Source organism: Paracoccus beibuensis (assembly GCF_026162625.1).
Classification (GTDB): Bacteria; Pseudomonadota; Alphaproteobacteria; order Rhodobacterales; family Rhodobacteraceae; genus Paracoccus; species Paracoccus beibuensis.
The window spans coordinates 1-54,195 of record NZ_JAOTBD010000001.1 but is presented as its reverse complement, the minus strand read 5'-3'; the positions used below and the strand labels follow the sequence as shown (position 1 = coordinate 54,195).

59 protein-coding genes and 1 tRNA gene (1 of these 60 only partly in view) are annotated in these 54,195 nt (G+C 67.7%); 24 read left to right on the top strand and 36 right to left on the bottom strand.

What is annotated here, in order from left to right; translation table 11 throughout:
* The 3 genes in view from OC159_RS00300 to rsmA are tightly spaced (at most 43 nt apart) and all read left to right on the top strand, a layout consistent with a single transcriptional unit that may run on beyond the window.
* On the top strand, positions 1-1,229 hold the 3' portion of the coding sequence (locus OC159_RS00300) for a peptidylprolyl isomerase (protein WP_265499158.1). Its footprint begins 43 nt before the window's first position; the window shows 1,229 of its 1,272 coding nt (coding positions 44-1,272); the start codon falls outside the window, past its left edge; the stop codon is at positions 1,227-1,229.
* The gene (gene pdxA / locus OC159_RS00295; protein ID WP_265499414.1) at positions 1,226-2,191 is read left to right on the top strand and encodes a 4-hydroxythreonine-4-phosphate dehydrogenase PdxA; all 966 of its coding nucleotides are present in this window, start codon (positions 1,226-1,228) and stop codon (positions 2,189-2,191) included. The genes OC159_RS00300 and pdxA overlap by 4 nt, the downstream gene beginning before the upstream one ends.
* 43 nt (positions 2,192-2,234) lie before the next feature.
* Positions 2,235-3,083: a 16S rRNA (adenine(1518)-N(6)/adenine(1519)-N(6))-dimethyltransferase RsmA gene (gene rsmA / locus OC159_RS00290; RefSeq protein WP_265499157.1), complete on the top strand. Its 849-nt coding sequence runs from the start codon at positions 2,235-2,237 to the stop codon at positions 3,081-3,083.
* 87 nt (positions 3,084-3,170) lie between these two features.
* Here rsmA and OC159_RS00285 read toward each other — a convergent pair whose 3' ends face one another.
* From OC159_RS00285 to speB, 4 genes are all read right to left on the bottom strand, one after another.
* The gene (locus tag OC159_RS00285) at positions 3,171-4,010 is read right to left on the bottom strand and encodes a DUF4167 domain-containing protein (RefSeq protein WP_265499156.1); all 840 of its coding nucleotides are present in this window, start codon (positions 4,008-4,010) and stop codon (positions 3,171-3,173) included.
* A 268-nt stretch (positions 4,011-4,278) separates the two neighbouring features.
* The gene (gene prmC, locus OC159_RS00280) at positions 4,279-5,100 is read right to left on the bottom strand and encodes a peptide chain release factor N(5)-glutamine methyltransferase (RefSeq protein WP_265499155.1); all 822 of its coding nucleotides are present in this window, start codon (positions 5,098-5,100) and stop codon (positions 4,279-4,281) included.
* Positions 5,097-6,152 (bottom strand): peptide chain release factor 1, encoded by a 1,056-nt coding sequence (prfA, locus tag OC159_RS00275; RefSeq protein ID WP_265499154.1) that lies wholly within the window; start codon positions 6,150-6,152, stop codon positions 5,097-5,099. Before prfA ends, prmC begins: the two co-directional genes overlap by 4 nt.
* Before the next feature lie 96 nt (positions 6,153-6,248).
* Positions 6,249-7,211 (bottom strand): agmatinase, encoded by a 963-nt coding sequence (gene speB / locus OC159_RS00270; RefSeq protein ID WP_265499153.1) that lies wholly within the window; start codon positions 7,209-7,211, stop codon positions 6,249-6,251.
* A 218-nt stretch (positions 7,212-7,429) separates the two neighbouring features.
* Between speB and rpsF the strand changes: the two genes are divergently transcribed.
* The 4 genes from rpsF (at position 7,430) to bmt (ending at position 9,854) form a co-directional block, all read left to right on the top strand.
* Entirely contained in the window at positions 7,430-7,861 is a 432-nt protein-coding gene (gene rpsF, locus OC159_RS00265; protein ID WP_265499152.1) for a 30S ribosomal protein S6, read from the top strand.
* 13 nt (positions 7,862-7,874) lie between these two features.
* Complete coding sequence (gene rpsR / locus OC159_RS00260) at positions 7,875-8,102, top strand: 30S ribosomal protein S18 (RefSeq protein ID WP_103173059.1); 228 nt, start codon at positions 7,875-7,877, stop codon at positions 8,100-8,102.
* A 13-nt stretch (positions 8,103-8,115) separates the two neighbouring features.
* Positions 8,116-8,700 carry a 50S ribosomal protein L9 gene (rplI, locus tag OC159_RS00255; protein ID WP_265499151.1) on the top strand — a complete coding sequence of 195 codons (585 nt, stop codon included), beginning with the start codon at positions 8,116-8,118 and terminating at the stop codon, positions 8,698-8,700.
* 164 nt (positions 8,701-8,864) lie between these two features.
* Entirely contained in the window at positions 8,865-9,854 is a 990-nt protein-coding gene (gene bmt / locus OC159_RS00250; protein WP_265499413.1) for a betaine--homocysteine S-methyltransferase, read from the top strand.
* Here bmt and OC159_RS00245 read toward each other — a convergent pair.
* The gene (locus OC159_RS00245) at positions 9,851-10,930 is read right to left on the bottom strand and encodes a PA0069 family radical SAM protein (protein ID WP_265499150.1); all 1,080 of its coding nucleotides are present in this window, start codon (positions 10,928-10,930) and stop codon (positions 9,851-9,853) included. The two genes, bmt and OC159_RS00245, sit on opposite strands and share 4 nt — an antisense overlap.
* A gap of 107 nt (positions 10,931-11,037) precedes the next feature.
* Between OC159_RS00245 and yghU the strand changes: the two genes are divergently transcribed.
* Positions 11,038-11,892, top strand: a complete 855-nt coding sequence (gene yghU, locus OC159_RS00240; RefSeq protein WP_265499149.1) for a glutathione-dependent disulfide-bond oxidoreductase — start codon at positions 11,038-11,040, stop codon at positions 11,890-11,892.
* Positions 11,893-11,985: 93 nt separating this feature from the next.
* Here the strand turns inward: yghU and ilvC are convergent, their stop codons facing one another.
* Positions 11,986-13,008, bottom strand: coding sequence for a ketol-acid reductoisomerase (gene ilvC / locus OC159_RS00235; RefSeq protein WP_265499148.1), 1,023 nt, complete (start codon positions 13,006-13,008; stop codon positions 11,986-11,988).
* A 127-nt stretch (positions 13,009-13,135) separates the two neighbouring features.
* Here ilvC and OC159_RS00230 point away from each other — a divergent pair, with 127 nt between their 5' ends.
* Positions 13,136-13,591, top strand: coding sequence for an Lrp/AsnC family transcriptional regulator (locus OC159_RS00230; protein WP_265499412.1), 456 nt, complete (start codon positions 13,136-13,138; stop codon positions 13,589-13,591).
* Positions 13,588-14,046 carry an Lrp/AsnC family transcriptional regulator gene (locus OC159_RS00225; protein ID WP_265499147.1) on the top strand — a complete coding sequence of 153 codons (459 nt, stop codon included), beginning with the start codon at positions 13,588-13,590 and terminating at the stop codon, positions 14,044-14,046. Before OC159_RS00230 ends, OC159_RS00225 begins: the two co-directional genes overlap by 4 nt.
* On the opposite strand, the gene OC159_RS00220 is transcribed toward OC159_RS00225, so the two are convergent.
* The 3 genes from OC159_RS00220 to OC159_RS00210 all read right to left on the bottom strand — a co-directional run bounded on the left by OC159_RS00220 (position 14,043) and on the right by OC159_RS00210 (position 17,258).
* Positions 14,043-14,927, bottom strand: a complete 885-nt coding sequence (locus OC159_RS00220; RefSeq protein ID WP_265499146.1) for a DMT family transporter — start codon at positions 14,925-14,927, stop codon at positions 14,043-14,045. The genes OC159_RS00225 and OC159_RS00220 overlap by 4 nt on opposite strands.
* 6 nt (positions 14,928-14,933) lie before the next feature.
* Positions 14,934-16,772 carry a dihydroxy-acid dehydratase gene (gene ilvD, locus OC159_RS00215; RefSeq protein WP_265499145.1) on the bottom strand — a complete coding sequence of 613 codons (1,839 nt, stop codon included), beginning with the start codon at positions 16,770-16,772 and terminating at the stop codon, positions 14,934-14,936.
* A gap of 171 nt (positions 16,773-16,943) precedes the next feature.
* Complete coding sequence (locus tag OC159_RS00210) at positions 16,944-17,258, bottom strand: DMT family transporter (protein ID WP_265499144.1); 315 nt, start codon at positions 17,256-17,258, stop codon at positions 16,944-16,946.
* Between the two features lie 243 nt (positions 17,259-17,501).
* Here OC159_RS00210 and OC159_RS00205 point away from each other — a divergent pair, with 243 nt between their 5' ends.
* On the top strand, positions 17,502-17,669 hold the full coding sequence (locus tag OC159_RS00205) for a hypothetical protein (protein ID WP_265499143.1): 168 nt from the start codon (positions 17,502-17,504) through the stop codon (positions 17,667-17,669).
* Positions 17,670-17,681: 12 nt separating this feature from the next.
* Here OC159_RS00205 and OC159_RS00200 read toward each other — a convergent pair whose 3' ends face one another.
* From OC159_RS00200 to OC159_RS00185, 4 genes are all read right to left on the bottom strand, one after another.
* Positions 17,682-18,281 carry an HNH endonuclease gene (locus OC159_RS00200; RefSeq protein WP_265499142.1) on the bottom strand — a complete coding sequence of 200 codons (600 nt, stop codon included), beginning with the start codon at positions 18,279-18,281 and terminating at the stop codon, positions 17,682-17,684.
* 250 nt (positions 18,282-18,531) lie between these two features.
* On the bottom strand, positions 18,532-19,188 hold the full coding sequence (locus tag OC159_RS00195) for an alpha/beta hydrolase (protein WP_265499141.1): 657 nt from the start codon (positions 19,186-19,188) through the stop codon (positions 18,532-18,534).
* Positions 19,185-19,817: a DNA-3-methyladenine glycosylase family protein gene (locus OC159_RS00190; protein WP_265499140.1), complete on the bottom strand. Its 633-nt coding sequence runs from the start codon at positions 19,815-19,817 to the stop codon at positions 19,185-19,187. Before OC159_RS00190 ends, OC159_RS00195 begins: the two co-directional genes overlap by 4 nt.
* Complete coding sequence (locus OC159_RS00185) at positions 19,810-20,433, bottom strand: GntR family transcriptional regulator (protein ID WP_265499139.1); 624 nt, start codon at positions 20,431-20,433, stop codon at positions 19,810-19,812. Before OC159_RS00185 ends, OC159_RS00190 begins: the two co-directional genes overlap by 8 nt.
* A 65-nt stretch (positions 20,434-20,498) precedes the next feature.
* On the opposite strand from OC159_RS00185, the gene OC159_RS00180 reads away from it, so the two are divergent.
* The 3 genes from OC159_RS00180 to OC159_RS00170 are packed head-to-tail and all read left to right on the top strand — an operon-like array spanning position 20,499 to position 22,648.
* The gene (locus OC159_RS00180) at positions 20,499-21,176 is read left to right on the top strand and encodes a pyrimidine 5'-nucleotidase (protein ID WP_265499138.1); all 678 of its coding nucleotides are present in this window, start codon (positions 20,499-20,501) and stop codon (positions 21,174-21,176) included.
* A 40-nt stretch (positions 21,177-21,216) separates the two neighbouring features.
* Complete coding sequence (locus OC159_RS00175) at positions 21,217-21,396, top strand: hypothetical protein (RefSeq protein WP_265499137.1); 180 nt, start codon at positions 21,217-21,219, stop codon at positions 21,394-21,396.
* A gap of 58 nt (positions 21,397-21,454) precedes the next feature.
* Complete coding sequence (locus OC159_RS00170) at positions 21,455-22,648, top strand: UbiH/UbiF family hydroxylase (protein ID WP_265499136.1); 1,194 nt, start codon at positions 21,455-21,457, stop codon at positions 22,646-22,648.
* A gap of 58 nt (positions 22,649-22,706) precedes the next feature.
* Here the strand turns inward: OC159_RS00170 and dapA are convergent, their stop codons facing one another.
* Positions 22,707-23,582 (bottom strand): 4-hydroxy-tetrahydrodipicolinate synthase, encoded by an 876-nt coding sequence (dapA, locus tag OC159_RS00165; protein ID WP_265499135.1) that lies wholly within the window; start codon positions 23,580-23,582, stop codon positions 22,707-22,709.
* Between the two features lie 125 nt (positions 23,583-23,707).
* Here dapA and OC159_RS00160 point away from each other — a divergent pair, with 125 nt between their 5' ends.
* Positions 23,708-25,774, top strand: a complete 2,067-nt coding sequence (locus tag OC159_RS00160) for a lytic transglycosylase domain-containing protein (protein WP_265499134.1) — start codon at positions 23,708-23,710, stop codon at positions 25,772-25,774.
* Here the strand turns inward: OC159_RS00160 and OC159_RS00155 are convergent.
* The 3 genes from OC159_RS00155 to OC159_RS00145 all read right to left on the bottom strand — a co-directional run bounded on the left by OC159_RS00155 (position 25,740) and on the right by OC159_RS00145 (position 28,549).
* A complete protein-coding gene (locus tag OC159_RS00155) occupies positions 25,740-26,690 on the bottom strand; it encodes a DMT family transporter (protein ID WP_407674030.1) in 951 nt (316 codons plus the stop codon). The two genes, OC159_RS00160 and OC159_RS00155, sit on opposite strands and share 35 nt — an antisense overlap.
* 94 nt (positions 26,691-26,784) lie before the next feature.
* Entirely contained in the window at positions 26,785-27,573 is a 789-nt protein-coding gene (locus OC159_RS00150; RefSeq protein WP_265499133.1) for an inositol monophosphatase family protein, read from the bottom strand.
* A 61-nt stretch (positions 27,574-27,634) separates the two neighbouring features.
* A complete protein-coding gene (locus OC159_RS00145; RefSeq protein ID WP_265499132.1) occupies positions 27,635-28,549 on the bottom strand; it encodes a LysR family transcriptional regulator in 915 nt (304 codons plus the stop codon).
* A gap of 90 nt (positions 28,550-28,639) precedes the next feature.
* Here OC159_RS00145 and metF point away from each other — a divergent pair, with 90 nt between their 5' ends.
* Entirely contained in the window at positions 28,640-29,503 is an 864-nt protein-coding gene (gene metF / locus OC159_RS00140; protein ID WP_265499131.1) for a methylenetetrahydrofolate reductase [NAD(P)H], read from the top strand.
* Here the strand turns inward: metF and OC159_RS00135 are convergent.
* The 4 genes from OC159_RS00135 to OC159_RS00120 form a co-directional block, all read right to left on the bottom strand.
* On the bottom strand, positions 29,500-29,778 hold the full coding sequence (locus OC159_RS00135) for a hypothetical protein (protein WP_265499130.1): 279 nt from the start codon (positions 29,776-29,778) through the stop codon (positions 29,500-29,502). The genes metF and OC159_RS00135 overlap by 4 nt on opposite strands.
* Before the next feature lie 42 nt (positions 29,779-29,820).
* On the bottom strand, positions 29,821-30,192 hold the full coding sequence (locus OC159_RS00130; RefSeq protein WP_265499129.1) for a glycosyltransferase: 372 nt from the start codon (positions 30,190-30,192) through the stop codon (positions 29,821-29,823).
* Positions 30,192-30,479, bottom strand: coding sequence for a hypothetical protein (locus OC159_RS00125; RefSeq protein WP_265499128.1), 288 nt, complete (start codon positions 30,477-30,479; stop codon positions 30,192-30,194). The genes OC159_RS00130 and OC159_RS00125 overlap by 1 nt, the downstream gene beginning before the upstream one ends.
* Positions 30,480-30,660: 181 nt before the next feature.
* Positions 30,661-31,815: a type III PLP-dependent enzyme gene (locus OC159_RS00120; protein WP_265499127.1), complete on the bottom strand. Its 1,155-nt coding sequence runs from the start codon at positions 31,813-31,815 to the stop codon at positions 30,661-30,663.
* A gap of 155 nt (positions 31,816-31,970) precedes the next feature.
* Here OC159_RS00120 and OC159_RS00115 point away from each other — a divergent pair, with 155 nt between their 5' ends.
* The 3 genes from OC159_RS00115 to OC159_RS00105 all read left to right on the top strand — a co-directional run bounded on the left by OC159_RS00115 (position 31,971) and on the right by OC159_RS00105 (position 35,948).
* Entirely contained in the window at positions 31,971-32,402 is a 432-nt protein-coding gene (locus OC159_RS00115; RefSeq protein WP_265499126.1) for an Lrp/AsnC family transcriptional regulator, read from the top strand.
* 64 nt (positions 32,403-32,466) lie between these two features.
* A complete protein-coding gene (locus tag OC159_RS00110; protein ID WP_265499125.1) occupies positions 32,467-35,556 on the top strand; it encodes a valine--tRNA ligase in 3,090 nt (1,029 codons plus the stop codon).
* A 173-nt stretch (positions 35,557-35,729) separates the two neighbouring features.
* Positions 35,730-35,948, top strand: coding sequence for a DnaJ family domain-containing protein (locus OC159_RS00105; RefSeq protein WP_265499124.1), 219 nt, complete (start codon positions 35,730-35,732; stop codon positions 35,946-35,948).
* Here the strand turns inward: OC159_RS00105 and OC159_RS00100 are convergent.
* From OC159_RS00100 to OC159_RS00090, 3 genes are read right to left on the bottom strand one after another with little or no spacing between them, the layout of a single operon-like run.
* Positions 35,935-37,038: a pyridoxal phosphate-dependent aminotransferase gene (locus OC159_RS00100; protein WP_265499123.1), complete on the bottom strand. Its 1,104-nt coding sequence runs from the start codon at positions 37,036-37,038 to the stop codon at positions 35,935-35,937. The genes OC159_RS00105 and OC159_RS00100 overlap by 14 nt on opposite strands.
* 42 nt (positions 37,039-37,080) lie before the next feature.
* Positions 37,081-37,317, bottom strand: coding sequence for an Lrp/AsnC ligand binding domain-containing protein (locus OC159_RS00095; RefSeq protein WP_103171752.1), 237 nt, complete (start codon positions 37,315-37,317; stop codon positions 37,081-37,083).
* Between the two features lie 23 nt (positions 37,318-37,340).
* Positions 37,341-38,714, bottom strand: coding sequence for an MATE family efflux transporter (locus OC159_RS00090; protein WP_265499122.1), 1,374 nt, complete (start codon positions 38,712-38,714; stop codon positions 37,341-37,343).
* A 146-nt stretch (positions 38,715-38,860) separates the two neighbouring features.
* Between OC159_RS00090 and OC159_RS00085 the strand changes: the two genes are divergently transcribed.
* The 3 genes from OC159_RS00085 to plsY are packed head-to-tail and all read left to right on the top strand — an operon-like array spanning position 38,861 to position 41,681.
* A complete protein-coding gene (locus tag OC159_RS00085; protein ID WP_265499121.1) occupies positions 38,861-39,820 on the top strand; it encodes an aspartate carbamoyltransferase catalytic subunit in 960 nt (319 codons plus the stop codon).
* 2 nt (positions 39,821-39,822) lie between these two features.
* Complete coding sequence (gene pyrC, locus OC159_RS00080) at positions 39,823-41,103, top strand: dihydroorotase (RefSeq protein WP_265499120.1); 1,281 nt, start codon at positions 39,823-39,825, stop codon at positions 41,101-41,103.
* A complete protein-coding gene (plsY, locus tag OC159_RS00075; RefSeq protein WP_265499119.1) occupies positions 41,100-41,681 on the top strand; it encodes a glycerol-3-phosphate 1-O-acyltransferase PlsY in 582 nt (193 codons plus the stop codon). The genes pyrC and plsY overlap by 4 nt, the downstream gene beginning before the upstream one ends.
* A 3-nt stretch (positions 41,682-41,684) precedes the next feature.
* Here plsY and OC159_RS00070 read toward each other — a convergent pair whose 3' ends face one another.
* The 11 genes from OC159_RS00070 to OC159_RS00020 all read right to left on the bottom strand — a co-directional run bounded on the left by OC159_RS00070 (position 41,685) and on the right by OC159_RS00020 (position 51,097).
* A complete protein-coding gene (locus OC159_RS00070) occupies positions 41,685-42,047 on the bottom strand; it encodes a hypothetical protein (RefSeq protein WP_265499118.1) in 363 nt (120 codons plus the stop codon).
* Positions 42,048-42,174: 127 nt separating this feature from the next.
* Positions 42,175-43,545 (bottom strand): glutamate--cysteine ligase, encoded by a 1,371-nt coding sequence (locus OC159_RS00065; RefSeq protein WP_265499116.1) that lies wholly within the window; start codon positions 43,543-43,545, stop codon positions 42,175-42,177.
* Positions 43,546-43,614: 69 nt separating this feature from the next.
* Positions 43,615-44,121: a hypothetical protein gene (locus OC159_RS00060; protein ID WP_265499115.1), complete on the bottom strand. Its 507-nt coding sequence runs from the start codon at positions 44,119-44,121 to the stop codon at positions 43,615-43,617.
* 40 nt (positions 44,122-44,161) lie between these two features.
* A complete protein-coding gene (locus OC159_RS00055) occupies positions 44,162-44,596 on the bottom strand; it encodes a molybdenum cofactor biosynthesis protein MoaE (protein WP_265499114.1) in 435 nt (144 codons plus the stop codon).
* A 3-nt stretch (positions 44,597-44,599) separates the two neighbouring features.
* Positions 44,600-44,851 (bottom strand): molybdopterin converting factor subunit 1, encoded by a 252-nt coding sequence (moaD, locus tag OC159_RS00050; RefSeq protein ID WP_265499113.1) that lies wholly within the window; start codon positions 44,849-44,851, stop codon positions 44,600-44,602.
* Positions 44,841-45,473: a CDP-diacylglycerol--glycerol-3-phosphate 3-phosphatidyltransferase gene (gene pgsA, locus OC159_RS00045; RefSeq protein WP_265499112.1), complete on the bottom strand. Its 633-nt coding sequence runs from the start codon at positions 45,471-45,473 to the stop codon at positions 44,841-44,843. Before pgsA ends, moaD begins: the two co-directional genes overlap by 11 nt.
* An 82-nt stretch (positions 45,474-45,555) precedes the next feature.
* The gene (locus OC159_RS00040; RefSeq protein WP_265499111.1) at positions 45,556-45,924 is read right to left on the bottom strand and encodes a hypothetical protein; all 369 of its coding nucleotides are present in this window, start codon (positions 45,922-45,924) and stop codon (positions 45,556-45,558) included.
* A gap of 84 nt (positions 45,925-46,008) precedes the next feature.
* Positions 46,009-47,859 carry an excinuclease ABC subunit UvrC gene (gene uvrC / locus OC159_RS00035; protein WP_265499110.1) on the bottom strand — a complete coding sequence of 617 codons (1,851 nt, stop codon included), beginning with the start codon at positions 47,857-47,859 and terminating at the stop codon, positions 46,009-46,011.
* 343 nt (positions 47,860-48,202) lie between these two features.
* Positions 48,203-49,126 carry a calcium/sodium antiporter gene (locus OC159_RS00030; protein WP_265499109.1) on the bottom strand — a complete coding sequence of 308 codons (924 nt, stop codon included), beginning with the start codon at positions 49,124-49,126 and terminating at the stop codon, positions 48,203-48,205.
* Between the two features lie 102 nt (positions 49,127-49,228).
* Positions 49,229-50,035 (bottom strand): S49 family peptidase, encoded by an 807-nt coding sequence (locus OC159_RS00025; RefSeq protein WP_265499108.1) that lies wholly within the window; start codon positions 50,033-50,035, stop codon positions 49,229-49,231.
* Positions 50,036-50,065: 30 nt separating this feature from the next.
* Positions 50,066-51,097, bottom strand: coding sequence for a LacI family DNA-binding transcriptional regulator (locus OC159_RS00020; protein WP_265499107.1), 1,032 nt, complete (start codon positions 51,095-51,097; stop codon positions 50,066-50,068).
* Between the two features lie 114 nt (positions 51,098-51,211).
* Between OC159_RS00020 and OC159_RS00015 the strand changes: the two genes are divergently transcribed.
* Positions 51,212-51,288 (top strand) — tRNA-Arg (locus OC159_RS00015).
* Between the two features lie 118 nt (positions 51,289-51,406).
* Here the strand turns inward: OC159_RS00015 and OC159_RS00010 are convergent.
* Complete coding sequence (locus OC159_RS00010; protein WP_265499106.1) at positions 51,407-52,894, bottom strand: hypothetical protein; 1,488 nt, start codon at positions 52,892-52,894, stop codon at positions 51,407-51,409.
* Positions 52,895-53,498: 604 nt separating this feature from the next.
* Here OC159_RS00010 and OC159_RS00005 point away from each other — a divergent pair.
* Complete coding sequence (locus tag OC159_RS00005) at positions 53,499-53,975, top strand: hypothetical protein (RefSeq protein ID WP_265499105.1); 477 nt, start codon at positions 53,499-53,501, stop codon at positions 53,973-53,975.
* The last annotated feature ends 220 nt before the right edge of the window (positions 53,976-54,195 follow it).

The following is a 54,195-nucleotide window of genomic DNA, read 5'->3' as shown; positions in this document are numbered from 1 at the left end:
CCACGGGCGCCATCGCCCCCGCATCAGCGCAGAACCTGTTCACGCCGGTCGTCTATGTGAACAACAGCGCCGTCACCCGATTCGAGGTCGACCAGCGCGTCCGCTTCATGCAGGTGATCGGCGCCCCCGACGCCACGCCGCAGGCCGCCGAACAGGCGCTGGTGGACGACCGCCTGCGCCTGCAGGCGGCACGCGACATCGGCGTCGAGATCACGCCCGAGCAGCTTCAGCAGGGACTGGAGGAATTCGCAGGTCGGGCCGGCCTGGACGCCGCCAGCTTCATCGCCCAACTGGAAGGGGGCGGGGTCGAGGCGGGCGTCTTCCGCGACTTCGTCGAGGCCGGCACCGCGTGGCGCCAGGTCGTCCGCGCCCGCCTTCTGCCGCAGATCGAAATTTCGGATGCCGAGGTCGACCAGGAACTGCAGCGCGCCATCGAAACGCCCGTCATCGACCGGGTCCTGCTGTCGGAACTGATCATTCCCGCCCCTCCGGGTCAGGAGGGCCAGGCCCTTGCGCTGGCCGAACGCATCGCCGCGTCGCGCCCGACCGAGGCGCAGTTCGCCGAAGCCGCGCGCCAGTATTCGGCCGTGCCCTCGGCCGAGGCCGGTGGCCGGCTGGAAATGCTGTCGCTGGACAACCTGCCGCCCTCGCTGCGCCCCATCGTGACGGCTCTCCAGCCGGGCCAGGTGACGCGTCCGCTGCCCGTCGAAGGCGCGGTGGTCCTGTTCTTCCTGCGCGACGCGCAGGGCACGCTGCGCCCCGGCGCCCGCGAACAGGTGCTGGAATACCTGACCCTGCGCATGGCCTCGGTTGCCGAGGCCGCGGCACTGGCGGCCCGCACACGCAGCTGCGACGACCTTTACGTGCAGGCGGGCCCCGAGGCATCCGCCCAGGTGCAGCGCCAGACCGTGTCGCAGGCGCAGATCCCGACGCTGGTGGCGACGCGCCTCGCCTCGCTCGACGCCGGAGAGGCGGGCGTGGTCCCCGTCGGCACGGCAGCCGAGTTGGTCGTCCTCTGCTCGCGCCAGCCAGCCTTGGCCGCCGAGGCCGATGTCGCGACCACCGCCTTGCCCGCCGACGGCGTCGAAGCCGCGGTGCCCCAGCCGGATACCCCTGGCATCCCGACCCGAGAGGCCGTGCGCGACCAGCTCTTCAACGCCAAGATCAACGCGGCGGCCGACGGGCTTCTGGCCGACCTGCGCGCCGATGCCGTGATCCGGCGCCCCTGATGGCGCGCGTGCTGCTGACCTGCGGCGAACCCGCGGGCATCGGGCCGGAACTGGCGCCGCTGGCGCTGGCCTCGGGCGTGGACACCGTCTGGATGGGCGATCCGCGCCACCTTCCGCAAGGCACCGCCTGGACCGAGGTGCAGTCGCCGTCGGACCCGGTGGCGCCCGGACATCTGCCGGTGCTGCGCCACGGCTTCGCAGGCCCCGCCACGCCCGGCACCCCGGATCCGGCCCATGCGGCCGACGTGATCGGCGTCATCGCCCGCGCCGTCGACCTGGCCATGTCAGGCGAGGTCAGCGCCATCACCACGGCCCCGATCAGCAAGCAGGCGCTGAAGGAAGGCGCAGGCTTCGCCTTTCCTGGCCATACCGAATACCTCGCGCACCTGGCGGGCGATGTGCCAGTGGCCATGATGCTCGCCTCGACCACGGTGACGCCGCCCTGCCGGGTGGTGCCGGCCACGATCCACATCCCGCTGCAGGATGTCCCCGCCGCCCTGACCGCCGACGCGCTGGAAGAGGCCATCCGCCTGACCCATGCCGGCCTTCGGCGCGATTTCGGCCTGACCTCGCCGCGCATCGCCGTCGCGGGCTTGAATCCCCATGCCGGGGAGGGCGGCACGATGGGCCGGCAGGACGGCGACATGATCGCCCCTCTGGTCGCCCGCCTGCGCACAGAAGGCCTGAACGTAATCGGCCCCCTGCCCGCCGACACGATGTTCCACCCCCCCGCCCGCGCAACCTATGACGCCGCCGTCTGCGCCTATCACGACCAGGCGCTGATCCCGATCAAGACGCTGGACTTCGCCGGCGGCGTGAACGTGACACTGGGCCTGCCCTTCATCCGCACCTCGCCCGATCACGGCACCGCATTCGACATCGCGGGACGCGGGCTGGCCGATCCATCCTCGACTATCGCGGCGCTTCGGCTGGCGCAGGACATGGCGAAGGCCCGCGGATGACGCCGAGCCTCGAAAGCCTGACCCTTCTGCGACAGGCGCTGACATGATCGACAACCTCCCCCCGCTGCGCGAGGTCATCGCGACCCATGACCTGCGCGCAAAGAAGCAGCTGGGCCAGAACTTCCTTCTGGACCTGAACCTCACCTCCAAGATCGCCCGGCAGGCGGGCGACCTGACGGGTTGCGACGTGCTGGAGATCGGCCCCGGCCCCGGCGGCCTGACCCGGGGTCTTCTGGCCGAAGGCGCCCGCCACGTCCTGGCCATCGAGAAGGACCCGCGTGCCCTGCCCGCGCTGAAGGAGATCGCCGCCGCCTATCCCGGCCGGCTGACGGTCATCAACGGCGACGCGTTGCAGATCGACCCGCTGGCGCATCTGACGCCGCCGATCCGAATCGCCGCGAACCTGCCATACAACGTGGGAACCGAACTGCTGATCCGCTGGCTGACGCCGCGCGACTGGCCGCCCTTCTGGCAGTCGCTGACGCTGATGTTCCAGAAAGAGGTGGCCGAGCGGATCGTCGCCACTCCGGGCTCGAAGGCTTACGGCCGACTGGCGCTTCTGGCGCAGTGGCGCGCCGACGCCCGCATCGTCATGTCCCTGCCGCCCGAGGCATTCGTGCCCGCGCCCAAGGTCCATTCCGCCGTAGTCCACCTGACCGCGCTGGCCCAGCCGCGGTATCCGGCCGATCCGGCGGTGCTGTCGCAGGTCACGGCGGCCGCCTTCAACCAGCGGCGCAAGATGCTGCGCGCCAGCCTCAAGGGGCTGCACCCGCAGATCGAGCAGCTTCTTCTGTCGGTCGCCATCCCCCCCACCGCCCGCGCCGAGGAGATCGACCTCGGGCGCTTCTGCGCACTGGCTCGCGCCCTTTCCGCCGCCCGCTCGGCGGTTTGAAGCCGCCGACAGCAAAAGGGGCCGCCAGCGTTGCTGCGGCCCCTTCCGTTTCTCGAAAAGTCCTCAGGCCAAGACGCCCTCGTGGGATCAGTCCTGGTCGCCACCGGTCGGCGCAGGTCTCTCCACCGGCGGACGATCGACGCCTTCGGCGTCCCCGTTCGAGGGTGCGGCGTCCGCGGCAGGCTTGCGGCGGCTGCGGGGCTTGCGCTCAATCGCCTCGGCTGCCGGTTTCTCGGCCGCGGGGGCACGGGGCGTCCGCGGCCGTGACGTACGGCTGCGCGCAGGCTTCGCTTCGGCCTCGGGGGTGCTGACCTGTTCGGCAGCGTTCTCGTCGTGGGACTGCACGACCTCGGGCAGGCTCGGCGCCTCGACCGGAGGCAGCGCTTCGGTCGGCTCGGGACGGGCCTCGGCGCGCGGCCGCTGATCACGCTGCTGCTGATCCCGGGGTTGCTGCTCGCGCTGCGGGTCGCGCTGCGGGTCGCGGGATTGCTGATCGCGCTGCTGATCGCGCCCCCCGTCGCGGCGCGCGTTCTGGCCGCCGTGGCTGTCACCCTGCGCATTGCCGCCGTGATAGCCGTGGCTGCCGCCGCCGTTCCCATAGCCGTGGTTCGAATAGCCGTGGTCGTCGTCGGACTGCCGGCCCTGCGAATGGCCTTGGCCCTGCGCCTGGCGCTCGGCCATCTCGCGCTGCGCCTCGCCCAGCATCCGCGTGTAATGCTCGGCATGCTGCAGGAAGCTCTGCTCGGCCACCCGGTCTCCCGAAAGCTGCGCGTCGCGCGCCAGGGTCAGGTATTTCTCGATGATCTGCTGGGGGGTGCCGCGCACCTTCCCCTCTGGCCCCGAGCTGTCAAAGACGCGGTTGACGATGTTCCCCAGCGTGCGCTGGCGGTTTGATTTGCTACGCGAGCGGGATTTTGATGATCTCATCCGTCTGTCTGTAATGTTACTGATCGTCAGGGTGCCAGAATGAACTGGACGGCGGTGTCGAACGGCTACGGGGGCGGGTGACCTCTCCGTTCAGCCCTGCCTCGCCGAGGATCGGACGCAGCGTGCGCCCCTTCGGAATCGGCAGTGTCAGGCTGACCCATGCGACGGCGGTTGGCCTGTCGCACATGGCTGACTAATCATGCCGCGCAAGCCAAGACAAGGGAAAACTGCTGAAAATGCCCCGAATCCGGCATCAATTCGCCGCGGATCATGCGAAATCCGCCGTCACCACGCGGTCCCGGCCGTCCAGGTCGGGCAGCACGCGCGTCCGGGCGCCCGAGGCGCGGAAGATGGCGGCGACATCGTCGGCCTGTGTCGAACCGATCTCGACCAGGACGGCACCGCCAGGCGACAGCACGCCCCGCGCGCCCGCCGCGATGGCACGATAGGCGCTGAGCCCGTCGCCGCCGTCTGTCAGCGCTCCCCTCGGTTCCCAGTCGCGGACATCCGAGGCCAGCCCCGCCATCTCGGACGCCGCGATATATGGCGGGTTCGACACGATCAGGTCGAAGGAACCGCTGATGCCTTGATACCAGTCAGCCTGCCGAAACCGGGCGTTCACGCCGATCCGGCGGGCGTTGAAGCGCGCCACCTGCAGCGCAGCCTCGGACAGGTCGGTGCCGGTTCCCGTGGTCCCGGCGCGCGCCGCCAGCAGAGAGATCAGGATCGCGCCCGACCCGGTACCCAGGTCCAGCACGGTCTGCCAGGGACGCGCCAGCGCCGCCTCGACCAGGGATTCGGTTTCAGGCCGGGGGTCCAGCGTGTCGCACGTGACCTTGAAGCGATGCGCCCAGAAATCGCGGAAGCCGACGATCTGCGCCACAGGCTGGCGCAGCGCCCGTGCGGCGATGCCTCGGTGGAACCGCGCCGCCTCGTCCGATGTCAGGGCGCGGTCGTCGGTGATCCGCAGCTGCCCCGGCTCAATCTCCAGCACCGCCGCCAGGATCCGGTCGGCGTCGCGCGATGCGGCCTCGATGCCGGCGGCCTTCAGCAGCGCCGCACCCTCGGCCTGCGCCTGCAGCAGGTTCATTGCGCCACCGCCAGCCGGGCCGCCTGGTCATGGGCGGTCAGCGCGTCGATGATCTCGGTCAGGTCGCCCGCCATGATCCGGTCCAGGGCATAGAGCGTCAGGTTGATTCGATGATCCGTCATGCGGCCCTGCGGGAAGTTGTAGGTGCGGATACGCTCGCTCCGATCGCCGCTGCCGACCTGGGACTTGCGGTCGGCCGCCCGTTCGGCATCGGCCGCCGCCCGCTGCATGTCGTAAAGCCGCGCCCGAAGGACGGCCATCGCATTCGCGCGGTTCTGGTGCTGCGACTTCTCGCTGCTGGTGACCACGATCCCGGTCGGCAGGTGCGTGATCCGGACCGCCGAGTCGGTCGTGTTCACGTGCTGGCCGCCGGCCCCGCTGGCCCGCATCGTGTCGATGCGGATGTCGCCGGCCGGGATGTCGACCTCGGCATCCTCGGCCGCCTCGGGCAGAACCGCCACGGTGGCGGCGCTGGTGTGGATGCGTCCGCCCGACTCGGTTTCGGGAACGCGCTGGACGCGGTGAACGCCGGATTCGTATTTCAGCCGCGCAAAGACGCCCTCGCCCTCGATCCGGGCAATGGCCTCCTTGACGCCGCCCAGCTCGGTCTGCGTCAGTTCCAGCAGCTGGAAGCTCCAGCCCTGCGCCTCGGCGTGGCGCCGATACATCGACAGCAGGTCGCCTGCGAACAGCGCGGCCTCATCGCCGCCAGTGCCGGGACGGATCTCGAGGATCGCGGGCCGGGCATCGGCGGCGTCCCGGGGCAGCATGGCGATGCGCAGCGCCTGTTCCAGCGCCGGCATCTCCTCCTCCAGCCGCCGCAGTTCGTCGGCGGCCAGGTCGCGCATCTCGGGGTCTTCCAGCATCGCGCGCGCTTCCGACAGGCCCTCGCGCGCGGCGCGCCAGCGGCCCACCTGGTCGACCACCGGCTTCAGCTCGGCATATTCGCGGCTGATCTTCGCGATCTGGTCGGGCGCCGCGCCGGCATTCAGCTGCGCCTCGAGAAACTCGAACCGCTGGACGATCTGGATCAGGCGATCTTCGGGCAACATGATCGCGCCATACCCCCGACCCCGCGGCAGGACAAGCCGCCCGCCACGTTCTTCCGTCCGAAAACACCAACCCCGCGCGATATACCCCCGCGCAATTCAGCCACGGCGGTTCCAGCCCAGCAACGCGATCAGCTCGACCGCCACATGCGCCCCGGCGATGGCCGTGGCGCCCGTCGTGTCATAGGGCGGAGAGACCTCGACCACGTCGCCGCCGATCAAATCCACCCCGGCCAGCCCGCGCAGCAGGGCCGCGGCCTGCCAGCTGGCCAGCCCGCCCCAGACCGGCGTGCCCGTTCCCGGCGCAAAGGCTGGGTCCAGGGCGTCGATGTCGAAGGTGACATAGACCGGGCGGTCGCCCACGACCTTGCGCACCCGCGCCAGCGTCGCATCCACCCCGTCCCGGTGGACCGAGGCCGCGTCGAGGATCATCACCCCCAGGGTGTCGGGATTGTCCGTCCTGATCCCTACCGACACGCTGGCGGCAGGATCGACGAGCCCCTGCCGGATCGCCTTGTAAAGAAACGTTCCGTGGTCGATCCGGTCGGGATCGTCGTCCGCCCAGGTGTCGGAATGAGCGTCGAACTGGATCAGCGCCACCGGCCCCCGCCGCGCCGCCACGGCCCGCAGGATCGGCAGCGTGATCGAGTGATCGCCCCCCAGCGTGACCGGCGCCGCCCCGGCATCGAGGATCGCCCCAAGATGCGCCTCGATCCGGCCCGGCACCCCGCGCGTGTCGGCATAGTCGAAGGCCATATCACCGCAGTCGACCACGTCCAGAACCGAGAGCGGGTCATAGCCCCAGCCATAGGGCGCGTCGAACGCCTGCAGGGCCGACGCCTCGCGGATGGCGCGCGGCCCGAACCTTGTGCCGGGGCGGTGCGTCACCGCCTGGTCGAACGGGATGCCCGTCACCGCCACGTCGACGCCCGCGAGGTCCTTGGTATAGCGACGGCGCAGAAAGCTGGTGGCGCCGCCGAAGGCGTTCTCGAAGGACAGGCCCCGCAGCTCTTGCCGCGTGAACGCCTGATCCACCTGGGTCTTCGCGTCTTCCAGCGCCATGCCGTTCCCTCCCTGTCGCCGCCGCAGACTGCCCGCAGCCCCGATCCGCCGCAAGTGCCGACGGGTGCCGCCCGCCGCGAATCACCTTGCATCCGCAGGATTTGCTGCTATGGAACCCTATCCTTCCGCCTGCTTCTTGTGTAACGGCGCAGCCTCTCGTGACGGGTGCGGAAGGGACGGCCCGTCGATGAAATGCGCAGAAAACCGAAAGGATCGCCATGTCTCTGTACGAGCATGTGCTGATCGCCCGCCAGGACCTGTCGAACACGCAGGCCGAAGGGCTGATCGAACACTTCTCGACCATTCTCGCCGATAATGGCGGCAAGGTCGTGGACCACGAATACTGGGGCGTGCGCACCCTGGCCTACAAGATCAACAAGAACCGCAAGGGCCACTACGCCTTCCTGCGTTCAGATGCGCCCTCGGCCGCCGTGCAGGAGATGGAGCGTCTGGCCCGCCTGCATGACGACGTCATGCGCGTGATGACCATCCGCGTCGACGAACACCAGGACGGCCCCTCGGTCCAGATGCAGAAGCGCGAAGAGCGTGGCGACCGCGGCGACCGTCCGCGTGGCGACCGTGATCGTGGCGACCGCGGCGATCGTGGTGACCGGGGCGGCGACCGCGGCGAACGCCGCGAGCGGAACTGAGAGGATCTGAACCATGGCGAACAAACCGTTCTTCCGCCGCCGCAAGGTCTGCCCGTTCTCGGGTGAGAATGCCCCGGCGATCGACTACAAGGACACGCGCCTGCTGCAGCGTTACATTTCCGAACGCGGCAAGATCGTGCCCTCGCGCATCACCGCCGTTTCGGCCAAGAAGCAGCGCGAGCTGGCCCGTGCGATCAAGCGCGCCCGCTTCCTCGCCCTGCTGCCCTATGTCGTGAAGTAAGGAGACCTGAAAGATGCAAGTCATCCTGCTGGAACGCGTGGCCAAGCTTGGCCAGATGGGCGACGTCGTGAACGTCAAGCAAGGCTATGCCCGCAACTTCCTGCTGCCGCAGGGCAAGGCGCTGCGCGCCTCGGACGCGAACATCAAATCGTTCGAGAACCGCAAGGTCCAACTGGAAACCCAGAACGCCGAATCGAAGGGCGAGGCCCAGAAGATCGCCGAAAAGCTGGACGGCCAGACCTTCGTGGTCATCCGCTCGGCATCCGATTCGGGCGCGCTCTACGGTTCCGTCACCACGCGTGACGCCGCCGACGCCGCGACCGATGCCGGCTTCACCGTCGACCGCAAGCAGGTCGTCCTGCGCGCGCCGATCAAGGATCTGGGCCTGCATGACGTCACCGTCGTGCTGCACCCGGAAGTCGAGGCGACGATCACCATGAACGTCGCGCGCTCTGCCGAAGAGGCCGAGCTGCAGGCGCAGGGCAAGTCCATCCAGGATCTGGCCGCCGAAGCCGATGCCGAAGCCGAGTTCGAGATCGCCGAGCTGTTCGACGACATCGGCGGCGCCGATGACGGCGAAGGCGACGACCGCAACTGATCCTGACCTTCAGGACCGGATAAAATTCGCCGCGCCGGGAAACCGGCGCGGTTTTCCGTTCGTTCATCTGCAAACCGAGATCCCGGGACAGCGAAGACGACATGGACCTGATGATTGGAACCGCCGATGCCGGGTCTATCCGCCCGGCTGAAAGGGACGTGAACATGACGGACGCGCTAAGCCGGATGCTGTCCACGCGCGACGTCGTCCTGGCGGACGGGGCCACCGGAACCGCGCTGTTCAACATGGGCCTTGATGGACGCACGCCACCGGAACTCTGGAACGCCAGCCACCCCGACCGCATCGCCGTGCTCTATCGCAGCGCGATCGAGGCCGGGTCCGACCTGTTCCTGACCAACAGCTTCAGCGCAAACGCCAGCCGCCTGCGCCTGCACGACGCCAGCCACCGCGTGGCCGAACTGAACCGTCTGGCCGCAGAAATCGGCCGCGACGAGGCCGACCGTTCCGGCCGGTCGGTCGTCGTTGCCGGCAGCATCGGCCCGATCGGAGAGATCATGGCCCCCGTCGGCGGCCTGACCCATGCCCGCGCGGTCGAGATGTTCCACGAACAGGCCGAGGGGCTGCGCGATGGCGGCGCGGACATCCTGTGGGTCGAGACGCTGTCCTCAGTCGAGGAACTGCGCGCCGCAGCCGAAGCCGCGCGCCTGACCGGCATGGCCTGGTGCGGCAGTCTCAGCTTCGACACCGCCGGCCGCACCATCATGGGCGCGACGCCGCCGCAGCTTTCGGCCGCGGTCGAGCGTCTTCCAAACCCGCCGGTCGCCTATGGCGCCAATTGCGGCGTGGGCGTGTCGGACCTTTTACGCACCATCGCGGGTTTCGTGGCCTCGGGCAACGAACGGCCGATCATCGCCAAGGGCAATGCCGGCGTTCCGCACCTGCAGGACGGCCACATCCACTATGACGGCACACCTGACCTGATGGCCGACTATGCGTGTCTGGCCCGTGACATGGGCGTGCGGGTGATCGGCGGCTGCTGCGGGACGATGCCCGAACATCTGCGCGCCATGCGCGAGGCGCTGGAGACGCGGCCCAAGGGTCCGCGCCCGTCACTGGACCAGATCACCGCCCGGCTTGGCGCCTTCAGCAGCGCCGGCGGCGGCGACGGGCTGACCATCGGCCTTCGCCACTAGAACAGCGACAGCTGGTCGCCGGCGCGCGGCGGCGGCCCGAAGCGAGAGCAGTCCAGCGCCGGGCTGCCCTCGCGGTAGCCAAGCCGCTTGCGCGCCAGACGGAACCGCTGCAGCGCCAGTTGCGCCTCGATCCCCTCGCCCTTGAAGCGGTGGCCGAAGCGCGGGTCGTTGTCGCGACCGCCGCGCATCGCCTGCACCCGGTTCATGACATGCGCGGCCATCCCCGGACGGTGCCGCTCCAGCCAGTCGCGGAAAAGGGGCGCGACCTCGTAGGGCAACCGCAGCGGGATCATGCTGGCGGTGGTGGCGCCAGCCTCGGCCGCGGCGGACAGGATGCGCTCGATCTCGGGCTCGGTCAGGACGGGGATCACCGGGGCGACCATGACGCGGACGGGAACGCCCGCACGTGCCAGATCGCGGATCATCCGCAGCCGGGTGGACGGTGCGGGCGCCCTCGGCTCCAGCTGGCGGGCAAGGTCGGCGTCCAGCGTCGTCACGCTGACCCCGACCGCCGCCTGGTCCCGGGCCGCCATCTCGGCCCAAAGGTCCAGGTCCCGCAATACGGTCGAGCCTCGGGTGACCAGCGTCACCGGATGGTTCCAGTCCCGCAGCACCCGCAGGATGCCGGGCATGATCGCCAGCTTCGCCTCGACCGGCTGATAGGGGTCGGTGTTGGTCCCAAGTGCGATGGGGGCCGGACGATAGGACGGGCGCGCCAGTTCCCGTGCCAGCAATTCCGGCGCGTCGGGCTTGGCGGTGATCTTCGTTTCGAAATCCAGGCCGGGAGAGAGGCCCAGGTAGGCGTGGCTGGGCCGGGCATAGCAATAGATGCACCCGTGTTCGCAGCCGCGATAGGGGTTGATCGACCGGTCGAAGCCGATATCGGGCGAGGTGTTGCGGGTGATGATGCTGCGAGGCCGCTCGGCCGTCACCACGGTACGCACCAGGCTCTCATCCTCGGGGATGTCCCAGCCGTCGCTTTCACGGACGCGGCGCTCGACCTCGAACCGGCCCTCGGGGCGGGTGTCGGCACCACGGGCCTTCAGGCGCTGGTCGGGGTTGCGGGGCGGAAGCATAGCGACATTTTAGAACGGACAGGGAACATCTGCAAAGCCCGTTTTCGGGTTGATGTTCGGCAGGGGCGTTCACATCTTGGAAGGAAAGGCAATGACAGGATCTCCTCATGAACGACTACGTTCCGCCCAAGGTCTGGACTCCGAACAAGGAAAACGGCGGCAAGTTCGCCAGCATCAACAAGCCGACCGCCGGTGCGCAATTCGATCGGGATCTGCCCGTTGGCAAGCACCCCCTGCAGCTTTATTCCCAGGCGACGCCGAACGGACAGAAGGCGACGATCATGCTCGAAGAGCTGCTCGAAGCCGGTCATGACGCGGAGTATGATGCCTGGCTGATCCGCATCGGCGAAGGGGACCAGTTCGGCAGCGGCTTCGTGGCCGTGAACCCGAACAGCAAGATCCCGGCGCTGATGGACCACGCGACCAGTCCGCCGCGCCGCGTCTTTGAATCGGGCTCGATCCTGCTCTACCTGGCGGAAAAGTTCGGGGCTTTCCTGCCGACCGATCCCGCCGCGCGGACCGAGACGCTGAACTGGCTGTTCTGGCAGATGGGCGCGGGCCCCTATCTGGGTGGCGGGTTCGGGCATTTCTATGCCTACGCGCCCAACAAGATCGAATACGCGATCGACCGCTTCACGATGGAGGTCAAGCGCCAGCTGGACCTGCTGGACAAGCGCCTGGCCGAGACGCGCTTCGTCGCGGGCGAAGACTATTCCATTGCCGACATGGCGATCTGGCCTTGGTACGGACGGCTGATCACAGGCGGGGCCTATGGCGACGCCGCGACCTTCCTTGACGCTGAGAGCTACAAGAACCTGCACCGCTGGCAGGCCGAGGTGGCGGCCCGTCCAGCGGTCCAGCGCGGGATCATGGTCAATGCCACATCCGGCGATCCGTCCAAGCAGCTTCATGAACGCCATGACGCGTCGGACTTCCAGACGCGCACGCAGGACAAGCTGTAAGGGATGGCAGGGCAAGGAGGATGACCTTGGATCACCTACCTTCGTTCGATTGCGCCGGGGGCCGACAGCCCCCGGCGCTTCCAGTTTCGCCGATCAGTTGCGGGCGCGATCGACCATCTTGCCCTTGGAGATCCAGGGCATCATCTCGCGCAGCTTGGCGCCGACCTGCTCGATCTGGTGCTCGTCGTTGATGCGGCGGGTCGCCTTGAACGAGGGCTGGCCCACGGAGTTCTCCTGCATGAAGTCGCGCACGAACTTGCCCGACTGGATGTCGCGCAGCACGGCTTTCATGCGGGCCTTGGTCTCGTCATAGGGCAGGATGCGCGGGCCGGACACGTATTCGCCATATTCGGCCGTGTTCGAGATCGAGTAGTTCATGTTCGCGATGCCGCCTTCATAGATCAGGTCGACGATCAGCTTCACCTCGTGGAGGCACTCGAAATAAGCCATCTCGGGCTCGTAGCCCGCCTCGACCAGCGTCTCGAAGCCCATGCGGATCAGCTCGACCAGGCCACCGCAGAGGACCGCCTGCTCGCCGAAGAGGTCGGTCTCGCATTCCTCGCGGAAGTTGGTCTCGATGATGCCCGAGCGGCCGCCGCCGATGGCCGAGCAATAGGACAGGCCGATGTCCATCGCCTTGCCCGACGCGTCCTGGTGCACCGCGACCAGGCAGGGCACGCCGCCGCCCTTGACGTATTCGCCGCGGACCGTGTGGCCGGGGCCCTTGGGCGCCATCATGATGACGTCCACACCGGGCTTCGGCTCGATCAGGCCAAAGTGCACGTTCAGGCCGTGCGCAAAGGCGATCGCCGAGCCTTCGCGCAGGTTGTCGTGGACGTATTTCTTGTAGGTCTCGGCCTGCAATTCGTCCGGCATGGTGAACATGATCACGTCGCACCAGGCGGCAGCCTCGGCGATGCCCATGACCGTCAGGCCTTCGCCCTCGGCCTTCTTGGCCGAAGCGCTGCCCTCGCGCAGGGCGACGACGACGTTCTTGGCGCCGCTGTCGCGCAGGTTCAGGGCATGAGCGTGGCCTTGGCTGCCATAGCCGAGGATCGCGACCTTCTTGTCCTTGATCAGGTTCACGTCGCAATCGCGATCATAGTAAACGCGCATAGGATCATCCTTTCGATTTGATGAGGCGGTTGTACGCCGCCCCGGATGATTTCCCGATGCATTCTGCGCAGAAGCTGCGGCCTTGCCGAAAAGATCATTCCGCATTATCCGCTGCAGCATGAAATTCATGTCGGACAGCACTGATCGCCGCATTCTTCGTCAGCTTCTGGCCGAACCGGGGGCAACGAACAGCCTGCTGGCCGAGCGCGCCGGTGTGACCACCGCTAGCCTTTGGCGGCGGCTGGAACGGATGCGCGAGGCGGGCGTGCTGAAGGGGGTGCAGGCGCGCATCGACTGGCGCGCGATGGGCTGGGCGGTCGAGGTGTCGCTGCGTTTCACGCTGGACAAGACGGACCCTCGCGCCTTCGACGAGTTCCTGGGCGCCCTGCGCCAGGTCCCCGAGGTGATCGAAATCCAGAGCTTCCTCGGCAGCGTGGACTGGCGCGCCTCGGTCATCGCCCGGGACATGGCGCATTGGCAGCAGGTCTATCGCGACCGCATCCTGACCCTGCCCCATATCGCCGAACTGGACGCGCTGATGCTGGTCGCCAGCATCAAGGACAGCGAGGAGCTGGCGCTGTGACCGATCTCGACACCACCGACCTGTCGATCCTGCGGCTGCTGGCGCAGGATGCGACCCGCAGCGCCGCCGAGATCGGCCGCGCCGTGGGCATCGGCCAGCCTGCCGCCTGGCGTCGAATCAAGCGGCTGACGGACCAGGGCGTGATCGCGGGGCGACGGGTGGTGCTGGACCACGCCGCGCTTGGCTTTGGGGTCAGCGTCTTTCTGGGCATCAAGCTGGCCGCCAAGGGCCGCACCGGGCTGGAGGATTTCGAGCGTGCCGTGACCGCCATCCCCGAGGTTCAACTGGTCCAGCACGTTCTGGGGCAGTTCGACTATCGCCTGCGGATCACCGCCCGCGACATCAGCGATTTCGAGCGCATCCTGCGCCGCCGGATCATGACCCTGCCCGGCGTCGGTCAGGTCGAGGCGAACGTGATGCTGTCCGAGGAACGCCGGCCCGGCCCCCTGGGCTAGGCGCGCCGTTCCCGGTGCCAGACGTAAAGCCCGGCCGACAGGATGATCGCCGTGCCGAGCCATGTCCAGCGGTCGGGCAGGTCGCCGAAGGCCATCCAGCCGATCAGGGTCGCGCCCACGATCTCCAGGTATTGCAGCGGGGCCAGCATGCTGGCCTCGGCCAGTGAAAAGGCCTGCGTAATCGCCAAGAAGGTCACCGCTGCCAAGGCACCGGCGCCGATGATGGCGAACTGCGCCCAACCCGGCGCCTGCATCAGGCTGGCGGGCGCACGGCCCATGACCCAAGCCCCGGTCAGCGCCGCCAGCCCCAGCATCGCGGCACAGGCGGCCGCGCCGATCTGCAGGCTCAGCGCCGACTGCCGACGCGTGGCGCTGCGCATGACTACGACGTTCATCGCATAAAGCAGCGCCGCAAGAACCGGCATCAGCGTCACCGGCCCATAGACGGCAAAGTTCGGCCTGATCACGACCAGCGCGCCGATCAGGCCCACTCCTACCGCGGCCAGGCGGCGGGGGCCCGGAACCTCGCCCAGCAGCGGCCCGGCCAGCAGGGTCAGCAGCAGCGGTTCAAGGAAGAAGATCGCGATGGCCGTCGCGATCGGCATCTGCTGGAAGGCCGAAATCAGGCAGAACGACACGCCGATCAGACAGGCCCCCGACAGCGCCGCCGCCCGCGTCATCAGCGGCCCGCCCAAGCGGCGGCGCAGGATCAGCGCCACGGGCACGAACCACAGCGCCTGCGCGGTGGCGCGCCAGACCGTCACCTCGAAGGGCGGGGCGACGGCGGTCAGCGCCTTGGTGATCGCGTCACCCATCGGCAGAAGCAGCATGGCCAGCGCCATGATGCCCATGCCAAGCGCGGGATGATCCTTCGGCGTCACGCCCGATCAGTCGGGAATGACGCGCACCGCGCCCTTGGCGGCGCTGGTGGTCATGGCCGCATAGGCCCGCAGCGCGGTCGAGACCTTGCGCTGGCGCGGCTTGGCGGGCTTCCAGCCTTCCGCCTCGCGCTGTTCGCGGCGGGCGGCCAGGGTGGCGTCGTCCACGACCAGCTCGATCTTGCGGTTGGGGATGTCGATGCGGATCAGGTCGCCCTGTTCCACCAGGCCGATGGTGCCGCCCTCGGCCGCCTCGGGCGAGACATGGCCGATCGACAGCCCCGACGAGCCGCCCGAGAAGCGCCCGTCCGTGACCAGCGCGCATTCCTTGCCCAGCCCCTTCGATTTCAGATAGCTGGTCGGGTACAGCATCTCCTGCATGCCGGGCCCGCCGCGCGGACCTTCGTAACGGATCAGCACGACCTCTCCGGGTTTCACCTTGCCGGTCAGGATGGCGCTGACGCTGTCGTCCTGGCTTTCGAAGATATGGGCCGGACCTTCAAAGGTCAGGATCGATTCATCAACGCCTGCCGTCTTCACGATGCAGCCGTCCTCGGCAAGGTTGCCGTAAAGCACCGCTAAGCCGCCGTCCTTGCTGAACGAATGTTCGGCGCTGCGGATCACCCCGGTCGCGCGATCCAGATCCACGTCGTCATAGCGGCGATCCTGCGAAAAGGCCGTCTGCGTCGGCACCCCGCCCGGAGCGGCCCGGAAAAAATCATGGACCGACGCCGCCTCGGTGCGCGACACGTCCCACCGGTCCAGCGCCTGCGCCAGCGTGCCGGAATGGACGCTGCCCACGGAGGTATCCAGCAGCCCCGCCCGGTCCAACTGCCCTAGGATCGCCATGATGCCGCCGGCACGGTGCACGTCCTCCATATGGACGTCGGCCTTGGCGGGCGCGACCTTGCACAGGACCGGTACCTTGCGCGACAGCCGGTCGATGTCGGACATGGTGAAGTCGATCTGCGCCTCATGCGCCGCGGCCAGCAGGTGCAGCACCGTGTTCGTGGACCCGCCCATGGCGATGTCCAGCGTCATCGCGTTCTCGAAGGCCGCGAAGCTGGCCACGTTGCGTGGCAGGACCGACGTGTCGTCGCCCTCGTAATACCGCCGCGCCAGATCCACGATCAGGTGCCCCGCCTCGACGAACAGCCGCTTGCGGTCGGCATGGGTCGCCAGGGTCGAGCCGTTGCCCGGCAGCGACAGGCCCAGGGCCTCGGTCAGGCAGTTCATCGAGTTGGCCGTGAACATGCCCGAACAGGACCCGCAGGTCGGGCAGGCCGACCGCTCGATCGCCTCGACATCGGCGTCCGAGACCGAATCATCGGCCGCCGCGACCATGGCATCGACCAGGTCCAGCGCCTTCACCTTGCCGTCCTGCAGGACGACCTTGCCTGCCTCCATCGGGCCGCCCGACACGAACACGGTGGGGATATTCAGCCGCAGCGATGCCATCAGCATGCCCGGCGTGATCTTGTCACAATTGCTGATGCAGACCATCGCGTCGGCGCAATGGGCATTCACCATGTATTCGACCGAATCGGCGATGATTTCGCGCGAGGGCAGCGAATAGAGCATCCCGTCGTGGCCCATGGCGATACCGTCGTCGACGGCGATGGTATTGAATTCCTTGGCGATGCCGCCCGCCGCCTCGACCTCCCGGGCGACCAGCTGGCCCAGGTCCTTCAGGTGGACATGGCCCGGCACGAACTGAGTGAAGCTGTTGACGATGGCGATGATCGGCTTGCCGAAGTCGCTGTCCTTGACGCCCGTCGCGCGCCACAGACCGCGCGCGCCTGCCATGTTGCGACCGTGGGTGGTTGTGCGGGAGCGATAGGCGGGCATGGCTGATCTCCTTTGGCTGGCATTGCGTTTAGCACTACCCGCGCCGAAAGGAAATTGCCCCCGCAACACGCTGTCGGTGGTTTTCTGTCAGGGACCCCGAAAGCGACGCGCGGGGGGTCCGGGGGGCGCAGCGCCCCCGGCCGTCGCGGGACGCAATCGCCTGGTCTGCGGTCAGGACGCCAGCTTCATCGTCAGGATGCCGGCGACGATCAGCCCCGCCGCCAGAAGCCGCAGCGGCGTAATCGGCTCGCCCAGGAACGCGATGCCGATCATAAAGCCGCCGACCGCGCCGATCCCAGTCCAGACGGTATAGGCCGTCCCGAGCGGCAGGCTGCGCATCGCCAGCGCCAGCAGCCAGAACGACCCGATCATCCCGACCATCATGATCAAGGTCGGCCACATCCGGGTGAACCCCTGCGACTGCTTCATCGCAACCGCCCAGACAACTTCCAGCAAACCGGCCAAGGACAGCAGGATCCAAGGCATCGACAACCTCCTTCATCCGTCCGGGTCGTCCCGGCAATGGTGCCATTCTGGCCGAGGTCGTCCTCAAAGCCCCATCTAGGAACGCTCCGCCGCCGGGTCAAGCGCTCCGGATCCGGCGCGGCGGGCTGTGACAAATGCGCGCAATCGCCCGAGGAACCGCAGGCAAATGTCGGGCATTGTCTGGACAGGCTTTCCAAGTGCCGCTGCCAACCCCATAGTTGCGGCAAGCGAAAGGAGTGAGCGATGCCTCTGACCCATTTTCTGGTGCTGATCTGCGCCGTCGTCGTCGGCGCCGCGCTGACGCTCTGGGTCAGCCTGGCGGCGGGGCTGCCCGTGGTCACGATCCTGCTTCTGGCGCTCAGCTGCGCGCTTCTGGTGCACCTGGGACAGCGCGACCGCCACGACCACTGACGGGAACCCGCGTCAGCTGTCCAGTTCGGCATCCCAGTAAAGGAAATCCATCCAGCTTTCGTGCAGGTGGTTCGGCGGAAAGCGCCGCCCGATCGCGTGCATTTCCTCGGCCGAGGGCTGGCGCGCCGGCTTGCGCAGGTGCATCCCCGAATGGCGCAGGCTGCGGTTGGCCTTCTTCAGGTTGCACGGCGAACAGGCCGCGACCACGTTCTCCCAGCTGGTCACCCCGCCGCGTGACCGCGGCACGACGTGGTCGAAGGTCAGGTCGCCCTTTGCGCCGCAATATTGGCAGCAGAACTCGTCCCTCAGAAAAAGATTGAAGCGCGTGAATGCCACGCGCTTCTGGGGTCTGACAAAATCCTTGAGAACGACGACCGAGGGTATCCGGAAGGCCTGCCGCTGACTTCGCACCTCGTGGTCGTATTCGGCAATGATCGACACCCGATCCAGGAACACCGCCTTGATAGCTTCCTGCCAGGGCCAAAGCGACAGCGGATAGTAGCTCAGCGGCCGGTAATCCGCATTCAGGACCAGCGCCGGATAGTGGCGCAGGTTCGCAGGCTCGCGCACGAACTGTGTCCTGAAGTCCGTCTGATGATGGTCGTCAAGCATAGCGCCTACCCGTCTGCCCCTTGGGGTTGACCGGGGCGCCCGTCACATCCGTTGATCCGACTATATATCGCGTCGGCCTTCTGGCAAGCCCCCGCATCTGTCCGGGGACTCTCCTGCCGATACCAACCAGCGGTGACAGCCACATGACGGCACAAGCCGCTGCCCCCGAACGACCGCGGGGCCCCGCCACCGCCGGCCCTCTCCGGGGCCGGCAGATCCGCGCGCTGCCTCGGCAGCGTGCGCCGGGCGATCAGGCGCCCAGACGCTCTCGCAGGAAGGCCAGCGCCACGGACAGACCGTCAGGGGAAATACCGTGCCCGGTCCCCTCCATCACGTGGCCATAGACGATGAACCCCGCCGCCTGCAGCGCCTCGCCCGCCAGCCCCATGTCCTCGAAAGGCACCATCTGGTCCTGATCGCCATGGATCAGCAGCACCGGCGGCTTGACCTTCGCCTCGGCCTCCAGCAGCTGCGGCTCCAGCAGCCGGCCGGAAAAGCCCACGACCCCCGCCACCGCCCGGTCCCGCCGGGGCGCCACCTCCAGCGCCATCATCGTGCCCTGCGAGAACCCGACCAGCACCATCCGGTCAGGGGCCAGCCCCTCATCCGCCAGGACGCGGTCCAGGAACGCGTTCAGCAGATCGGATGACTGCATCGCGCTGGACCGGGCGTCGGCCTCGGAGGATCCGTCCAACCAGGGGATCGGAAACCACTGGAATCCCAGCGGGTTGTTCCGGCAGGGCTCGGGCGCGTCAGGCGCATAGAAGGCCGTCTCGGGCATGTGCGGCGCCAGCGGCTCTGCGAGGCCCAGCAGATCGTTGCCGTCAGCCCCATAGCCATGCACCAGGACGACGACCGAGGACGCCTTTGCGGGCCCCTTTCGGTCGGATGTCAGCTGTTCTGTCATGTAATTCCCTCGCGTCCCTTGGCACGCCGGTGATAGGCCCACAGCCCCCGCGCCGCAACCGCACGCCACGGTTGCCACGGCAGCGCCAGCTCGCGCAATGCCGCCGGTCCCGGACGGGCCGGCAGATCGTACATGATTCGCGCGGCCTCCTGCAGCGCCAGATCGCCCGCCGCGAAGACATCGACCCGCCCAAGCGCGAACTTCAGATAGATCTCGGCCGTCCAGACGCCGATGCCGGGCAGCGCGACCAGCTGCGCGATGACCTGATCGTCAGGCAGATCGCGCAGCCCCTCCCAGTCCAGCCGCGCCTCGGCGATGCCGCGCAGATAGCGGGCCTTGGGTCGCGACAGCCCCGCCGCGCGCAGATCATCGTCGCCGGCCCCTCGCAGCGCCGCCTCGGTCGTCAGCCCCGCCGCCTCGAGCCGCGCCCAGATCGCCGCCGCCGCCGCGACCGAGACCTGCTGCCCGACGATTGCCTGCGCCATCGCCGCAAATCCATCCGCCTGCCGACGCAGGGGCAGCGGCCCCAGGTCCGGCAGCACCCGCGCCCAGACCGGACAGACCGCCGCCAGATGGGCGCAGCCCTCGGCCAGATCGTCCTCGGTCAGGATCAGGCGGTGCTCAGCCACCCGCCTGCGCCTCCAGCTTCAGCCGGGTCTCCCACGCCATCGAGATGTGCTGCCGCAGCGCCTTGTCCGCCGCCGCCCCGTCGCCCGCCGCGATGGCATCGACGATCCGCGAATGTTCGGCCAATGCCGTCTCGCTGCGCCCCTCGGCCGCCAGAGAGGTGCGCGCCATCAGCGCCATTGTCCGATGCACCAGATCCAGCTGCTGGACCAGGTAGCGGTTGTGGGACGCCAGGTGGATCTGCCGGTGGAACCGCTTGTTCGTCCGCGCCAGGATCTCCGGATCGCCCTTGGCGCGACGGTCCTCCTCGACCATCTGCGCCAGGACGCGCACCTCCTCGGGCGTTGCGTGACGCGCGGCCAGACGACCTGCCAGCGCCTCCAGCTCGGCCCGCACGGTGTAAAGCTCGGCCAGTTGGTTGTGGTCCAGGGACGCCACGATCAGGCTGCGCCCGTCGCGGACCAGCATCGCCTGCGTCTCCAGCCGCTGCAGCGCCTCGCGCACGGGGGTGCGGCTGACGCCAAACCGCTCGGCCAACTCGGATTCGACCAGCCGACTGCCGGGGCGATAGGTGCCGGCCTCGATGGCGGCCAGGATCAGGGAATAGGCGTCCTTCATGGCCGACACGATTGGCCGGCCCGCGCCGAATTGCAAGCACGCCCGGCGCGCGCTATGCCCCCGGCATGGATTTCTCACATGTGCGCATCTGGATCTTCGATCTGGACAACACCCTCTACCCGCCCGAGGCGCAGCTTTTCGCGCAGATCGAGACGCGGATGACGGCGTGGATGATGCGCCTGCTGGACGTGCCGCAGGATCACGCGAACAGGCTGCGGGCCGAATACTGGCGGCTGCACGGGACCACACTGGCGGGGCTGATGGCCGAACATGCGATCGACCCGCAGGCCTACCTGGCCGATGTGCACGACATCGACTTTTCGGTCCTTGACCCCGCCCCCGACCTGGCGCGGGCCATCGCCGCGCTGCCGGGGCGGCGGATCGTCCACACGAACGGCGACGCGGCCTATGCCCGCCGCGTCCTGGCGGCCCGCGGGCTTGAAAACCTCTTCGAAGCCGTCTACGGCATCGAGGAGACGGGTTTTCAGCCCAAGCCCGCCGCCGAGGCCTTTGCCCGCGTCATCGCCGCCGCCGGCATCGACCCGCGCCAGGCCGCCTTCTTCGAAGACGACCCCCGCAACCTGCAGGTCCCCCACGACCTGGGCATGCGGACGGTGCTGGTGGGATCCGGCCGCCACGGCCCCGACGCGCTGCAGGGCGACCCCGGCCCGCACGTGCACCACCGCACCGATGACCTGACTGCGTTCCTGTGCCGCATCGTCCCGCAGCCGCAACCGGGCTAGGGTCCGGCCGAACGCGCGCCACCTGGAAGAGACCCCGACCATGACCGCCATCGCGCATCGCCGCCCCGTCCTTCACCTGCTCGTCCTCGCCCTGCTGGCGACCGTCGTTCTGGCCGTCGCCGCCGTCGCCCATTTCGGCCTGGCCGTCCTTGGCCTCGTGGGACTGGTGCTGACCCTTGCGGTCTTCGCCGTCATGCTGGCCTTCACGGCGGGCAACTAGGGCCTTTTCCTTGGCGGGGCAGTCGGCGCATGGTGGGGCCAAACCGAAAGGCTGCACCATGACGGACATCCGCGACATCGACATCCTGATCTCGGGCGGCGGCATCGCCGGGCTGATCGCCGCCGCCGCCTTCGGATCGCAGGGCTTCTCGACCGTCTGCGTCGATCCCGCCCCCCCCGTGACCGAGGAAACGGCGACCGGTGCGGACCTGCGCTCGACCGCTTTTCTGACGCCCTCGGTCAAGCTGCTCGAGCGGATCGGCCTCTGGGAACGGCTGGCGCCTCATGCCACGGCCCTTCAGGTCATGCGCATCGTCGATGCCGGCGGCGCCAGGCCGCTGCCGCGCCTGACCCGCGACTTCGATGCCTCGGAAATCGGCGACCAGCCCTTCGGGTGGAACCTGCCGAACTGGCTTTTGCGGCGCGAAATCTCGGCCCAGCTGGACAGCCTGCCCAACGTCCGCTTCCGTCCCGGCACCGGCACGGCCGTCGTGCTGGCGCGGGACGAAGGGGTGATCGTCACCCTGACCGACGGCAGCCGCCTGCGCACGCGCCTGCTGGTTGGCGCCGACGGGCGCAATTCGGCGGTCCGGCAGGCGCTGGGGATCGGCGTGCGCACCTTCCGCTATGGCCAGAAGGCGCTGGCCTTCGCCGTGACCCACGACCAGCCCCACCACAACGTCTCGACCGAGGTGCATCGATCCGGCGGCCCGTTCACGCTGGTCCCCTTGCCGGACCGCAACGGGCAACCCTCCTCGGCCGTTGTCTGGATGGAGAACGGGCGCGAGACCGCGCGCCTGCGGGCCCTGTCGTCAGAGGCCTTCGAGGCCGAACTCGACGCCCGCTCGGCCGGTGTGCTGGGGCATCTCACGCTGGCGACGCGGCTGACCGAATGGCCGATCATCAGTCAGATCGCCGACCGCTTCACCGGCCCCCGCACCGCCCTGATTGCCGAGGCCGCCCATGTCGTGCCCCCCATCGGCGCGCAGGGCCTGAACATGAGCCTTGCCGATCTTGGCGCGCTTCTGGACCTCAGCCGCGGCGATCCGGGCAGCCGCAGCTCGCTTGCGCGCTTTGAACGATCTCGCCGCCCCGAGGCCCATGCCCGTCTGCTGGGCATCGACGCGCTGAACCGGGCCAGCCAGGCGAACCTGCGCCCGCTGCGCGACATGCGCGCGGCCGCGCTCGGCGGCCTTTACGGTATCGCGCCGGTCCGCCGGCTGATGATGCGGGCGGGGCTGGGCCTCAACTAGGCCTCTCTCGGTCCTGCGGGTCGGCACAGGCGACGGGGGTCAAGCCCGCCTGCCGGCCTCAGATCAGGCCGGCGTGTTGCAGCGCCGCGTCGATCAGCCGCCGCGTCGGCTCGGTCAGCGGCGTCAGCGGCAGGCGCACCCGCTCGTTGCAGAGACCAAGACGCGACATCGCATATTTCGCGCCCACAAGGCCCGGCTCGACGAAGATCGCCAGGTGCAGCGGCATCAGAAGGTCCTGGAACTGCAGCGCGGCGGCATAGTCGCCCCGCAGCGTCGCCTCTTGGAACTGGGCGCACAATTTCGGCGCGACGTTGGCTGTCACGCTGATGCAGCCCACGCCGCCGTGGGCGTTGAAGCCGAGTGCGGTCGCGTCCTCTCCCGACAGCTGGACGAAGTCCGCCCCGCAGGTCATGCGCTGGCAGCTGACCCGCTCCAGCTTGCCGGTCGCGTCCTTGACCCCGATGATCGAGGGGATCTGCGCCAGCACGCCCATCGTCTCGGGCATCATGTCGACGACCGAGCGGCCGGGAATGTTGTAGATGATGATCGGCAGGTCGCAGGCCTCGGTCAGGGCGGTGTAATGCGCGATCAACCCCGCCTGCGTCGGCTTGTTGTAATAGGGTGTCACCACCAGCGCCGCATCGGCGCCGACGCTGGCCGCGTGCTGCAACAGCCCGATCCCCTCGCGGGTCGAATTGGACCCAGCGCCCGCGATCACCGGGACGCGGCCATCGACCGCACGCACGACCTCCTCGATGACGGTGCGGTGCTCGTCATGTGTCAGGGTTGGGCTTTCGCCGGTGGTGCCGACCGGCACCAAACCGTGCGTGCCCTGATCGACATGCCATTCGACCAGCTTATTCAGCGTGTCCAGATCCAGCTCGCCGTCCGGGGTGAACGGCGTGACGAGGGCTGGCAGAGACCCTTTGAACATGGCACGCTCCTTGGTGAACTTCTGGGCATAGATGCAATTCTGCGGTCCCTTCCCTAGCGCCGGGCGCGGAACTTGCCAAGGTTGTGAATTGCACAGGTGCGCCATGATGGTGACACAGGGTGGTGATGCGACTTCTGCGTGACATGCTGACCGCCGGCCTTCTTCTGGCCCTTCCCCTTGCCGCCCCCGCGCGGGCCGAGGATCCCGGCGCCATGGCCCTGGCTCTGGCCGCCACCGATGCCCAGGACTGGGTCACCGCCCGCGACGCCGCCCGCCGCGCCGGCCCCATGGCCGAGGCGCTGGTCGGCTGGCACGCCCTGCGCGCGGGCTTTGGCGAGTTTTCGGATTATGCGGACTTCCTGCGCCAGAACCCGGATTGGCCCGGCCTCGACCTGCTGATCCGGCGCGGAGACGCCAAGCTGGGCGCCGGTGCCGATCCCGACGACCTGCGCCTGTGGTTCGACGGCCGCGACCCCGCGACCCTGACCGCGCTGGAAGCTATGGCGGCAGCCCTGCCCGCCCGCGACGCGGCGGCCCTGCGCAACCGTGTCTTCACCGCCCAGCCCTTGTCCGCCGCCGACGAGGCCGCGCTGCTGACCGCGCATCCCGACCTTGGGGCGCTTGTCCCGGCCCGCGTGCAGGCGATGCTGGATACGCACGAATGGACGCAGGCCGAACGCCTGCTGCCCCGCCTGCCCGAACCCGACCGTGCCCTGCCCGCCGCGCGCATCGCGCTGCAGGCCGGGAGGGCTGGCGTCGACGACCTGATTCTGGCGCTGCCCGACGACCAGCGCGCCGACCCGGGACTGACCCTTGACCGCTTCCTGTGGCGCGTCCGCGCCAAGCAGCACGAAGGCGCGCGGGCGCTGATGCTGGAGGCCTCGACCAGCGCCGAGGCGCTGCGCGACCCGGCGCAATGGGCGCAGATGCGCGTCGACTACGCACGGCTGGCCATGCGGAACGGCGACTGGTCCCGCGCGCTGCGGCTGGCGCATCCGCATTTCCTGCCGCCCGACAACCGCCACTACAGCGACCTGGAATGGCTGGCGGGTTTCGCGGCGCTGAAGACGGACGATCCCGCCCGCGCGCTGAAGCATTTCCTGCACCTGGAAACCGTCGTCGGCGCCGCCATCAGCAAGGCCCGCGCCTTCTACTGGCAGGGCCGCGCCCACGAGGCGCTTCGGGACGCCAAGGCCGCCGATGCGGCCTATCGCGCGGCCGCCGATTCTCCCGGCGTCTATTACGGCCAGCTGGCGATGGAAAAGATCGGTGCGACTCTGCCCGCCGACTATGCCCAGCCCGACCCCGGCATCGAGACCCTGCCCGACTGGCGCGGAAGCGCGTTGCGGGAAAACGACGTCTTCCGCGCCGGGCTGTGGCTGATCGCCAGCGGGCGGCGCGACGACGCGCAGCGGTTCTTCCTGCACCTGGCCGAGACCGCCCCGCCCGAGGATATCGCCCGCATGGCGCGCCTGATGTTCGAAGCTGGCGCGCCGTGGCACGGCCTGCGGCTGGCCAAATACTCGGCCAACCAGGGTGTGATCTGGCCCGTCGCGCAATTCCCGTTGACCGGACTGGAGCGTGAGGACCTGGGCCTGCCGCCGGAACTGGTCATGGCTATCGCGCGCCAGGAATCCGAATTCAACCACACCGCCAGCAGCCCGGTGGGCGCGCAGGGGCTGATGCAGGTGATGCCCGGCACGGCCGAACAGGTGACCCGCCAGATCGGCCTGCCCTATGACCTCGCGCGCCTTTCCAGCGACGCGGCCTACAACGCGCGCATCGGGTCGCAATACCTGATCGGGCTGACCGACCGCTTCGGGCCGTCGGTCGCACTGATCGCCTCGGGGTACAACGCGGGGCCGGGGCGCCCGGCGCGCTGGCTGGGGGATTTCGGCGACCTGCGGCGCGATGCCGATCCGGTCGACTGGGTCGAGCTGATCCCCTTCGACGAGACGCGCAACTATGTCATGCGCGTGGCCGAGGCGCTGCCCGTCTATCGCTCTCGCATCCACGGCACGCCGGCGCCGGTGGTGACGCGGTGGGACCTGTCGGGCGGCGGTCAGGTGCCCGCGCCGGAACCGCGCCTGACGCTGGCCCTGTCGGCGCGGCCGAACCCCAAGCCCTTCGTCGGACCGCGTTTGCCGGAGGGCTGGTTCAGCGCGACCGCCTCCGCTGTCGCCACAGAGTGAAGATGCCCGCACCCACCACGATCGCCCCGCCAATGACCACGTTCGGTCGCAGCGTTTCGAAAAACAGCCAGACGCCCAGGAAGCTGACCCAGACCAGCTGCGTATAGGCGAAAGGCTGCAACGCCGATGCCTCGGCCATCTCGTAGCTGCGAATCATCAGGTAGTGCGAGGACATGCCGCAGACGCAGAGGCAGGCCATCCAGATCCAGTCCACCGGCGCCAGCCACTGCCAGTCCCAGATGCCCACCAGGGTGATCGCCACTGCACCGGAAATCCCGGTCCAGAAGAAGCTGACCATCGCCGGGTCGTCGCGCGAGACGTGCCGCGTCAAAAGGCCGTACAACGCGAACATCAGCGCCGCTCCGAACGGCAGCAGCGCGGTGACGCTGATCACTCCGCCGCCGGGATTGAGGATCACCATGATGCCCAGAAAGCCGATGGCAATGGCGGTCCAGCGCCTCCAGCCGACCGATTCACCGAGGATCGGGCCAGACAGCGCCGCGACCAGCAGCGGATAGACCGAAAAGACGGCATGGGTTTCGATCAGCCCGAGGCGAACAAAAGCCTCGACCATCAAGAGCACCTCGAGCGCGAGGATCGCACCACGGGCAATCTGGGTCAGCGGGCGTCTGGTGCGGATGGCCCGCTTCAGCCCGCCGGGCTGGCGCGAGACCAGAGCGATGACAAAGATCGCGAAGACCCAATACCGGATCATCACGATCAGCACGGGCGGATAGGCGCCGCCCAAAATTCGCGAGAACACGTCCTGCAGCGCGAAGATCAGGCTGACGGCGCACATCATCCCGATCGCCAGCCCCGTGCGGTCGCGCACGGGTGGCGGGGTGGTCTGTGTCACCGGCGGTGCCGAGACGGCAGCGGATGCGGCATAAGGCTTGTCTGGCTGATCGTCGGGCATCGGGGCGCCTGTCTGTGATACGCCCCTGTTGCGCCCTGCACCGGGCAAGGTCAAGCAGCCGGCTTGCACGATCTGCAACCCGGCTGGCGCGCCTTCAGTCCCGGGCGCGGATGATCTTGGCGAAGGGCTCCAGCAGGGTCGGGTTCGCCGCGATGATGCGGCCCGATTCCAGCGGGTCGTCGTTTTCGCGGATGCCGTGGACGAAGCCGCCGGCCTCGCGCACCATCAGGATGCCCGCCGCCACGTCCCAGGGCTTGTTGCCGCGTTCCCAATAGCCGTCGAAGCGGCCGGCCGCGACATAGGCCAGGTCCAGTGCCGCCGCGCCGAATCGGCGCACGCCTGCGCTGACCGGCATCAGCTGCGCCAGGTCCTGCAGCGCGGCAGGCAGCGGTCCGCGTCCGGCGAAGGGGATGCCCGTGGCAAAGACCGAATCGGCCAGCCGGGTCCGGCCCGACACGCGCAGGCGCTGGTCGTTCATGAAGGCGCCGCCGCCCTTCTCGGCCACGAACATCTCGTCCTTGGCAGCGTCGAAGATGACGGCGGCGACGATTTCCTTCTTGTGCTCCAGCGCGATGCTGACGGCCCAGTGCGGCAGGCCGTGCAGGAAGTTCGTGGTCCCGTCCAGCGGATCGACGATCCACCGGCGGGTCGGGTCGTCGCCTGCATCCTCGCCGGTTTCCTCGCCCAGCCAGCCATAGCTGGGGCGGGCGTTCATCAGCTCTTCCTTGATGACGCGCTCGGCCTCTCGGTCGGCGCGGGTGACGAAGTCGCCGGCGCCCTTGACGCTGACCTGAAGGTTCTCGACCTCGCGGAAATCCTTGACGAGGCCGCGCCCGGCCTTGCGGGCGGCCTTGATCATCACGTTCAGATTGGCGCTTGCCATCGGGTGCTCCGGGAATTGGGGTTGGCCGCGTCATAGGCCAGCCGGGGCGGAATGCCAAGCATCACGCCGCAGCGCCGCGCAGCATGCGCAGGGGTTCGGTCCGCGACAGGCGCAGCACATGCGCCATGTAGGGCTGCGCAAGGTCCCCGGCCCGCACCGCCGCATAGAGCCGGCGCCGGATGCCCTGCGGCCCCAGCGGCAGCATGGCCAGTTCCGGGTTCGCGGCCTCGCGCCGCAGCACCCAGTCCGGCATGACCGCCACGCCGCGCCCCGAGGCAACCAGCATCAGCGCCACGGCGGTCAGCTCGACCGTCCGCTGCCGCACGGGCTCGACGCCCGCGGGCGTCAGGAACTGACTGAAGACGTCCAGCCGGGCCCGGTCCATCGGATAGGTGATCAGCGTTTCCCCGGCCAGATCGGCGGGATCGGCGTGACCCTTGGCGACCAGCGGATGCCCCGCCGGCACCACCAGCGTCGGGGCGTAGTCGAACAGCGGCTGGAAGATGACGTCCGGCAGATCCTCGGGGTCGGAGGAGATCACCAGGTCCACCTCCTCGCGCACCAGCGCGGGCAGCGCGCCGAAGGCCAGCCGCTGGCGGATGTCCACGTCCACATCGGACCAGGCGCGGCGGAAGATGTCCAGGACCGGCAGCAGCCAGTCGAAGCAGGCGTGACACTCCATCGCGATGTGCAGCCGGCCGATGCGACCCGCCTCGACGCCCTTGAATTCGGCCTCGGTGGCAGCGACCAACGGCAGCACCTGCTCGGCCAGGCGCAAGAGGCGCATCCCTGCGGCGGACAGGCGCATGGGCTTGGCGCGGCGGACGAACAGCTGCGTGCCCGCCTGCTCCTCCAGCGCCTTGACCTGATGAGACAGCGCGCTTTGCGTGATGTTCAGCACCTCGGCCGCGCGGGCCAGGCCGCCCTGTTCGTGGATGGCATGGACGGTGCGCAGGTGGCGCAGTTCCAGATGCATGATGAGCCGCCTTCACTTTGATCTTGAGGATTATGAATTTGTCTCACGCCACCGACTGTGGCACAAGCGCCTCAACAGAAAGGACCAGCCATGACCCCGCCGAAGATCAGTTTCGAGTTCTTCCCGCCGAAGACGTTGGAAGCCTCGTTCCGGCTGTGGGAGACCGCGCGGGCGCTGGCGCCGCTGGCCCCCGATTTCGTGTCGGTGACCTATGGCGCGGGCGGCACGACCCGCAAGCTGACGCACGAGGCCGTGACCACGATCAACCGCCAGTTCGGGCTGGAGGTTGCGGCCCACCTGACCTGTGTCGAGGCGACTCGTGCCGAGACGATGGAGATCGTGCAGTCCTATGCAGACGCCGGCATCCGCGAGATCGTGGCGCTTCGCGGTGATGCACCGCAGGGGGCGGACCGCTTCACGCCGCATCCCGACGGCTTCACCAACACGGTCGAACTGATCGAGGCCATCGCCGCCCGTGGCGACATGACGATCCGCGTGGGCGCCTATCCCGAGCCGCATCCGGACAGCCCGGACGGCGACGCCGACGTGGCCTGGCTCAAGCGCAAGATCGAGGCCGGCGCGACCAGCGCGATCACGCAGTTCTTCTTCGAGCCAGAAACCTTCTTCCGCTTTCGCGACAAATGCGCGGCCGCGGGGATCGATGCGCCGATCATCCCGGGCATTCTGCCGGTGCAAAGCTGGGCTGGCACCAAGCGCTTTGCCGCAACCTGCAACACGACCGTCCCCGGATGGGCCGAAGATGCGTTCCAGCTTGCCGCGCTCGACGGCCCCGGGGCGCAGCGGGCGCTGGCCACCAGCCTCTGCGTCGACCTATGCGAAAAGCTGATCGCCGGCGGCGTCGACCGGCTGCATTTCTATACGCTGAACCGCCCCGAGCTGACCCACGAGGTCTGCACCGCCCTGGGCGTCCGTCCCCTGAACGCCGCGGCCTAAGTCAGCAGGAACTGTGTCTGCCGCACATAGCGGCGAAATTTCCGGGCGCGGGCTGGCGTCTTGACCAGCGCCCGCGCCCGCGGCTTGGCTTCCAGGACGGCGCGGGCCGGAATGCCCGGCGCCCGCCCCGCGTCATAGACGGCCTGCTTGCCTTGCAGCACCGGGTGGTGCCGCATGAACTGGCGATAGCTTTCGGCGTGGCGGGGGCGCCACAGGCTGTCCGGCAACTGCCACGGCTTCGGCGCGCTGGAAACGTGCAGGATCTTCGGCCGCATCCGGTCGAAGCCGCCCATATTCAGGTAGAACGTCGAATAATTTTAGCCCGGCGACAGCGGCAGCAAGTATCCGGCACGGATGGCGTTCAGCGCCGGTTGGTCATGGTGGGCGCAAGTCCCCGCCTTTGTCAGGAAGACGTCCAGCGCGCGCGGCGCGATCTCGGCCCAGGTCTTGCGGCGGAACGGCATCAGCCCCGCGTTGAAACAAGATCCCGCATCGTCCAGTTGCAGCGACGTCAGGTGATACTCCGACCAGCCCGGTCGCTGGCGCGCAGGACCCTCGAACATGACGAAGTTTCTGGCCGCCGCGGCGATCCGCCCTTCGGGCACGTCCAGGCGCAGCAGGGGCGCGGCGTCGCCGACCAGCTGCATGTCGCCGTCCAGGTACATGATGCGGTCGCAATCGTCAGGCATCATGTCGCTGATCTCCAGCCGCGCCAGAGCCGCCAGGGAAACATGCCCTCGAAGAAGCGCGCATAATCCGAGGATGCCGCGAGATCCTTCGTCGAAAGCGCAACAAGCCGGGTTGAAGGACTGGCGAAGTCGCGGCGCAGCGTCTCGATGAAGCTCTCCGGCGGATCGAGGATGAAGACCATCGCGTCGGTCAGGTTCGACAGGGCGGGTCCCGACAATTGGTCGGCCATCAGCATCGACGGCACGATGAGCCCCATGTCCGTGACCAGAATGCTCAGCGTCTTCACAATCAAACTTGCGGAAAGGATCGTGAACTGCCCCAGCTTGTGGGGCGCCAGGATGATACCGCCGCAGGCTGACCGCCTTGCGTCAGTTTGACAACCGGCCAGGCTCCAAACGCGGAAACAGCGCCGCCTGAAAGGCGGTGCTGCTGAATCTTTCTGAACAGAACAGTGGAAGCGGCTGAAATCAGCTCAGCTGCATGACCGTCGCATGGGTCATCGCGCCGAATCCGTTGAAGCGTGTGTTCGTGACCGTGGAATAGGCGCCGGCACCGTGGAAGATCACGAAGTCGCCCTCGGCCACGTCGTCCGGCAGGCTCAGCTCTCCGGGCAGGCGATCGACCGAATCGCAGGTCGGGCCGAAGATGACCCGGCCGCCGGCATCGCCGCCGCGCGGCTGGCCCTGGGGGGTCAGCACCTCGATCCGGTCGATATTGCCGATGATCGGCAGTTCGGCCAGGCCGCCATAGACGCCGTCGTTGAGGAAAACGTGGCCGCCGTCGCGGATACCCTTCACGCGGGTGATCAGCGAATAAGCGTCGGCCACCAGCCCACGACCGGGTTCGCAGACGAGCGCAGGCGCGTCGCCGCCGAACATCTCGGTCGCCGTGTCTCCGATCTCCTGGAAGATCGAGGCGAGGTCGGGTTCGACACCGACCACGCGATGCGACGGAAAGCCGCCGCCGACGTTCAGTCGATGCGCGCGTACGCCAGCCATCTCGCAGATGTCCTTGGCGACGCGGATATAGCTTTCCCAGGCGATCGGGTCGGTGCACTGCGTGCCAGGGTGGAACGTCAGCGACGGGACATAGCCGCGACGCTCGACCTCGGCCAGCAGCTCGGCGGCCAGCTCGGGCGTGGCGCCGAACTTGGACCCGAAGTCATAGGCTGCACCCAGCACGGGCAGCTTGAACCGGGGCGAAATCTCGACCCCTGCACCGTCGACGGTCGTCGGGACCTGCTCGAACAGCTTTTCCAGCTCGGACCGGCTGTCGACGGACCAGGACCGGATGCCCTGCGCGACGGCGTGCGCGATCTCGGACCGGGCGCGGACGGGGTTGTGATAATGGCGGGCGGCGCGAGGCGCCACGCGGCCGATCAGGTCGATCTCGAAAGGCGAGGCGACGTCAAATCCCTGGATGCCGGCGGTGACCAGGTTCTGGATCACGACCTCGTCGGGGTTCGACTTGACCGCATAGGTCACCAGCCCGGGGAAGCCGTCGATGAACTGCCGCGCACGGTCCTGCAGCACCGTCGGCGCGAAGACCATGACCGGATGTTCCGGTGCCAGATGTCGGATGACCTCGGCCGGATTGTCCCAGACGGTCTTCTGTTGTCCCATTGACGTTCCTTTCGCAGCTGCAGCTTTCGGGGGTGAGAGGGTCGAACCCAGAGTGGCGCTTTTGGGTTCCGATTTCACCGATGAAAAGGGTAGATCTGCATCGTCTTATCGTTAATATGCCGGGCTTGATGTCATTATGACGAAAGCGCCCGGATTTGGACGACCTTGACCGCAACATCCTGGCGCAGCTGTCGGGCGACGCGCGCATGTCCGTGGCCGTGCTGGCCCGCAAGCTGCGCGTCGCGCGCTCGACCGTGCAGGCCCGGCTGGAGCGGCTGGAGGGGAACGGCGCCATTGCCGGCTATACCTTGCGCCTCGGAGAGGCCGCGCGCGGCGCCCGCATCCGCGCCACCGTCCTTCTGGGGATCGAGCCGCGCGCCCAGGCCGCCGTGCTGTCGCGCCTGAAGGTCATCCCCCAGGTCGAGCGCATCCACACGACCAGCGGTCGCATCGACCTGCTGGTGCAGCTGGCAGCAGGATCGACGACCGAACTGGACGAGCTGCTGGACCGCATCGGCGGGGTCGAGGGCGTGCGGTCGTCGGAAAGCCTGATCCACCTGTCGACCAAGCTGGACCGCGCGGTTTAGGGCGACGATCCCTTGGCCTTTGCCTGCGCATTCGCTAATCCATCCGCAGGCAAGGGGATACGCGATGACGATGGACAAGAGCTTTGACGCCAAGGCCGCCGAGGCCCGGATCAGCGGCGAATGGGAACAGGCAAACGCCTTCGCGGCAGGGGCCAACGCCTCGCGCAGCGAAACCTTCACCGTGATGATCCCGCCGCCGAACGTCACCGGCAGCCTGCATATCGGCCACGCCTTCAACAACACCCTGCAGGACATCCTTGTCCGCTGGCATCGGATGCGCGGCTTCGACACGCTGTGGCAACCCGGCCAGGACCACGCCGGCATCGCCACGCAGATGGTCGTGGAACGCCGCATGGCCGAGCGCCAGGAGCCGACCCGCCGCGAGATCGGGCGCGAGGCCTTCACCACCAAGATCTGGGACTGGAAGCGCGAATCCGGCGACACGATCATCAACCAGCTGAAGCGGCTCGGCGCCAGCTGCGACTGGTCGCGCAATGCCTTCACCATGTCCGGCGCCCCCGGTGCGCCCGCCGGCGAGGAAGGCAACTTCCATGACGCGGTGATCAGGGTCTTCGTGGACCTCTACAACAAGGGCATCATCTATCGCGGCAAGCGCCTGGTGAACTGGGACCCGCATTTCGAGACCGCGATCAGCGACCTGGAGGTCGAGAACCGCGAGACACCGGGCCACATGTGGCATTTCAAGTACCCGCTGGCCGGCGGCGAGACCTACGAATACGTCGAACGCGACGAACATGGCCGCGTCACGCTGCGCGAGACCCGCGACTATATCAGCATCGCGACCACACGGCCCGAAACCATGCTGGGCGACGGTGCCGTCGCGGTGCACCCGTCCGACGCGCGCTATGCCCCCATCGTCGGGAAGCTGGTCGAGATTCCGGTGGGCCCGAAGGAACATCGCCGCCTGATCCCGATCATCACCGACGAATACCCCGATCCCGGTTTCGGATCGGGCGCGGTCAAGATCACCGGCGCGCATGACTTCAACGACTATGGCGTCGCGATGCGCAACAACATCCCGCTCTATGCGCTGATGGACGGCAAGGGCGCGATGCGCGCCGACGGGCTGTCCTATGCAGAAAGCGCCGCCGTCGCGACCCGCGCCACGGGGGGTGAGGATGTGGGCGACGTGGCCGGGGTGAACCTGGTGCCCGAGGATCTGCGCGGGCTGGATCGTTTCGACGCCCGCAAGCGCGTGATCGACGCGATCACTGCCGAGGGTCTGGTCGTCACCTACCTGCACAAGGAAATCGACAAGGAAACCGGGGCCGAGCACCTGGAAAAGCGCCCGCTGGTGGAATCGAAGCCTATCATGCAGCCCTTCGGCGACCGCTCGGGCGTGGTGATCGAGCCGATGCTGACCGACCAGTGGTTCGTCGACACGCAGCGCATCGTCGGTCCCGCATTGGACGCCGTCCGCGACGGCCGCACCGGCATCCTGCCCGAACAGCACCGCAAGGTCTATTTCAACTGGCTCGAGAATATCGAGCCTTGGACCATCAGCCGCCAGCTGTGGTGGGGTCACCAGATCCCGGTCTGGTACGGGCTGGACCTGTCCGTCCAGGGTTTCCGCGACGACGAGGGTGACGGCGCGCTGGACGAGGTCGAGCTGTTCCGCCTGCTGGAGGGCGGCCTGGTGAACGCGGGCGAACGCCAGCACTGTGCCCCGCAGTTCGACGCGGTGGCCGACCTTTTCCGCGACGATATCGCGGGCCTTCCGCAGCCGCTGGTCGCCAGCCGGGTGGTCGAGGTCAAGGACCGCGACGCGGCGGTCGAGATGCTGGCCCGTGCGCTGGCCGACTACAACCTGTCGCAGGACCCGACCCACCTGATCTATCCGGTCTGGCGCGACCCGGACGTTCTGGACACCTGGTTCAGCAGCGGTCTTTGGCCCATCGGGACGCTTGGCTGGCCCGAATCCACGCCGGAGCTGCAGAAATACTTCCCGACCGACGTCCTCGTCACCGGCTTCGACATCATCTTCTTCTGGGTCGCCCGAATGATGATGATGCAGCTGGAGGTCGTGGGCGACGTGCCCTTCCACACCGTCTATGTCCACGGGCTGGTGCGCGACGAAAAGGGCGCCAAGATGTCCAAGTCAAAGGGCAATGTCATCGACCCGCTGACGCTGGTGGACGAATACGGGGCCGACGCGCTGCGCTTTACCCTGACGTCGATGGCGGCGATGGGCCGGGACCCGAAGTTGGGGCCGAAGCATGTCGAGGTGAACCGGAACTTCGTCACGAAGATCTGGAACGCCACCCGCTTTGCGGAGATGAACGGCGTGCGCGGCGGCGGCGCGCGGCCTGTGCCCAGCCATACCGTGAACCGCTGGATCATCGGGGAAACCGCCCGCATCCTGATGGATGTGGACCAGGCGCTGGCCTCCTATCGGTTCAACGACGCGGCGACGGGGCTTTATGCCTTTGTCTGGGGCAAGGTCTGCGACTGGTACGTCGAGTTCGCCAAGCCCCTGTTCGACGGTGAACATGCCGCCGAGACCCGCGCCACGATGGGCTGGGTTCTGGACCAGTGCTACCTGATGCTGCACCCGATCATGCCCTTCGTCACCGAGGAGCTGTGGTCGCTGACCGACGACCGGCCGAAGATGCTGGTCCACGGTGACTGGCCTGCGCTGGGTGCCGACCTGATCGACGCCGAGGCCGACCGAGAGATGAACTGGGTCATCGCCCTGATCGAATCCGTGCGCTCTGCCCGCGCCCAGATGGGCGTCCCGGCAGGTGCGAAGCTGGACCTGATCGTGACCGAGGCCGATGCCCCCGCCCGCGCTGCGCTGGCCGCCAACGGTCCGCTGATCGAACGTCTGGCGCGGGTGAACGCGCCTGGGGACGGCGCGACCGGGCGCGGCATGATTGCAGTGGCCGTTCAGGGCGCCAGCTTCGCGCTGCCCATCGGCGACGTGATCGACGTTCCGGCCGAGACCGCACGCCTGACCAAGGCGAAGGCCAAGACGGAAAAAGATGCCGAAGGGCTGCGCAAGCGCCTGTCGAACCCCAGGTTCGCCGAGAACGCCGAGCCGGAGGTCATCGAGGAAACCCGTGACAAGCTGGCCGCGCTGGACGACGATATCCTGCGGCTGAACGTGGCGCTGGCGCAGCTGGCGGCGATGTAGGCCTGCGCCTTCGTGCGGCACCCGGCCTTGCAGCGGGTGCCGTCGAAAGGAACAGGGGGTGGCGCGGAATGGGGCTGGCTGGACCGGATCGCCGAACGGATGATGCTGAAGGCCCGCGCCGAAGGGAAGCTCTCGAGCCTCGAGGGAGAGGGCAAGCCCCTGCCCAGCGTCCCGTGGGAGACATCGGCGGGGCCGTGGGCTTTCGGATCATGGCCGAAGCCGGCGTCCTGCCAGAGGAGATCGTGCTGAAGAAGCAGGTCATCGCCGCGCAGGCGCGGCTGGCCGTGATGCCTGACGGGCCCGACCGCGGCACCCTGCTGGCCGAGATCGCCCGCCTGCAGATGCGTCAGGCGATAGCTGAGAAGGCGCGCCGCCGCTTCATGCGGAACTGAGACGGTCCAGTGCCCGTGGCAGGGCGTCTTCCAGCACGTCCAGTTCCGTCACGGTGCCGCAGCTGATGCGGATGCAGCGGTCCAGCGGTGCCACGCCGGGCATGCGGATGAAGACGCCCTCGGCCTCGAGCCCGGCAACAAGGGCGCGGGCGAAGCTGCCGTCGCGGCCGGTATCCAGCGCTACGAAGTTCGTGGCAGACGGCAGCGCCGTCAGGCCGCTCACCGCGCCGATGTGCGCGATGCGGTCGCGGGCGGCGGCAACCTCGGCCACGACATGGGCCAGCCACCCCTGATCGGCCAGCGCGGCCAGTGCCCCCGCCTGCGCGATGCGGTTCACGCCGAAGTGGTTGCGGATGCGGTCAAAGCCCGCGATCAGGTCCGACGCACCGATGGCATAGCCGATCCGCGCCCCGGCCAGCCCGTAGGCCTTGGAGAAGGTCCGCATGCGGATCACGCGCGGATCGTCGGCTGAGATCCGGGGAACCGCATCGGCGGGCGCGAATTCGACATAGGCCTCGTCCAGCACCAGCAGGCTGTCGTCCGGCAGGCGGTCCAGCATCGCCTCGATCACAGGGGCCTTGTGCCAGCTGCCCATCGGATTGTCCGGATTGGCCAGATAGACCAACCGCGCGCCCACCTGCCGCGCACGATCCACAAGCGCCTCGGGGTCCTCGGCAGCGTTGCGATAGGGCACCTTGTGAAGGGCCCCGCCGAAGCCGGTCACGTGATAGTTGAAGGTCGGGTAGGCACCGTCCGAGGTGACCACCGCGTCGCCCGGCGCCACCATCAACCGCACCAGGTTGCCCAGCAACCCGTCGATCCCCTCGCCCACCAGCAGGTTCGCCGAGCCGATCCCGTGATGCGCCGCCAGGGCAGTTGTCAGGTCATGGCTGGGCGCGTCGCCGTACTTCCAGACCTGCCCCACCGCCTCGCGCATCGCGCGCGCCGCCAGGGGGCTGGGGCCGAAGGCGCTTTCATTCGCGCCAAGACGCGCAGCGAAGGACGCGCCCCGCTGGCGTTCCAGCGTTTCGGGACCGACAAAGGGAACGGTGGCGGGCAGTCCCGCAGGCAGGGGGGCAAATCGTGTCATGGCGCGCAATCTGCCCCGACAGCGCCCGCCCTGCAAGCGCGCTCAGAAGGCGCGGAAGGTCATCGTGGTCAGGGTCCGGCTGATATGGGGGATGTCGAACAGCCGGTCCGACAGGAAACGGCCCACATCCTCGTCCTCGGGGATATAGACCTTGGCGATCAGGTCATAGTCGCCCGAGGTCGAGTAAAGCTCGCTGACCACTTCGCGGTCATAGATCGCCTCGGCAACCTGATAGGTCTTGCCGGGCTCGCAGCGGAACTGGACGAAAACTGGGCGCATCGGGCTCTCCTTCCGGGCGCAGGTTAGACCGCCGCGACGGCGCGGGTCCAGTCCCCGCGCGCATGCCCCCGCCAGAAGCGGCGCATCAGCAGGATCGCCGCCAACGTCAGCCCGACGCACAGGCCCAGCCACAGCCCCGCCGGCCCGAAGCCCAAGGGGAAGGCCAGCGCCCAGGCCACCGGCATGCCGACCACCCAATAGCTGAAGCCCGCGATCCACATCGGGACCTGCGTATCATGCACCCCGCGCAGGAAGCCCAGGGCGATGACCTGGAACGCATCGGTCAGCTGGAACAGCGCCGCGAACATCAGCAGGCTGGCCCCGATGGCCACGATCTGCGGCGCCTGCGGGTCCGCGGGGTCGAGGTAGAGCCGCACCAGCCCCTCGGCGAACAGCAGATAGAGAGCGATGGCGATCCCGGCGAAGACCAGCGACATCCACATGACGGTCACGGCCGCGTCGCGCATCCAAGGGCGGTCGCCGCGGCCCTTGGCCTGCCCCACCCGCACGGTGGCCGCGTTCGACAGCCCCAGATGCGCCATGAAGGTGATCGAGGTGATCTGCAGCGCGATCCCGTGCGCCGCCAGCTGCGGCGTCCCGATCCAGCCCATCATGACGTTGGACGCCACGAACAGCCCGCCCTCGGCCACCATGGTCAGGCCGATGGGCCAGCCTACGCGGGCGACCTGCGCCATCGCCTGCCAGTCAGGTCGCCAGAAGCGCTGGAACAGGTTGTACTGCCGCGCCATCGGCAGCCAGGCCGCATAGGCGACCAGCAGCACCAGCTGGACCACCTGCACCGTGACACTGGCGATGGCGGCACCGCGCACGCCCAGTTCCGGCGCGCCGAGGTTGCCGAAGATCAGCACCCAGTTCAGGAACAGGTTCAGGGGCAGCCCGGCCAGCGTCACCCACATGACGATCTGCGTCCGCTCCAGCGCCGCCAGGTAGGATGCCAGCGTCAGCTGTCCCAGCACGACCCCCAGGCCCCAGCCGGCGATGCGCAGGTAATCCTGCGCCAGCGCAGAGACGAGCGGCGTCTGGCCCAAGCCCAGCAGGATCGGCTCGGACCACCACATCAGCGGCATGACGACCAGCGCGAAGCCCGCCGAAAGCCACAGCGCCATGCGCGCGCCACGCCGGACCTCGGTCTCGTTCCCGCTGGCGATGTGGCTGGCGATCAGCCCCATCACGCCAGTGCCGAAGCCCATGCCCAGGAAGAACAGGATGTGGAAGAACGAGGTCGCGATGACCAGCGCCGCCAGCGGCTCGACCCCGTACCAGCCGATCATGACCGTGTCGCCCACGCCGATGGCCATGCGCGCCAGGTGGCTGCCGATCAGCGGCAGTCCCAGGGACAGCGTCGCAAGGATATGGGGACGATACCGGCTGCTCATTTCTTCGCCATATCCGCGCCCGCCGAACCCGGCAAGAGACAGTTGCACGGCCTGCAGAAAGCTGCCGTCGCCCCGGGTCGCACCCCGCTTGCCGCAACCCCGCCCATCTGCGATAGAACGGCTCGACCCCGACCAAGAGGCCGCACATGAGCTTTCGCGCCCGCCACCTTCTGGGCATCGACCATCTGAAGCCAGACGAGATCGTGTCGCTGCTGGACCTGGCCGAGGATTACGTTTCCCTCAACCGCCGCACCGTCAAGCATTCCGACGCACTGGAAGGGCTGACCCAGATCAACATGTTCTTCGAGAACTCGACCCGCACACAGGCCAGTTTCGAACTGGCGGGCAAGCGGCTTGGGGCGGACGTGATGAACATGGCGGTCAGCCAGTCCAGCGTGAAGAAGGGCGAAACCCTGATCGACACGGCGCTGACGCTGAACGCGATGCAGCCCGACCTTCTGGTCGTGCGTCACCCCCATTCAGGTGCCGTGAACCTGCTGGCGGAAAAGGTGAACTGCGCCGTCATCAACGCGGGCGACGGGCGGCACGAACATCCGACGCAGGCGCTGCTGGACGCGCTGACGATCCGCCGCGCCAAGGGACGGCTGCACCGCCTGACCATCGCGATCTGCGGCGACATCGCCCACAGCCGGGTCGCGCGGTCGAACCTGATCCTGCTGGGCAAGATGGAAAACCGGATCCGCCTGATCGGGCCGTCCACCCTGATGCCGTCCGGCGTGGCCGAGATGGGGGTCGAGCTCTATGAAGACATGCGCGAGGGGCTGAAGGGCGCGGATGTCGTCATGATGCTGCGGCTGCAGAAGGAACGCATGGACGGCGGCTTCATCCCGTCCGAGCGCGAATATTTCCACCGCTGGGGGCTGGATGCCGAAAAGCTGGCGCTTGCCGCGCCCGATGCCATCGTCATGCATCCCGGCCCGATGAACCGCGGGGTCGAGATCGACGGCACCATCGCCGACGACATCAACCGCAGCGTCATCCAGGATCAGGTCGAAATGGGGGTCGCCGTCCGCATGGCGGCCCTTGACCTGCTGGCCCGCAACCTGCGCGCCGAACGCGGCCGCGCCGCACTGGGCGAGGTGTGATCATGGACATCGTCTTCCGCAACGCGCGCCTGATCGATCCCGAAACGCTGACCGACGAACCGGGTAGCCTGCGCGTCATCGACGGCCGCATCTCCGGCCGTGCCGCGCCGGACGAACCCGTCCACGAAGGCGCGAGGGTCATCGACTGCAACGGCCGGGCGCTGGCGCCGGGTCTGATCGACTGGGGCGTCAAGATCGGCGAACCGGGGGAACGCCACAAGGAAAGCTTCCGCAGCGCCGGCCGCGCAGCGGCGGCCGGCGGCGTCACGACCATGGTTGCCCGTCCCGACACGATGCCCCCCATCGACACGCCCGAGGCGCTGGAGTTCGTCACCCGCCGCGCCGCCGATGCGCCGGTGAACATCCGCCACATGGCGGCGCTGACCAAGTCGCGCGAAGGGCGCGAGATGGTCGAGATCGGCTTCCTGAACGATCTGGGCGCGGTGGCCTTTACCGACGGCGTACGCGTCGTGCGTGACACCAAGCTTCTGTCGCGCTGCATGACCTATGCCCGCGGCCTCGACGCGCTGATCATTGGCCATCCGCAGGATCAGGGCCTGTCGCAGGGCGCGGCGGCGACCAGCGGGAAGTTTGCCTCGCTCTATGGCATCCCCTCGGTCTCGCCCATGGCCGAGGTGATGGGGCTGGACCGCGACCTGTCGCTGGTCGCCATGACCCGTTGCCGCTGGCACGCCGACCAGATCACCACGGCCGCCGCCCTGCCCGCGCTGGCGCGTGCCCGCGACGTGGGGCTGGACGTGACGGCCGGGATCTCGATCCACCACCTGACGCTGAACGAATTCGATGTCGGCGATTACCGAACCTTCTTCCGCTTCACCCCGCCCCTGCGGTCCGAGGAGGACCGCCAGGCGATGGTGCAGGCAGTGGCCGACGGGCTGATCGACAGCATCGCCAGCTTCCATACGCCGCAGGACGAGGAATCGAAGCGCCTGCCCTTCGAGGCCGCCGCCCCCGGCGCCGTCGGCTTGCAGACGCTGCTGCCGGCGGCACTGCGGCTTTACCACCAGGGTGGGCTCAGCCTGCCGCAACTGTGGCGGGCGCTGTCGCTGAACCCGGCGCGCCGCCTGCGCCTGCCGTCGGGTCGCCTGGCCGACGGGGCGCCCGGCGACCTGGTGCTGTTCGATCCGGACGCGCCCTTCGTTCTGGACCGCTTCACCCTTTTGTCGAAGTCGAAGAACACGCCCTTCGACGGCGCGCGGATGCAGGGCCGCATCCTAGGCACCTGGGTTGCAGGCCGGCCCGTCTTCGGAGACCACGCATGAGCCTGATCCTCTGGGCCGTCTTCGGCTATCTGCTGGGGGCGGTGCCCTTCGGCATCGTGATCACCCGCGCGCTTGGCCTGGGCGACCTGCGCCGGATCGGATCGGGCAATATCGGGGCGACCAACGTGCTGCGCACGGGCAACAAGCCGGCCGCGCTGGCCACGCTGCTGCTGGACAGCGGCAAGGGCGCCATCGCGGTCCTGCTGGCCCGCCACTTCGGCGGAGAGACCGCAGCGATCCTGGCGGGCGGCGCCGCCTTCCTGGGCCACTGCTTCCCCGTCTGGCTGGGCTTCAAGGGCGGCAAGGGGGTCGCGACCTTCCTTGGCACGCTGATCGCGCTGCACTGGCCGCTCGGCCTGATCGCCTGCGCGACCTGGGCCCTGACGGCCGCCGTCAGCCGCATCAGCAGCCTCAGCGCCCTTCTGGCGGCGGCGCTGGCCCCGGTCTTTGCCTGGGGTCTGGGGCGCATGGACATCGCGTGGGTGGCCGCCTTCATGGCGGTGCTGATCTTCATCCGCCACCACGGCAACATCAGCCGCCTGCTGAACGGGACGGAGCCTCGCATCGGCCGGAAATAGGTCCTACCGTTCGGCCACCAGCACCTTGCCGGCGCGGGCCGCGCGGGGCGCTGCCGGCACCTCGGCCAGTGCGGCGGGGCTGAACGGACCCTGCGGCTTGGCGACCGCCTCGGCCGCAGGCGCAGCCCCACGCTGCAGCAGGTCCACCCCCCGCCGTACCGACACCGCGATCGAGATCAGCGCGAGGCAGGCCCCCGCCAGCAGGATCAACGCGACGCAGCCCAGGATCCCCATGTAGATCGGCATCGGCGGCACGCCCTCGGCGGACCGCACCAGGGCCACGACCAGGCCCAGCAGCGCCAGCACCCCGGCTCCGAAGACCAGCGCCACCAGCCATCCGATCCACCGCATCGCATCACCACGCATCTTCCGCCCCATCGTGCTGTTTTTCGACGGCGTGCCATTCCACGCGCGGCAGATCAAGCCGGCAGCGCACGCCGCCACCTCACCTTCCCGTGCGGTCTTCTTCGCCAGGGCCGCCGGCAGCGGTATCTCAGTAGGAATACTCGTCGTAGATCCGGGTCAGGTCGCCCGCCCATTCGCCGTGGTACTTCGCCAGAAGCTCGTCGGCGGGGATCCGGCCGCTGTCGACGCTTTCCTTCAGGGCGTTCAGGAAGTGCGTCTCGTCCGGGACCAGGCCGCCGCTGCCGGGCATGGCGCGGTTCTTCAGGCCGGTTTCGGCAATCGCCACGACCTCTCGGGCCAAGTCGTGCATGCGGATGCCGCCCGCTTCGGCCTGCAGGCCGTCGCGGCCCGCCGCAACGCGCAGCGCCTCGCGCGTCTCGGCATCCCAGCCCTTGACCAGGTCCCAGGCCGCGTCCAGCGCCTCGGTGTCATAGGTCAGGCCGACCCACAGCGCCGGCAGCGCGCACAGCCTGCGCCATGGCCCGCCATCGGCACCGCGCATCTCTATGTATTTCTTCACACGCGCTTCGGGGAAGACGGTGGTCATATGGTCGGCCCAGTCCGACAGGGTCGGCACCTGGCCCGGAAGGGCGGGCAGGCGGCCGTTCAGGAAGTCCTTGAAGCTCTGGCCCAGAGCGTCGATGTACTTGCCGTCGCGATAGACGAAATACATCGGGACGTTCAGGACATAGTCTACCCAGGCTTCGTAGCCGAAACCGTCCTCGAAGACGAAGGGCAGCATGCCGGTTCGCGCGGCGTCGAGGTTCTGCCAGATATGCGCGCGCCAGGACTTCATGCCGTTCGGCTTGCCGTCCAGGAAGGGCGAGTTCGCGAACAGCGCCGTCGCCACCGGTTGCAGCGCCAGCGCCACGCGCATCTTCTGGACCATGTCGGCCTCGGACGCGAAATCCAGATTCACCTGCACGGTGCAGGTCCGGTACATCATCTGCGTGCCAAGCGTGCCCACGCGTCCCATGTAGTCGGTCATCAGCCGATAGCGCCCCTTGGGCATCATCGGCATCTGGTCCTGCGTCCAGAGCGGCGCGGCACCCAGGCCGATGAAGCCCGCGCCAATGTCCCTGGCGACCGCCTCGACCTCGGCCAGGTGGCTGTTCACCTCGTCGCAGGTCTGGTGGATCGTCTCCAAGGGCGCGCCGGACAGTTCCAGCTGGCCACCCGGCTCCAGGCTCACGTTGGCGCCGTTGCGCTCCAGCCCGATCAGCTTGTCGGCCTCCAGGACCGGCTGCCAGTTGAAGCGGTCGCGCAGCCCCTCCAGCATGGCCGTGATCGAGGTCGGGCCCTCGTAGGGCAAGGGCAGCTTGCGGGCGTCGTCATAGCCGAACTTCTCGTGCTCGGTCCCGATCCGCCACTGGTCCTTCGGCTTTTCGCCGCTGGCGATATAGGCCGCCAGCTGGTCGCGATGTTCGATGGGGCCTCCGCCCTGCTGTGGAATGGACATAGGGTCGAGGCCTTTCTCGGTTTCCGGTCGGTCACAGGTGGCAAGCGCGCCGGGCCAAGTCAAGCCGCGTCAGCTGGGCCTGCGCCAAACGGTTCGCATCGCCTCGGGCTGCGCGGCGACATGCGACAGCGCCTTTGACAGCATCCCAAGGTCCAGCCCCGGCAGCGTCTCGAACGCGTCGGCCAGCACGGCGGCGCCTGCGGCGTCGACCGGGATCAGCAGGGCCTGCCCGTCCTGGCTGCGCAGCCGCCAGCATGCGCGCCCCCGCAGGCGCAGAAGCCGGATCTCGGTCAGGTCGCGCAGCGCGACCTCTCCGCCCGGCTCGGTCGCACCGTAATAGCGGACGGCGCCCTCGACCAACTCGACCACGCCGGGGGCGGCGACCGGCCTGCGGAAGGGCGCATGGCGCAGCGCGCCGACGGTCAGGCTGGCGCCCACAAGCACCACGCCCGCGCCGACCAGGGCGAAGAACCAACCGCCCAAGAAGGTCAGCCACAGCCCAAGAAGCGTCAGCCCCCCGAAGATCAGCAGTTCCGACCGGTCGCGCAGCAGGGCGCGAAGTTCGGGCCGGATCATGGGCCGCGATAGGTCGTGGGCGTCCGGGCGCTGCAGACGATTACCACCGGCTCAGCGCGTCCTCGTCGCCTGCCTTGGCCTGCACCCAGGTCGCCGAGCCGTCACGGGCGATCTCGCGCTTCCAGAAGGGGGCGCGGGATTTCAGCCAGTCCATGAGATAGCCGGCCGCGTCGAAGGCGGCGCGGCGGTGGCGGGCGGCGGTGGCGACCATCATGATCTGGTCGCCGATCTCGATCCGGCCGTGACGGTGGACGATGCGCCAGTCGGCCAGGTCGAAGCGCTGCGCGGCCGCGGCACCGAAGTCCGAGAGCGCCCGCTCCGTCATCTCGGGATAGTGCTCGATCTCGAGCGCGGCCATCTGGCCGGTGTCGTCGCGCACGAGGCCGGTGAAGGTCACCACGGCGCCCGCGCCTGCTCCGAAGTCCCGCAGTTCGGCCGCCAGGTCAAAGGGCGCGGTCTGGACGCGGGCGGTCATGGATCAGCCGCCGGTCATGGGCGGGAAGAAGGCCACTTCTCGGGCGCCCGACAAGGGCGCGTCGAGGTCGGTCAGCTTCTGGTCCACCGCGCAGCGCAAGGTGGCAAGATCGTCGAAAGCCGCCGCGTGGCCCGGCGTGCTGGCGGCCAGCTGGGCCACCAGGTCGCGGACGGTGGCCGCGTCGGTGGTGACGGTTTCGCGCGGGTGGCCGACGCGTTCGCGCAGCCAGGCGAAATAGAGAACCTCAAGCGCCATTTCGAGGCTCCCTCAGGAAGGGCAGTGCCTTGACGAAATAATCCCAGCCCGTCCAGGCGGTCAAGCCGGCGGCGACCCAGATCAGCGCGACGCCCGCATAGGTCGCAAGCGCGGCGGCGCTGCCCGACCAGATCAGCCCGGCTTCGCCCACGCGCGGGGGGCGGCCGGCTTCGTTGAAGGCCAGCCCGGTACCAAGGAACAGCGTCGCGATGGCGACCATCTGCAGCGTGGTCTTCCATTTGGCCAGGTTGGTGACGGCCAGCGTGCGGGACTTGTCGCCCAGGAATTCGCGCAGGCCGGACACGAACACCTCTCGGAAGAGGATCACCGTCACCGGCAGGATCAGCCAGGGGTTCATGCCGGAATAGCCGGTGATGACCACCAGCGCGATGATGACCATCGCCTTGTCGGCGATGGGGTCCATGGCGGCGCCGAAGCGGCTTTCCTGCTTCCAGGCGCGGGCCAGATAGCCGTCGAACCAGTCGGTGATCGCGGCCAGCAGGAACAGCGTCAGCGCAGCCCAGTCAGCCCATGGCCGGTGAAAATAGAGAAACATCAACGGCACCGCGGGGGCGGCCAGAAGACGCAGCAAGGTCAGGATGTTCGGCAGGTTCCAGCGCATGGGGGCAAGCTAGTCGCTGCCGTGGGACTTGGAAAGGGGCAAGGCTGATGTACCCCGCCCCCGTTCGGTCACGATGACAGGATCAGGCCGCGGTCGGCGTTTCCTCGGAAAGGTCGAAGCGCTGGTCGTTGATGGTCAGGCGCAGGGCCTTGATGCGGGTTTCGCCGAAATGATGCGCGGGTTCTCCGGCGACATGGACCTTGTCGCCCGGCAGCAGCGCCGCATCGGTCAGGCCGATCGCGCGGTTGCGGGCATGACTGGCCAGTTCGATGGTCCAGTTCATGCCGTCGGGGGCGCGGACCTGCAGCGTCGGGTCGCTGCCGGTGATGTTGATATCGGTGATCGTGGCGTCCAGACGGGTGAGGCCATCGGCCGATCCGTTGTCAACGTCGGCAGGCGAGCGGAGAGGAATGCGGTGCGCGAAAGGTCCGAAGGAACGGGCGTAGGGCATGGCAGCCTCCTTCATCTTGTCGATGGTGAGGGGCAACCATAACGCGAATCGCCGACAGGTCGGCGGTAACATGATGCCACAGCACTAGCTGCGGGTGTTGAAGTGGTCATGCACCTTCTGCGCCATCGCAGCCGAGATTCCCTCGACCGCCAGCAGGTCGGCCAGGCCCGCGCGGCTGACGGCCTTGGCGCTGCCGAAATGCGTCAGAAGCGCGCGCTTGCGGGCCGATCCGATGCCCGCGATCTCGTCCAAGGGGTTCGACATCTGTGCCTTGGCGCGCTTGGCGCGGTGGGTGCCGATGGCCCACCGGTGCGCCTCGTCCCGCAGGCGCTGAACGAAGTACAGCACCGGGTCGTTCATGCGCAGCGCGAAGGGACGGCGGCCGGGGCGGTGGAACTCTTCTTTCCCGTGGTCGCGGTCCTGACCCTTGGCCACCCCGATCATCGGGATGTCCTCGACGCCCAGTTCGGCCATGATCTCCTCGACCGCGCTGACTTGCCCCGCGCCTCCGTCGATCAGCAGAAGGTCCGGCCAGGCCTCGGTCTGGCGGTCGGGATCGTCCTTCAGAAGGCGCTGGAAGCGGCGGGTCAGCACCTCCTTCATCATGCCGAAGTCGTCGCCGGGCGTGATCTCGGTCCCCTTGATGTTGAACTTGCGGTACTGGTTCTTCATCCAGCCTTCGGGACCCGCGACGATCATGCCGCCGACGGCGTTCGTGCCCATGATGTGGCTGTTGTCATAGACCTCGATCCGGCGCGGGGGCGCGGGCAGCTCGAACGCCTCGGCCAAACCCTCCAGCAGGCGCAGCTGGGTGGCGCTTTCGGACATCCGCCGGGCCAGGCTTTCGCGGGCGTTGCGCAGCGCGTTGGTGACCAGGTCCGACTTCTCTCCGCGCTGGGGCACCAGCACCTCGACGCGGCGGCGGGCGCGTTCGGACAGGACCTCGGCGGTCAGCTCGGGGTCCTCGGGGGCGTGGGACAGCAGGATCTGCCGGGGAGGAGGCTTGTCGTCGTAGAACTGCAGCAGGAAGGCCTGCATCACCTCGTCGGGGGATTCCGCCCCGCCGAGACGGGGGTAGAAGTCGCGGTTCCCCCAGCTCTGGTTGCCGCGGATGAAGAAGACCTGCACGCAGGCCTGCCCGCTTTCCATGTGCAGCGCGACGATGTCGGCTTCGGCCACGCCCTTGGGGTTGATCGCCTGCACGGATTGAACTGCGGTCAGCGCCTTGATGCGGTCGCGGAGCGCCGCGGCGCGTTCGTATTCCATGCCCTCGGCCGCCTTGGCCATCTCGGCCGCCAAGTTGGCCTGGATGGTCGTGGTCTTGCCCTGCAGGAAGCGTTCGGCATCGGCCACAAGGCCGTTGTAGTCGTCCTGGCTGATCCGGCCCACGCAGGGCGCGCTGCAGCGCTTGATCTGGAACAGCAGGCAAGGGCGCGTGCGGGATTCGAACGTGCTGTCGGTGCAGTTGCGCAGCAGGAACACCCGCTGCAGCTGGGTCAGCGTGCGGTTCACGGCACCGGCGCTGGCGAACGGACCGTAATAGTCGCCCTTTTCGGACTTCGCGCCGCGATGCTTCTTGATCTGTGGATAGCCATGCGACTTGGCCACCAGGATGTTCGGAAAGCTTTTGTCGTCGCGCAGAAGCACGTTGTAGCGCGGCTTCAGCTGCTTGATCAGGTTCTGTTCAAGCAGCAGCGCCTCGGTTTCGGTGCGCGTCGTCAGGAACATCATCGAGGCCGTCTCGCGGATCATCCGCGCGATGCGCCCGGAATGTCCCGAGGGGCGGGCATAGTTCGACACCCGCGCCTTCAGGTCGCGGGCCTTGCCGACATAAAGAACCGCCTGCTGCGCATCCAGCATCCGATAGACGCCGGGGCTGCTGTCGAGCGTGCGAAGGTAATCCTGGATCAGCGCGTGGCCGGTTTTCTGGGTCATGTCGAAAAATTGGTGATTCTGCGGGGCTGCTGCAAGTTTCGGACCGCGTCTGCAAGGCTGAAGCTTTCCACGGAATCTGTGGATAATTCTGTGGGCGGGCTGTGAGGACGATGCGCCCCGGCCAGCAATCGTTACGGTTCGGTGAAGTTGCCTATTTATTAGGCGGAAATTGAGGGCGTTGTTTTTGCTGCAGATTTTTTGGCATCTTCCCGGCTTTGCCAAATTCTCTAGAAGAATCCGTCACATAGTGAAGGCAACAGGAAAGTCGTGGACAAAAAGGTGCATTCGGGTCCGGAACGGTCCGGTCCGACAGCGCCATGGCTGCCGGATTGGGCCAATGCTGTCAGAGCAGCACCCAGGCATAGACGCCATAGGCCGCGACAAGCGCCGCGCCCACGGGCCGCGTCAGGCTGACCCCCCTGAACAGGAACGGCGCCAGCAGAAGGGCCGCGGCCAGCATTACCCACAGGTCCAGTCGCAGCATCTCGGGCGGGACAGACAGGGGCGCGATGAGGGACGTGATCCCGAGGATCGCCAGGATGTTGAAGATGTTCGACCCGACGACGTTGCCGAGCGCCATGTCCGCCCGCCCCTTCAGCGCCGAGGCGACAGACGCGGCCAGTTCGGGCAGCGACGTGCCGACGGCGACCAGCGTCAGGCCGATCACGGTCTCGCTGATGCCGGCGGCGCGTGCGATTTCGGTCGCGCCGTTCACCAGCATGTTCGCACCGATGGGCAGGGCGATCAGGCCGCCCGCCAGCGACAGCAGGATCTTGCCCCAGGGCGCGCCCAGTTCGGCGCCTTCCAGATCGGCCTCCTCGACCTTGCCGGTCGAGAGCTGCCGCCAGAGCGTCGCGGCAAGGGCCAACAGCAGGATGACGCCTTCAAGGCGCCCGATCTCGCCGGTAAAGGCCAGCGCGATCAGCAGGACCGCCGCCGCGATCATCATCGCCCAGCTTTCGCGCAGGTCGTGTCCCTTGGTCACGATGACCGAGATCAGCGCCGTCACCCCCAGGATGACCAGCACGTTGGCGATGTTCGAGCCTACGACGTTGCCCATCGCGATCCCGCTGGACCCTTTCAGCGCCGCCGATAGCGACACCAGCAGTTCGGGTGCCGAGGTGCCGAAGGCCACGACCGTCAGGCCGACGACCATGGGCGTGATGCCCAGCTTCAGGGCCAGGTTCACGGCACCTTTGACCAGCAGGTGACCGCCCAGGACCAGCAGGACCAGCCCGGCGACGATCAGCAAAATTTCAACGACCACGTTTTATCCCCAGGATGTTCTTCAAGGCGCGCCGGAAGGCCGGGCCGCGCACCAGCGCAAGTCCGACCATGACCAGCAGAAAGACGATGACGATGCGGATGCTCATCCGCGGGTGCCGAAGCGTTGGAAGGCTGCGCGATCCTCGGCCGCGTCCAGCACGGCCTCGGCCGACATACCCAGCCGCCGCAACAGCGGGCGGCGGACGCTGTGCACCTCGAACGCGATCTTGTCGCCATAGAGCTGCTTCATGTGGGGCACCAGGTGGCCGATGCCGTCGGCAAGTCCAAGGGCGACGGCCTCTCGGCCCGCCCAGAACTCTCCGGTAAAAAGGTCGCGCCCCTCGGGCAGACGGCCGCCGCGACGGGCGCGGACATGGTTCTTGAAGGCCTGGTGGATCGGCTCCAGGATGTTGTGCAGGCGGGCCACGTCCTCGGGACGCTCTGGCCGGAAGGGGTCCAGCGTCGACTTGGATTCGCCTGCCGTGTGGACGCGGCGCTCGATGCCCCAGCGGTCGATCAGCTGGTGAAAGCCGAAGCCCGCCGTGATCACGCCGATCGACCCCAGGATCGAGCTGTCGTCGGCCCAGATGTCGTCGGCTGCGCAGGCCAGCCAATAGCCGCCGGACGCGGCGACATCCTCGACGAAGGCATGGACCGGCACGGCCTTGTCGTCGGCCAGCCGCCGGATGCGCGCGGCGATCAGCGACGACTGCACCGGAGAGCCGCCCGGCGAATTGATCGACAGCGCCACCGCCACCGGCTTGCGGCGGAAGGCCCGCTCGATCATCGGAGCCAGGGCGGCGTCGTTCAGCCCACCGCCCCGGCCGGCACCGCCGATGGTGCCCGACAGGCGGATGACCGCGACGCGGGGCTTGCGGGACAGAAGGCGGGTCAGAAGGGGAATGCGCATGAACCGGAAGATAGGATCACGCGCAGTCGTTCACAAGGCGGGGTCTGCGGCGCGAATGGTGTCACCAGGCATGAACGTAGGGGTCAGCGCGACGATCCGATCCTCGGGGGCGCGGTCTTTGCCTGCCACCAGCCGGGCGGCCCGCCGACCCACGTCCACGCGCCGGGCATCCGTGGTGGCCAGCCGCACCGGCAGACCGTCCAGCAGGTCGACTCCGTTGAAGCCCGCCAGCCCCAGCCTGCCCGGAATGTCATATCCCTTGTCGAGACAATGGAGCAGCCCGCCTGCCCCGATCATGTCGTTCGAAAAATAGAGGAAATCGAGGTCCGGCGCCCGCGCCAGCAGCCGCTCGGTCAGCTCGCGGCCCTTCAGCAGCGAAGACCCGCCCTGATAATATTCCCGCGCCTCGAGTTGCACGCCGGCGGCCGTCAGCCCCTCCTCGAAGCCCAGCAGGCGTTTTCGGGCGCGATGATCCTCGGGCATGTGGGTGCCGACGAAGCCGATGCGGCGATAGCCTGCGGCCAGAATCCGCGCCGCCATCTCGCGACCCGCTCGGATATGAGAGATGCCCACAAGCGTGTCGATCCCCTCGCCGTCGATGTCCATGATCTCGACCACCGGGATGCCCGAGTTCTGCAGCATCGCGCGGGCGGCCTTGCTATGCTCCAGCCCGGCCAGGATCACGCCCGAGGGCCGCCAGGACAGCATGTCGTAAAGGACCATCTCCTCTCGCGCGGGGGAATAGTTGGTGACCCCGATGACCGGCTGCAGCCCTGTGTCGTCCAGTTCGGCCGAAATCCCGCCCAGCACGTCCGGAAAGACCAGGTTCGACAGCGACGGAATGACCACCGCGACAAGGTTCACCCGCTGGCTGGCCAGCCCGCCCGCGATCTTGTTGGGCACGTAGCCGAGTGTCTTCGCCGCCGTCAGCACCTTTTCTCGCGTGGCCGCCGACACATCGCCCCGGTTGCGCAGCACGCGGCTGACGGTCATCTCCGAAACGCCCGACGCCTCGGACACATCTCGGAGGGTCAGAGGTCGGCGGGGACGGGTCGGAAGCATGATGAGGATCCTGGCGATGGGTCGAGCGATGTTAGCGGAGGACAGTGGGCGCGACAACCGCCGCCCGTTCGCCGCTTGCCAAACGCGCCCCCGACCCGCTAGACACGGCCTATCGGCCCCGTGGCTCAACTGGATAGAGCAGCCCCCTCCTAAGGGGCAGGTTACAGGTTCAAGTCCTGTCGGGGTCACCAATAAGATCAACTACTTGCCAATAGGGCATAAGTTTGCACGTTTTGGGGGTGGTTTTTGCCCATCCCCTGTCAACAAGAAACTCCCGCGCGTGTTTGATTTGTTGATCCAGCATGTGAATCATCCGCTCCCATGTCCGGCTGCGCGTAATGCCCGCTCAGCCTCGATGCGGAGATAGAGGGTCCCGACATTTCCCTTGCCCGCCAGATAAGGCTGGACATCCGCCGCGTTGAGGAGACTGCGGGAGACATTTCGCTGCAGCCCGAACTCCTGTGCAATCATCGTCAGGTTCAGGAAACGTGCGCGGAACGCGGCCATGGATGATTCCGGCACGGTCCGCATTCGCCGGCGCGTGACAGGATGAACGATGTCTTCCACGGCTAGGTCGCCGCATTCCACCAACGCCAGCAGCTGCACGGCATCGCGAATTCCGATCCCGCGTCCGAATTCAGAAAGAGATACCGCGCGGCCAGTTTCCGCAGAAGATGCTTCATCCATGGTCAACACATCGGCAATGCTGACCTGGAACCCGTGATAGCCTGCGCCCGGCGACTGTTGCCTGAGGCGCAGGTTTCCCGCGCTCAGGCCGGCGAATATTCGGGCGATGCTCACACCGGTTCGGGCCTGGGCAATCTGTATGGTGGCCCAATCCTGCACATCCCCAAGCTCGCTGCGCGAAGCGTAGACTTTCAACTCATCAACCAAGGCCGCTGCGTCCTTCGGACTCCAGCGCAACCGCGCAGTTGTCAAGGCTGTGCGGGGGATCAGGATGTCAGCATGCTCCAGCGCCATCATCTCGGCTTCGGTCGCCCCGAGCATCTTGCGCATTGCCCCATCCGGGACGAGCGTCGAAATGGTCTCCAGCAAGGGGGCAAATCTGCGGGCATCGAATGTCACTCGCGTATAGGGGCGGTGATCATCGGAGGCAATTGCTCCGGCCTCGACCAGCAAAGGCCTCAACCGGTCAGGGTTGACGCTCAGTTCATTTGCGGAGGTGGCAACAGAATGAATGCGCCGCTCGGTTAGAATGTGGCCGAAGACACTGTCAGCGGCGTCCAACGGCCAGAGGTCGAGCAACGCCTCCCGCAAGATATCCCGAAACACATCGAAGGCTGTTTCTTGACGAAGATGCTGACCTAGGATTGCACACATTCGATGGTAAACCTTCCGGACACCATCCGCCACGCCATCTCCCTCGAAGGACAGCTGGATCAGCCTTGCCTTGATGGCGTCAGGCCCTTGCATGATGATATCATAGCCCGCCGCACAGGCCGCGTGCTGATGGGCAACCGGACTTTCTTCTGCCGGGATCAGCCCTGCTCCGAACATCCGACAAAACGCTGCGGTTGCGGATATGCCGTGTGGGGCAAGCCATGTCTGGTCGGGCCGTCCAGAGAGGCGGCCATCCAACCACAGATCGAAGTTGGAAGGCTCAACCGATGCCCCGTCAATCCGGCCCGACATGATCCGATCCAGAATTAGTCGCAGTTGATGCTGCATGTCGAAGCGGCGCTCAGGAACCTCTTCGGTCCACAAGGGCACGAGCTGCATACGATGCCGCAGACAGATCGAGACCTCACGAAGTTGCCAGTTTCCCCGCATGACCATGGCGCTGGTCGGCAGACGCTGCCGCGATCAGGAAGTCCGGCGCGAAGTGGGTATAGTTCCGACCGGTGCCAGTGAAGCTCTTCCGATGGCCAACGATAGCGCCGGCTATGGCCTCCGAGATGCCAGTTGCTCTTGCGCCTTCGTGATAAGGGTGTGCCGAGCGGTATGCGGACTGACGCCTGACACGCTGGCGCCATCGCACATGCGCAGGAAGGCACGATATCCGCCGCTGAAGTGATCCGCTTTCCTAAGTGGAGGCAGGACGTAGAGCTCACTCCTGGGCGATTGATGCAGGAGGCCTAAGACTGAGGCTCCAAGTGGGCGGATAGATCGCCCTTCCTTTACTCTCTTTCATCGTAACCGTGCACACCTGCTGTCAAGGAGATCCCAACCTATGAAGGCGAAATGCCTGTAGGTCGCGGCCTGGATTCGGAAGATGCTGGGGGATTTTATCAGGAGCCCTGACGGCGCCAAACGGTCCCGGGGTCAAGACATCGTTCCACGTCCACGCGCAGAAACACCATTCCGAACGTGCGGCCGTATCTTGTGAAAGGGCTGACACCTTTGTCCACTAGGCTCGTGGGGATCGTATTTCGATGAGCCCATGTTCCGCAGCGATTGTGTGTGTGGTCATGTAGGTCCGGTGAAATCGCGCAATGTCGTCCGGATTAATGACCAGTTGGGCCTGTCGGGTGCGCGTGTTGATCTGCGTGCGGCACGGAATGTAGCCAGCTTCGGCCATGGCAAGGAAGGTGCCCTCACCGCGGATGCCGATGGAGCGGCCGAAAGCCGCTACGGAGAGCAAGCCTTCCTCCTGGGCCTCGCGCCTGCGGTCTCTCCAGTTGTTCAAGACAGCCTTCGGAACAATCAGCGCGCGGTATCCATCTGCATCGGTGCGACGGCCGACGGGCAGCCTGCCTGCGCGAATGGCGGCGATGATGTCCCTGACGGGAATGCCTCGCCGGACCTTCGCCAACTGGATGCTCTCCCACCCACCGTCGTCCGCTGCGACTGGCACGGCCAGCTTATTGGGTTCTTCGACAAGCGCGTGGCCATCGCATCGCGCTCACCAGCGGCGTGACACGGCGCCAAGTCGCGTCGGATCTTGGAGTGGGACCTTCGACGCTCGGAAATGGATTCGGGCGATTTCCGAAGAGGCCCGGGTTCCCGAACGGGGTTTTGTCTCGGACCTGGTGGAAATTGGCTGGCGGCGTGATCTGCAGGTGGACACTCACCCGTCCGACCGGCGGCGGCAACGCCAGGGAGATCACGCCATGAAGCAGAATACCGACAGCTCGTCC

Excerpts from the sequence above, each read along its gene's own strand:
- rsmA (WP_265499157.1), top strand. The coding sequence starts at position 2,235 with ATGATCGACAACCTCCCCCCGCTGCGCGAGGTCATCGCGACCCATGAC.
- OC159_RS00285 (WP_265499156.1), bottom strand. The coding sequence starts at position 4,010 with ATGAGATCATCAAAATCCCGCTCGCGTAGCAAATCAAACCGCCAGCGC.
- prmC (WP_265499155.1), bottom strand. The coding sequence starts at position 5,100 with ATGAACCTGCTGCAGGCGCAGGCCGAGGGTGCGGCGCTGCTGAAGGCC.
- prfA (WP_265499154.1), bottom strand. The coding sequence starts at position 6,152 with ATGTTGCCCGAAGATCGCCTGATCCAGATCGTCCAGCGGTTCGAGTTT.
- speB (WP_265499153.1), bottom strand. The coding sequence starts at position 7,211 with ATGGCGCTGGAAGACGCGAAGACCCAGGTGGATCAGGCGTTCACGCGG.
- rpsF (WP_265499152.1), top strand. The coding sequence starts at position 7,430 with ATGTCTCTGTACGAGCATGTGCTGATCGCCCGCCAGGACCTGTCGAAC.
- rpsR (WP_103173059.1), top strand. The coding sequence starts at position 7,875 with ATGGCGAACAAACCGTTCTTCCGCCGCCGCAAGGTCTGCCCGTTCTCG.
- rplI (WP_265499151.1), top strand. The coding sequence starts at position 8,116 with ATGCAAGTCATCCTGCTGGAACGCGTGGCCAAGCTTGGCCAGATGGGC.
- bmt (WP_265499413.1), top strand. The coding sequence starts at position 8,865 with ATGACGGACGCGCTAAGCCGGATGCTGTCCACGCGCGACGTCGTCCTG.
- OC159_RS00245 (WP_265499150.1), bottom strand. The coding sequence starts at position 10,930 with ATGCTTCCGCCCCGCAACCCCGACCAGCGCCTGAAGGCCCGTGGTGCC.
- yghU (WP_265499149.1), top strand. The coding sequence starts at position 11,038 with ATGAACGACTACGTTCCGCCCAAGGTCTGGACTCCGAACAAGGAAAAC.
- ilvC (WP_265499148.1), bottom strand. The coding sequence starts at position 13,008 with ATGCGCGTTTACTATGATCGCGATTGCGACGTGAACCTGATCAAGGAC.
- OC159_RS00230 (WP_265499412.1), top strand. The coding sequence starts at position 13,136 with ATGTCGGACAGCACTGATCGCCGCATTCTTCGTCAGCTTCTGGCCGAA.
- ilvD (WP_265499145.1), bottom strand. The coding sequence starts at position 16,772 with ATGCCCGCCTATCGCTCCCGCACAACCACCCACGGTCGCAACATGGCA.
- OC159_RS00210 (WP_265499144.1), bottom strand. The coding sequence starts at position 17,258 with ATGCCTTGGATCCTGCTGTCCTTGGCCGGTTTGCTGGAAGTTGTCTGG.
- OC159_RS00205 (WP_265499143.1), top strand. The coding sequence starts at position 17,502 with ATGCCTCTGACCCATTTTCTGGTGCTGATCTGCGCCGTCGTCGTCGGC.
- OC159_RS00200 (WP_265499142.1), bottom strand. The coding sequence starts at position 18,281 with ATGCTTGACGACCATCATCAGACGGACTTCAGGACACAGTTCGTGCGC.
- OC159_RS00195 (WP_265499141.1), bottom strand. The coding sequence starts at position 19,188 with ATGACAGAACAGCTGACATCCGACCGAAAGGGGCCCGCAAAGGCGTCC.
- OC159_RS00185 (WP_265499139.1), bottom strand. The coding sequence starts at position 20,433 with ATGAAGGACGCCTATTCCCTGATCCTGGCCGCCATCGAGGCCGGCACC.
- OC159_RS00180 (WP_265499138.1), top strand. The coding sequence starts at position 20,499 with ATGGATTTCTCACATGTGCGCATCTGGATCTTCGATCTGGACAACACC.
- OC159_RS00175 (WP_265499137.1), top strand. The coding sequence starts at position 21,217 with ATGACCGCCATCGCGCATCGCCGCCCCGTCCTTCACCTGCTCGTCCTC.
- OC159_RS00170 (WP_265499136.1), top strand. The coding sequence starts at position 21,455 with ATGACGGACATCCGCGACATCGACATCCTGATCTCGGGCGGCGGCATC.
- dapA (WP_265499135.1), bottom strand. The coding sequence starts at position 23,582 with ATGTTCAAAGGGTCTCTGCCAGCCCTCGTCACGCCGTTCACCCCGGAC.
- OC159_RS00160 (WP_265499134.1), top strand. The coding sequence starts at position 23,708 with ATGCGACTTCTGCGTGACATGCTGACCGCCGGCCTTCTTCTGGCCCTT.
- OC159_RS00155 (WP_407674030.1), bottom strand. The coding sequence starts at position 26,690 with ATGCCCGACGATCAGCCAGACAAGCCTTATGCCGCATCCGCTGCCGTC.
- OC159_RS00150 (WP_265499133.1), bottom strand. The coding sequence starts at position 27,573 with ATGGCAAGCGCCAATCTGAACGTGATGATCAAGGCCGCCCGCAAGGCC.
- OC159_RS00145 (WP_265499132.1), bottom strand. The coding sequence starts at position 28,549 with ATGCATCTGGAACTGCGCCACCTGCGCACCGTCCATGCCATCCACGAA.
- metF (WP_265499131.1), top strand. The coding sequence starts at position 28,640 with ATGACCCCGCCGAAGATCAGTTTCGAGTTCTTCCCGCCGAAGACGTTG.
- OC159_RS00135 (WP_265499130.1), bottom strand. The coding sequence starts at position 29,778 with ATGCGGCCGAAGATCCTGCACGTTTCCAGCGCGCCGAAGCCGTGGCAG.
- OC159_RS00130 (WP_265499129.1), bottom strand. The coding sequence starts at position 30,192 with ATGCCTGACGATTGCGACCGCATCATGTACCTGGACGGCGACATGCAG.
- OC159_RS00120 (WP_265499127.1), bottom strand. The coding sequence starts at position 31,815 with ATGGGACAACAGAAGACCGTCTGGGACAATCCGGCCGAGGTCATCCGA.
- OC159_RS00110 (WP_265499125.1), top strand. The coding sequence starts at position 32,467 with ATGACGATGGACAAGAGCTTTGACGCCAAGGCCGCCGAGGCCCGGATC.
- OC159_RS00100 (WP_265499123.1), bottom strand. The coding sequence starts at position 37,038 with ATGACACGATTTGCCCCCCTGCCTGCGGGACTGCCCGCCACCGTTCCC.
- OC159_RS00095 (WP_103171752.1), bottom strand. The coding sequence starts at position 37,317 with ATGCGCCCAGTTTTCGTCCAGTTCCGCTGCGAGCCCGGCAAGACCTAT.
- OC159_RS00090 (WP_265499122.1), bottom strand. The coding sequence starts at position 38,714 with ATGAGCAGCCGGTATCGTCCCCATATCCTTGCGACGCTGTCCCTGGGA.
- OC159_RS00085 (WP_265499121.1), top strand. The coding sequence starts at position 38,861 with ATGAGCTTTCGCGCCCGCCACCTTCTGGGCATCGACCATCTGAAGCCA.
- pyrC (WP_265499120.1), top strand. The coding sequence starts at position 39,823 with ATGGACATCGTCTTCCGCAACGCGCGCCTGATCGATCCCGAAACGCTG.
- plsY (WP_265499119.1), top strand. The coding sequence starts at position 41,100 with ATGAGCCTGATCCTCTGGGCCGTCTTCGGCTATCTGCTGGGGGCGGTG.
- OC159_RS00070 (WP_265499118.1), bottom strand. The coding sequence starts at position 42,047 with ATGCGTGGTGATGCGATGCGGTGGATCGGATGGCTGGTGGCGCTGGTC.
- OC159_RS00065 (WP_265499116.1), bottom strand. The coding sequence starts at position 43,545 with ATGTCCATTCCACAGCAGGGCGGAGGCCCCATCGAACATCGCGACCAG.
- OC159_RS00060 (WP_265499115.1), bottom strand. The coding sequence starts at position 44,121 with ATGATCCGGCCCGAACTTCGCGCCCTGCTGCGCGACCGGTCGGAACTG.
- OC159_RS00055 (WP_265499114.1), bottom strand. The coding sequence starts at position 44,596 with ATGACCGCCCGCGTCCAGACCGCGCCCTTTGACCTGGCGGCCGAACTG.
- moaD (WP_265499113.1), bottom strand. The coding sequence starts at position 44,851 with ATGGCGCTTGAGGTTCTCTATTTCGCCTGGCTGCGCGAACGCGTCGGC.
- pgsA (WP_265499112.1), bottom strand. The coding sequence starts at position 45,473 with ATGCGCTGGAACCTGCCGAACATCCTGACCTTGCTGCGTCTTCTGGCC.
- OC159_RS00040 (WP_265499111.1), bottom strand. The coding sequence starts at position 45,924 with ATGCCCTACGCCCGTTCCTTCGGACCTTTCGCGCACCGCATTCCTCTC.
- uvrC (WP_265499110.1), bottom strand. The coding sequence starts at position 47,859 with ATGACCCAGAAAACCGGCCACGCGCTGATCCAGGATTACCTTCGCACG.
- OC159_RS00025 (WP_265499108.1), bottom strand. The coding sequence starts at position 50,035 with ATGCGCATTCCCCTTCTGACCCGCCTTCTGTCCCGCAAGCCCCGCGTC.
- OC159_RS00020 (WP_265499107.1), bottom strand. The coding sequence starts at position 51,097 with ATGCTTCCGACCCGTCCCCGCCGACCTCTGACCCTCCGAGATGTGTCC.
- OC159_RS00010 (WP_265499106.1), bottom strand. The coding sequence starts at position 52,894 with ATGGTCATGCGGGGAAACTGGCAACTTCGTGAGGTCTCGATCTGTCTG.
- OC159_RS00005 (WP_265499105.1), top strand. The coding sequence starts at position 53,499 with ATGTTCCGCAGCGATTGTGTGTGTGGTCATGTAGGTCCGGTGAAATCG.